This is a genomic window from Flavobacterium gelidicaeli, from assembly GCF_013294005.1.
In the GTDB taxonomy this organism is placed as follows: Bacteria; Bacteroidota; Bacteroidia; order Flavobacteriales; family Flavobacteriaceae; genus Flavobacterium.
The window spans coordinates 1-57,671 of record NZ_JABSNK010000017.1; the positions used below are offsets into that span (position 1 = coordinate 1).

Consider the following 57,671-nt stretch of genomic DNA (forward strand, 5'->3'; position numbering starts at 1 on the left):
CCAATCTTTATTTTTAAAATTTGAATATGTTAATTCTCCCTCACAAACTTTAATTGTATTATTTTTTCCAATAATCTTTTTTGTTTCTCTCGGAGTACCAATAACCAACAAACCTCCTTCAGTATTTAGAAATGCAGTAATCTCCTTAAATATGTCATTAATTTCTACTTCTCCGCTTTTAAATTCGATTACTGATGATTCTTCTTGTTCAGTTGAAAAATATTCTTTTATATCATTTAGTGTTACTTCATTTCTACTTTTTCCAAAAATTTTTTCAATGTAATCTGAATTCATATAATTGTATTTAAGTTATTGAATTCTCCTATTTTTGGCCGAATAGCGCACAACGTTTCGCGGCTTGCGGAAGTGGCGAACTTCGTAACCGATTATTTTCGGCTAAGATAAAATTTCTTGCGTAAGATAAACGTGAATTTACCACATATTTCGCCATTTTTGCAAACCGCTGTTAGCGGTAGTTTTTTTATCCTGCCATATCCATTTTTAAGAAAGTTAGTTTTCCATTTTTCCATTCGAAGTTCCATAAATATGTATATTCTGTTATTTGGTCATTTGGATAAATTTGTTTGCCGATTTCTGAACCGCCTTGATTTCCATATTTTATATAAAATCCATATTTGGACAATTCTATTTTGTAATAGATAACTATCTCTCCATTATCCACGTTGACGTTATAAATGCCTTTGTCAAAAGACCAATTTATATCGTCTAAATTAATTTTTTCGAATGAATTTTTTAAGTAATCAAATCGTCCTTTATAGTCATATTGTAAATCGAATAATTATATTTATCCATTTAAACAAGTTTATTGTCATTCATTAATGTTACTTTAAAATTTTTCAATTCACTGATAAAAATTATCTCGGTCGTTTTTAATTGTTGATGTTTTATCTTGAAATAATTTAATATTTTGTTTTTCGATATTATTGTATATTATTTTCTTATTGTCAGCAGTAGGTTTATACCATTTTATATTTGAATAGTAATTGTTAACGTCTGAACTTTTACATACATAACCTTTTGTTGCAAATAAGTCATTTGTTAAATAACGAATTTCATCCATACTCAAATCATTGATTTGATCAGATTTAATAATTTGTTTTGAACAAGTTGAGCAGTTTTTCAAATTTTGACCAAATGTTTTAACGAAAATTATGAAAGGTAAAAGTGTGAAAAATAATCTTATTTGATTTTGTTATATTTATACGAGTTTGTTTATAAATTTTTACATTAACCTATTTCTGGTGCGGTCATAAAAATTGTCAACCAAAATAAATTCCAAATTAGCCCAAGCACGTTTATACAAAATAGTAGAACATTGTTTTTGAATTTAACTGTGAGTGTAAGTCCCGCTGGAATTAAAATCAAGAAAACTGGTGAAATAAATAACGGAAATGTACCTGTCTGCCAGATTTCAAAAATTATCATCGGAATGTAATAAATATTTGTTAATATTATTAAAAGTGCTGTCATTCTAATGATTACGTTGAATTTCATTTGTCTTACTGTCGTGAGTTTAAAATTACCGCTAACGTTTTGCTGCTTTGAGATGGCTGGAAAATCGTAGCCGCTCAATTTTCGGCTTAACGAAAACTTGATGCGAAACGATAATTCCACTAAATTCCAGCTATATCAAAACAGCTGTTGTGCGTTCGGTTTTATTCTTTTTTGCTTCGTTCAATTTGCAATATTAATTCTTCAATATGTTTTAAGTCACAATGTTGATAAGAAATTCTTTCGGAAGTTTCTCCTCTAAATTCGCTGATTTTTTTCTCTCCAATATAATAATCAAATTTATAATTTCTATTTCCATCGAATGCTAAAATTCGCCATTCTTCAATTTCTTTTTCAATAAATTTTTCAATGAGAATAGTATATTTCAATTTTAAATCAGTTCCAAAATAGGGTATATGTATTTCTTTATTTTTGTTTAACGAATTTGTATTTATTTGGATAATTCCTCTTGAAAATGGATATTTTGTTCTATTTCTGTTTTTATTATACTTATTACTTTGAGGATATAATGAATGAATAATTTTCGTTCCTTTATACAAGATTAGGTTTATTTTTTCTTCAGTTATATTGTCAAATGAATACGCACCGAAATATTTTTCAAATTTATCAGAATCTTTATGGTCGTTATTTTCTATTAAATTCTCTGGAGAATATATTGAATCAGCAATTTTTATAAATTTAGCTGGATAGATATCATTAGGAAATTTACTTTGTGCTTGAAATCCTTCTCCTTTCGGATAAGGTTGAGTTGACCAATACTCATGTCTAATTTTTATATGTTCATAAGCAGTATCTAAATTGCCTTTGATTAAAATCAAATTTTTATCTGATAAAGTTATGATGTTTAAATAGTTTAATTTGGAGACATTAAAAATTTTCAAGCCATAAAACTTAAAAATTGGATTATTTTTAGCTTCTGACTCAATAAGTTTAATTTCGGATTCTGTTAAAATTCTTTCCAATTATATTTCTAGATTATGTTTTTTTCCGTTTTTACACTAAACTGACGCACAACGTTATGCCACTTTGAGATGGCTGGAAGTTCGTAACCCTTCAGTTTTCGGTTTATGCAAAACTTGATGCGAAACGATAATACCACTAAACTCCAGCTAGCTCAAAATGGCGGTTGGCAGTAGTTGTTATTTTTTCTCCGCTAAATATAAATTCGCAATTTCTTCTATAAAATTTTCAGGACGAGAACCCACTAAATTTGTCAAAATCACTACTGAAATATTATCTTTTGGATAAATGTATAAAGCATTTCTATTTCCACCTAATGAAGCAATTACAGGATTTTTAATTCTTGAACTTGAATAAAAACCAATCGAACTTCTGTTTAGAAAATTATTTGTTTCATATATTTCTCCATTTTTTAATGTTATTGGCGCTAGTAGTATTTTCAGATTTTCTGAATTAACTAATTTATTATTTTGTAATGCAATTATCCATTGTGCCATTTCAGTCGCACTTGAATATATACCTCCTGCTGGATTTAAACTTGATGGAATAGGTTGATAAACATTGGTTAGTACATTATTATCTCTAAAATAAGAATATGGCTTTGCTGAATGATTAAATATTTTGTAGAAATCTCCAATTCCAACTTTCATTGAGTTGTTCATTTGGGCTTTCTTGAATATGTTTTCTACAATATATTTTTCATATGATTGTCCACTAACTTTTTCAATAACCATTCCTAGCAATATGTAATTACCTTGCGCATCTTCGTAATCTTCATCTGGAAGAAAAACAAGTGGAAATTCTTTCATTTTTTTGAATAAAACTTCTCTATTTTCTGATAACATATTTCCTTGTGAATCCCAAATTGCAGGAATTCCTGATTTATGAGTAACCACTTGTTTTAGCGTAATATTTTGCCAAGTTTTCGGTAAACTATCTAGATATTTTGAAATTGGTTCATCGAGATTTAATTTACCATTTTCTACTAATTGCATAATAGCAACTCCTGTAAATGCTTTTGTTATGGAATTAATACTGAAAATTGTTTTGTCATCAACAGCAATTGAATCCTCTATATTTGCCAATCCGTAATGACCTTTTTTAACAATTTCATTGTTTTTTATTACGGCTAATTGTAAACCAACAATTCTATTTTTTTGCATTAGTTTTTTTATTTCAACATCAACTTTATCTACTTGAGAATAGGTAAAATTGCTAACTGCAAAAAAGGCAATCAAAAACATTATTTTTTTCATATTTTATTTTATTTGGTTGTTTTGTCGATTTTTTCGGGTACAATTACTGCCAACGTTTTGCCACTTTGAGATGGCTGGAAGTTCGTAACCGCTCAATTTTCGGCTTAACGAAAACGTGATGCGAAACGTTAATTCCACTAAATTCCAGCTAGCTCAAAATGGTTGTTGTGTGATGTGTTTATTTTTTCGGTTTACTCATCTCTTCAATTTCAGGCAAATCTTTTTTATATTGTTCTATATTCCAAGTTATGTTCCAGTGTTTAACATATTCTGCTAAATTTTCTAATCCAACTTCTGCTCTTCTTTTATCTACATTATCAGGGTCAATTAAAGGACAAACATACTGAGTTTTAGTGTTTGGATTTGTACCTATTTGACTTCCGTAAATTTGTTTTCTACCTTCTTGATTTTCTATTCTATCAATTAACAATGCCAATGAACTTGGATCAGCATTTCCTTTTTTAACAGCTTCTTTCATCATAGGTAAATATTTTTTTTGCGTTTCCAAATCATTATGTTGAATTACATAAAATAATGCACTATTGGCTTGAGCACCAACTTTGTCTTTTCCAACCCATCCTTTTTTATCTAATATCTTTTTTACTTTTATTAAATTTATGGAGTCTTTTTGACTCGCGATTTGCCAAAGGTCTTTCATTTCTTTAGAATCTTGCCCGAATTTTTTTTGAGTTTCGTTCATTTGCATTCTATATTTTTGGTCTTCATCTAGAATTGTTAACAATTCAGTCTGCAAAGGTTTGTCATAATTCGCTTCAACTATGTCTATCTTTTTCTTAAGTTCAAAAATGATTTTATTAAATTTTTTATCATTTCTAACATTGTCTAGATCCGAATCAGTATTGATCTGATTTAAATTGTCATATCCATTATTTATAGAAGTTTCTAACCATTTTAATGAGTTCTTTTTATCATTTGCTAAAGATGCAGCACAAGCTGCATTGTAAAAATTATTTTTTGATTCGGGTTTTACTTTAATTGCTTTCGCAAAATAATCTGTTGATATTTTATAATTCTTTGCTTCATAAGAAGAATCTGCTTTTTTTATTAAATCATCGTAATTTTGTCCGTAGGAAGTTAAAATCGTAGCAAATAATGCCAAAAACGTCAATTTATTCATAAAATTTTTTTTATCCGGTTTTTCAAGAACATATCACACAACGGTTCCTGGCTTAGCTTGGTGGGGAACTTATAAGTAGATTATTTTTGGCTGTACGAATATATGAAAAAAAACGGAAATTCCACTAAATTCCCCATCATGCTAAACCAGTGTTATAATATGTATTTTTCTGCACAAAATTTCTTCGTTATTCAATTTTTCAACGCAATACTTTTGGATACAAACGGCATCACTTTAATTTAACCAAACTGCTTTCGGCGTAACGATTTCATCATAAGATTTTTCGACGCAAACTGCATCACTTTAATTGAACCAAATTACTTTCGGCTTAATGAATTCATCAAAATCTATTTCGAAGCAAACTGCATCACTTTAATTTAACCAAAATACTTTCGGTTAAATGAATTCGCCACAATATTTTTCGACGCAAACTGCATCACTTTAATTTCATCAGATTACTTTCGGCTTAACGATTTTAACAGAATTTATTTCGACACAAACTTTTTCAAAACCTTCTTAATAATCATCAATTTTTTGGATTGCAGATTATTTTCTTAGTAGGAGTGAAGTGAGTAATTTTTTCACCGCAAAAATGGCGAAATATATATTATAACTTGTATATAACATCAAATATATACATCTTTTTTGATGTTTTTTAGTTGTCATTCAGTTTTTTCTTATTATTTTCTTCAACTAAACGATCAAGTGGACTTAGAATCTTATCTGTAGCTGTTTTTGATACATGTGTGTAAATTGTTGTGGTTTTAATACTAGCATGACCAAGAAACTTTTGTATGTATCGTATATCTGTGCCGCTTTCTAGCAAATGTGTGGCAAAATTATGCCTCAAAGTGTGTACAGTGGCTTTTTTATCTAATCCTGACTTTTTTAAGGCAGCACGCATCACTGCTTGAGCACTACCAGTACTGTAGGGTTCGCCTGCATATTGTCCTTCAAAAACGTATTTATTTGGTTCGTAAAGTTTTTTGTAAATCTCTAGTGAGTTGACAATCGAGTAGGGTAGCATCACAATACGATCTTTTTTTCCTTTGGCATTTTTAATATGTATTTTATGTTCCAAAAATAATATGTCACGCCATTCTAAAGTTACAATCTCGCTAACCCGTAAACCTGCACCATAACCTATTAATAGTAATAACTTATGTTTAGGGTTGTCTACTGCTCTAAATATTTCTAAACACTCTTCCATGGTTAGTACCGATGGTAATTTTTTTTCTGATTTTGGTCTCGGTAGTTTAAGATCAAAACCTTTTTGATGGTCAATTTGTTGGTAATAAAACAATAATGCATTTACCATACTATGTCCTGATGATGCAGATAGTCCTCTTTCCATTAGCGAAGCTAAATATTTTGTAACTTCTTTTTGTGTTATGGAATGTGGGTCTTTAAAATGATGATCACGTAAAAATTTAAGAAACGAACTCGTATAGGTACGCATTGTAGAACTACTATAATTTAATGCTAGAATAGTATCTACCATCATAGTGATGTATTCATGTGCTGCAGCCGGAACTTGATTAAATAATTGCTCTTTGGTTTTTCTCAAATCTAGCTGCTTTCTATTGGGTAAATTTTGTTTTAACAAATACCCTTTTGGCAGTCTGTTGTTAATAAGTACTTTATGTGGTTCAAACTGCATTCCCATTGCTTCATATACACTAGGTGCAGCGGGTAATAAATAACAATCTTTAATGGTACTGTAACGCGCCATTGAGAACCGTTTTATTTTTTCTCTTAATACAAGAAATGGAGGTACATATACTTCCATCCATTTTATGTCTTCAGGATGTGGTTTTATTACAATAGATTCTGATACAAAGACGGTTTCTTTTTTATAATAATCATTTTCTGGAAAAAAAGAGACTACTCCTAATATTTTTTCAACTTGTGTTTGTACGTTACTATGTCTTAATACCATATACACCTTGTAATTGGCATTCCAATACACTCCTTTAGTAGCTAATAATTGTTTACTAATATGCTGATAATAGTGCATCTTGAAAACCCAGTATTTACCTAAATTTGGTAATAATTCTAAACGCATGTTGGGTGCTAACGATTTTACGGTCGTTATATGTTCAGGGTTATGCAGCACAGGGGCCGAATCTAACTGAAGGTCGCTTTTGGCTATGGCTGGAAGGTCACGGCTTAGGGTAAGGCCGGCCAGCGGTTGCGTTTTTGTCTTTTTTGGGTTATCAATAACCAAATCGCTAAAATTTTGACTAATCAACTTATAGCTCACAACATTATAATCAAAATACCAGCATCGAAGTGACTGACTATAAATACCTCCCAATTGTTTTAATTGATCAATAGTAGTACTATCATACTTAAAGAAAAGTCCGATTCGGTCTGCATCACGATGCCATATCTTTTTTACAATTATTTGCATATAAAGGTTATAAGCAACTAAAATACAACTTTGTTTTTAATAATCGAATATTAAATTGTTGATTTTTAATTATCTACGTCCTTTTTTTGTTTAGAAAGTAATTTGACAGAAGTAGTGTATGGATATTAAGGCAAATTGTAAAGGAATAAACCAATTTTAGTTGTCAAATCGAACGTAGTTAAGATTAGTTATGCTGTTATTACTTATTAATTGAAGCAAAAAAACTATTGAATCCTTATGTAAAATCGAGCGGTGTCGAGATTAGTTATACTATTGTTAATCATTGATTTAAGTGAAAAAAATCTTGAATCCGTATGAAATCGAGTGGAGTCGTGATTAATATTAAAGAGTTAGGCATCACTTTGGCGCGACGCAAAGAAAAACCGAATTAAATCAAAATCTTTTTTTTAATACCATAAATTGGTATATTTGTATAAATTAAAAAATTATGGCACGAAATACATCAATTCTGATTGGAGAATATTATGAGAATTTCATAAACGGACAAATTGCTACAGGAAAATATAGTTCTGTAAGCGAAGTTGTGAGAACTGCATTGAGACATTTTGAAGAAGAAGAAATTCAAAAAAAATCTTTGATAAACGAATTAGAAATTGGAGAAAAAAGCCGAAAAATTAAAAATTTTGACAGAAAAGAAAATTTAGCAATGCTGAATAAAAACTTCCAAAAATAATGGCGGAATATATAATCAGTGAAAAAGCACTTGAAGATTTAAATAACATTTGGGTTTACACTGCCGAAAATTGGTCTGTTGAACATGCAAACAGATATTACAACTTAATTGTTGACGAAATAGAGTATGTATCAGTAAGTTTTGACAAAACTAAAGATTTTAGCAATATTATGAAAAATTATAAATTTTCAAAAGTTAAATCTCATTTGGTGTTTTATAAGAAAACTGAAAATACAGAAATGGAAGTCGTGAGAATATTGCACGAAAGAATGGACTTAAAAAATAGAATTAACGATTAAAAAAGAAAAACGAATGCCTAACAGCCATTTAGCAATATTGTGAGTTTCGTGGTAAATTCATGTTTACGTTTCTCAACATTTTTTATCTTTAACGAAAAAAAATCGGTCACGAAGCTCGCAACATAGCTAAGTGGCGAAACGTAGTAATTAATGAATTATAACTGTCAAATCAATCGGAGTCGAGATTATTTTGTTTGATGTTTTTCTTATAAACATCATCGTTGTTTATAGTTGCGTGAAGGATAGCAGTGAAAATCCTCCCGATTTTTCTTCGGGAGATTGTAACGGATAGCCTGACGCTGCTGCAACGGAGTGGAAGCAGGGGCACGCCCAAATGATCTTTATTGTGAAATTACAATTGCAAAAAAAACCTAGTAACTGCAGCTATCTTGCGGGTTACTAGGTTTATAATTTAAGATGGATCGCGTTTAGCAATCGGCCATGTTTACCGCTATTGCTAAGCCTCCTTCTGAGGTTTCTTTGTATTTGTTATTCATATCCTTGGCGGTTTCCCACATGGTACTCACTACTTTGTCTAAGGGTACTTTTGCATTTTTAGCATCGGTAGATAAGGCTAATTCGGCGGCATTGATTGCTTTTATAGCGCCCATAGTATTGCGCTCAATACACGGAATTTGGACTAACCCGCCTATTGGGTCGCAGGTCAATCCCAGGTGGTGTTCCATGGCAATTTCGGCAGCCATTAAGACTTGTTCTGGTGTTCCACCCATTAATTCACACAGCGCTGCTGCAGCCATTGATGACGATACGCCTATCTCTGCTTGGCAACCTCCCATAGCGGCTGATATGGTGGACCCTTTTTTGAAAATACTGCCTATTTCTCCCGCAACTAACAAGAATTGTTTGATTTCTTTAGGTCCTGCATTATGGTTTTCAATAACCAAATAATACATCAAGACAGATGGGATTACACCGGCACTTCCGTTTGTAGGTGCGGTTACAATACGTCCCAAAGCTGCATTAACTTCGTTTACAGCAAGTGCAAAACAACTAACCCATTTCAGGATTTGGCGAAATTTAACCTCGGTTTTGCGTATTTCTTCTAGCCAACTTTGTGGATCACTATAATTAGACAATCCTATTAATCCTTGGTGCATATCAAAAGCTCTTCGGCGTACGTTAAGACCACCAGGTAAAATCCCTTCAGAGTGGCAACCTATGTACATACACTCGAGCATGGTGTTCCAGATGCGCATTAATTCATGATCGATAACTTCTTCTGTTCGCATCGATTTTTCATTCTCATAAACAATCTCTGAGATGCTTTTATTTTCGCTTACGCAAAAACTTAACAACTCCGCAGCATTATTGACAAGGTACGGAAAAGCGCATTTTATCTTGATTTTTTCCTTGGCATTGGTACGTTCTTCTTTAACCACAAATCCACCTCCAATAGAGTAGTAGGTAGCTGTAAAAGGTGTTCCCAAAGCATCAAAAGCCGTAAACATCATTCCGTTAGAATGAAAAGGCAGGAAGTCTTTATTAAATACAATATCTTCTTTTATATGAAAGGCAATTGGGTATTGGTTCCCCAAAAGGATTTGGTTTGTAGACTCGATTGTTTTTATGATACCATCAATATTTTCAACCGGAATATACTCTGGATCTTGCCCACTTAAACCTAGCATTACGGCAAGATCAGTAGCGTGACCTCTACCCGTAAGGGACAAAGAGCCGTAAAGATCTATTTTTACTCTTGTAATTGTATGTATGATATTCTCCTCTTTTAGCTCTTCTAAAAAGCGTTCTCCTGCACGCCATGGTCCTAGCGTGTGGGAACTTGAAGGACCTACACCAATTTTAAGCATGTCAAAAACCGAAATGCACTCTTCCATATAATTTTTGTTTTATGAGACAAATATAATTGAATTTAGCAATGAACAGTACCAAAAACTTTTAAATATGAAATTTTAATTGTGATTTAGAAACTAGAACTGATTATTTAATAATTTGGAAACAGCTATTTTTTTTGTTTTCCAAAAAAACAAAAGCGTATTTATCTCAATATGATTAAAATGGATACCCTATTGCTAGGTTGAAAACCAAATTCTCATTTCGCCAGGATCCATTACCAAAACTCACTTTGTCCAGTACCCAGCGATTACCATCAGCTAGATAGGATTTTCTTATAGGAAAAGCCAAATCAGTTCGTAAGACAAGGAACGAAAAGTCAAATCGCAATCCAGCACCCACACCTACAGCAAGTTCGTTTAAAAAATCTTTAGAAAATTTTCCTCCCGGTTTATCAGGATCGTCTTTTAGTAACCAAATATTTCCTGCGTCTAAAAACACAGCCCCTTTTACTAAACCGTAAATTTTAGCACGATATTCAGTACTGAATTCTAACTTTACATCTCCAGATTGATCTGGTAAAAAAGTATTGGTTGTTTTGCTGCCGTCAAAAGTTCCTGGTCCTATAGAACGGGCTCTAAAAGCACGAATACTATTGGTTCCCCCATTAAAAAATTGTTTGATAAACGGCATTTGATCTGAGTTTCCATAAGCAAATCCTGCGCCTACAATTAAACGCGTCGCTATTTGAGAATCCTCACTCAGTTTTAAATAATGTCTAAACTCGTTTTCTATTTTTATAAATTGGCTAAAAGGGACATCAAATATTTTCTTTGTATTCCCATCTTTAATATTTGCTCCCGTTGCTAAACCAGTAATATTTCCTGATAAATCAATTTTACCGTTGTAGTAAAAAGTATTCTTTTTTCGCTTTTCCATTGTATTGGTATACGTATAGGAGTAGGTAGGCCCAAAAATTAATTGCTTTTCGATTACTTTCCCTAAAGACGGAAGCGAATCTATTTGCGATTGGTACAAAGCGGTCACATTCTGTGGACTAGCGTACGTAATTTCAGTTAAGTTAAACAAATGCTCTTTACGCTCGTTTTCTTTCCATAAATACCCAAATGAACCTTTGAATGTTTGTAAAGAATATAATTTAGTTCGGTTTTGAAATTCGTATCCTAAAGTCGCTTTTGTCTTTGGAACATAACCACTAGCCGAATGGAATTTAAAAGGTGAAATAATTCTTGGCCAAATTAAATTTGCTTCGGTACCAAAACGATAGACATTAAAGCCATTGTTTTGTCCTGAAACCTGAACTTCTAAACCTCCAAAAGCGGATATAGTTAACTGTTCAGCTCCTTTGAATAAATTACGATTACTCCAGTTTAAATTTAATTCGGTTCCCGTATAATTAGCCGAATTTGTTTTGGCTAAAAGTTCTAATCGAATTGATTTTTTAGGCAATGGAGTAAGGTAATAATAAGCATCTAGAAAATTGCCAGTGGTATCCGCTACTTTAAATTGGTTTTTTACAAATTTAAAAGTCCCTAAATTCACAAGTCGATTCAATGATAAATTATGATTTGTTCTATTGTATAAATCTCCTTTTTTAAAATATAAAGTACGATCAAAAATTCGAGGTTTAAACAAATTGTTTTTGTCAATTATAGTGAAATCATTGTACTGTACAGTTGCTTTAGGATCATTAACAATACTGTCTTTTGCCAACTTATAATTTGGATAAACAATAATTTTGTTGATTTCATATTGATTTTGAGCAAGCGCAGGGATTTCTTTTTTTACTTTCATAATTAAATCTACCTGATGATCAGCTACCGTGCTATCTACCTGTATTAATAAATAATCTTCATTAAAATAATAAAATCCTTTTTCTTTAAGTCGCACATCAATTCGCTCCCGTTCTAATTTAATAATGTCTAGGTTGTATGCTTGGTCTTTTTTCAACAATGTTCTGCGTTGCGTTTTACGCACAGCAATCGCCACTGCCGAGGAATCATCGGGGAATTTTACGGTTCTAATTGTGTATTGTCTCTTTGGATCTAAAGTATAAGTTGCTGTAGCTTTCTTCCCTTTCCGAGTAGAATCTGCAACTGCAGTTGTATTAAAATAGCCACTGTTTTCAGCATAATTTTGCAGCACTTTTTTATTGTATTCTAGATCTACTTTGCTGTATAAAACAGGTGGTTCACCTACTTTTGTGCGCAGCCAGTATCTAAAACCTTTGTCTTTTTTGGGCTCTCCGGCCAAATTGTAAAAGAATAATTTGGGTCTCAATCCTAAAATAGAAGAATTAGGTTTTGGTCGTAATAATGGTGTCAAAGCCGTTTTTAAAGCTTTCCTTTCTTTTTTAGGAGTGGTTTTACTTTCTACTTTTACGGTCGCTCCAGTATATAATAATTCTCCTTCGGGTAAATTGCGAGTACCTGTACATGCTGCTAAAAATAAAGCAGATAGTAGCAAGTAACTTAGGGTATATTTACTCATTATAATGTGTTTTTATGAACTAGTTTTTAGTCTCTTTTCTTTTTTTCGATTGAAACAGTTCTTTGAATTTGTTGTAATCAATGGTTAGTATAAAGGAAACGCCAGTTTCTACTACTTGTCCTTGTAATGCCACTTGGTATTTGTTTACACGATACGCCTTTAATTTATAACGACCGTCTTTAGATAATTGGTATTCTATTGAAACATCACCTGCAATATTATTAGCTTCTTCGTTTTTTTGTTGTGGTCCTTCTAACCCGAAACTACTTCCTACAGTGACTGTTAAGCGGTCGTTCAATAGCTTTTTAGAAAGGCCAACACTTAAATCAGTTCTGTTTTCTAATTGTCCAGTAGTATAATCTTCAGTTGAATTTAAGTCAAAATTTAGTTCGACACCATTAATTAAATCACCCGCTAAATTGTTTAATTGCTGTGATAATATTTTACTAGCACTCTCTCTTGCTAATGACGATACAGATGCTCCTCCAGCCTCACTAGCAAAAGGATTTTCGCCTATAAAACGATTTAATAATAATAGTGCAAATACTTGTTTGTTAAGCTCATCTGGTTGCTGACGCAATTGTGCTAATTTGGCTTGGGTAGTATTGATTATTTCTGTTGATACACTGTTGTTACCGTCAGGTAAAACAATGTCAAAAGTAATGGTAGGTTTAAGCAACTCACCGTTCATTTTTAATTCGGTTTCAAAAGGAATTTTTTGCTTATAAGTATTTCTAACGTCAGTGGTAACGCTTCCTAATTGGTCGTCAACTAAATCAAGTGGAGCAGCTTCGTTTTTATACACCGCAGTAATATTAATATCAGCAGATGTTGGTTCACCTGTCCATAAAATATAACTACCGTTTTTAATATCAAATTTTCGTTTTATGAAATTAAAATTCATTTCATAAGCGCCTTCATTTAACTCGTAACGTCCCGTAAGTGTAGTTTTTCCAGAAGGATCAATACCACCTGTAAGTTCTGCCTCACCTTTTAATTTTAAATAATCTCCATTGGCCTTGTCAATTACAATAGACAATGCGGCATCTTTATCAACTTCAATATTTACGGAGGCATTGATACCTTTTATCTCTGTATTACTTAATGATTCATCTACAGCTATTTTAGTAATCAAAGGCGGATTGTCTTGATCTATAAATTCAACAATTCCCTCACGATCTGCAATTGATGGGTCACTTTGCGGTAAAACAATTGTAAAATCAGTATCGCCATTTACTTTGATGCTTCCTTCAACTGTAGGATTATTTAAGTCTCCCTTTATACGTAAATTATTGTTTAGGTACATTTCGCCATAATAGGCGTCATTGTCTTTTTCTTTAGAATTGACTGCTTTAAAGTTTTTTGCCACAAGAGTAAGGTCAAATCCAGGATTTGTAAAATCCTGTGTACTTATTGTACCGTCAATTACCATGTCATTGTCTTTCTCGTCTTTAATGGTAAATTTATTTAAGACAACATTATTCGCATTAAATTGAATGTTATCATTCATCCCTTTAAAAGTTGCGTTAAGAGGCGTAACATTGAACCCTATTTCATTAAATTTTAAATTTCCTACAACTTTTGGTTGACTGGCTTTTCCTGTAATGTTTAGCTTTCCGTTTATAAAACCGGTACTTTCTTTTAGGTTCCCTAAGGTGAATCCTTGTATACTTTTTAAATTTAATTTAGCAACATCCAGATTCATGTTTAAAACTCCCGCAGTAGCAGCATAAGTTCCTGCTAAATCAAGCTGGTTTCCTTGCCCAGTAATACCTACTTGCGTATTGTAAGTATCGGCTACGTTATTGTCTACATGAATTGCTACCGTTCCTAGTGTGTCTTCTTTGAAAGCAAAATTATCAACTTTTAAATCAGCAGTAAATAGGGGAGTGGTGCTTAGGTTTTTGATTAAAGCATCACCATTGATATTTCCGTTGATTTGTAAATCACTTTTTTCAACAAAACTACTGATTGTTTCAATCTTGAAATCTTTAAAATTCACTGCCAAAGGAGCATTTGCTTTTTCTGATTGCGATTGTACTTGAATATTACTGCCTGAATTGCTTAACTCAAATTGATTAGCGTATATTCCGGTAGTCCCAAAACGAATTAGATTGTCTGCGGCTACTTGCCATGATTCATAATTCAAAACTAAATTTGCAGGATCAAGGTGTAACTCCGTATTTCCTTTATTCGATTTTACATTACCAGCAATTAAATAGCGTTCTTGATCTTTTAAATCTTTTAACTGCAATTGGTAGGCAGCAACATTATCTTTTAATTGCCCTGTGATCGCGGTGTAGGGTAACTGGAATTGGTTGTTTTGAATGTCATCAACTATAAATTCATAATTTAATGCTTTATCCGCAGTGTTTATATTTACAACAGCATTAGTAATTTTATTTTGACCGTAAACTAATTTTGGAATCTGACCATTAATTACTATAGAATCATTAACCGTATTGTATTTACCTGAAATTGCTATGGGTTCCATACTTTGAATTTCAGGAACAATCTTCAATAATAACGGGCTGCTAGTTACATTAAGTTTAAAATCGAAATTTTGTTTTTCACTTTCTTGTTTTTTCGCTTCAGGATTAATATCATAGTATGTAGCAAGTGAGTTTTGTAATGCGTTGGCAATTTTAGACAATTTATATTTTCCTATAATCTCTGCATTTAAAAAAGGAGATTTTACAACAATTGCCGTTGTGTCTGGTTTGGCTGTGGCCAATAAACTAATAGAGTCCGTAACAATTTGTTGTTCAGCATCAGCAATTGTTAAATTCATAACGGTCAACTTACCATTTAAGTAATCTAAATTAGCCGATTGAATATCAGCATCAATAGCGCCTCTAATTTTTAAAGGACCTGCATGAAGATTTAGTTTTTCTAAGTCGGCAATATCTACATTTAGTTTTGCTTTTACAGCAGGATATTTGTCTTTAAAACTTCCGCTACTAATTAAATCAAAAGTTAAATTGGGATTATTCATATCTGCTGCTATAGAAAATAATCCGTTGTTGATGTTTCCGTTAAGGGCTAGATTTTGATACGTATATTTGTTGTAGGTTAGTTTTTGTAAAGTTCCTTCAATCTTGGCTTTGGCAGTTTTTGGATCTAAACCTGTTCCTATAGCATTGGCTTTTAAGCTGATTTTACCAATAGTTTTGTCTTTTAATAATTTTCCTAAATCAAAATTGGTCAGGTTCACTTGCGCTTTATAAGCTTCTTTGTTTTTTATTCTTTGATCAAATAACGCATTAATCTTTGCACCTCCGTAAGAACTTCCTAAAACAAGATTAGTATTAAAGTTGGTGATTGTTCCTTTAAAAGTTCCATTTACGTTCAATTGCGCGGGTAGTTGTATCGTACTAGGAATGGTCCCTTTTGGAGTAAAAGATTTAATGTCTTTAGCACTTGATTTTAATTCTTTTATATCTAAGTCAAAAAAAGCTTTGTCTACATCAGGTAATCCCGTAATTGTTCCGCTGGCAGCAATCTTTGTCGTTCCAATGCCGCTGATTTCCAGTTTCGGAATTTGTAGTTTTTTTAGTTTTCCTGTTACTTTACTGTTGATTAATAAAACAGCATTAGGATTGTCTTTAAAAGGGACTGTACTCGAAAGTGTAGGTACAAATATCAGCACATCTTGAAATCCTAATTCACTATTTTTTAAGTTGGCGTTTACACTTAATTCGGCTAAGTTTTTACTAACCGTTTCAATAGAAGGATAACCAATTTCAATATTGTCCTTTAATGTTGTTTGTGGCGTTTTCAGACTTAGATTTTTCAAGTAAGCATTTTTTCTTCCGTAGAAAAAGTCAGTTGTGAAGGAGTGTATTACTAAGCCGCTTTTTTCTTTAACTTTTAAGGAATTTAGGTTCCCGTCAATACTCAACGGACTATAATGCAAGTTTTCTAAGTCTAATGCAAGTGATTTGATAGCTAAATGTTGGTAATCTATTCCTTTTTTAACGGCTACAGCATTATCATTATCAAATTTGAAATTGATATTTTTAAATGCAGTTTGTTTGATTTTTATTTCTAATTTGCTTGTTTCTGATGGAGTGGTAGCAAGTTCTGTTTTTTTATTATTAGTTTTTCCAATTAGTAAATTTCCTGTGGCATTTTCGAATACAATAGCATCAATAATATAGAACTGGTTACTGATGTCTGTTTTTGTAAATTTTGCGCCAAGCTTTCTAAATTTAATAGCAGTGGCTAGATTACTTTTTTCATCAGAATAGCTAATGTCAAATTTTGATAAATCTACTTCTCCAAGTACAATATTCAAATTTTCTTCGGCAGTTGTTTCTTTTGCGGAAGCGGCTACCTCATTTATCTTTTCAGCAAGCCCTTGTGACAGTTTTAATTGTAAGCCTTTGATGGTGATTTTAGGAATTTCAAAATCCATTTTATCCAAATCAAAACTTTTGATTCGGGTATCTAAATGCTTCAAGTTAAATGCTAAATCATTTTTAGTATAGGCATCATTATATTTAATTTTTATATTATCTAAATTAATTTTATCAAGCGAAAACTGCATAGGAGTAGAGGCTGCTTTAGGCTCTAAAGTATCTGCTGAAGCAAAAGCTTTAATGAGGTAATCAAAGTTAAAAATGGCATTTTCATCTCGACTCACATTAGCCGTTATGCCTTTTAAATCAATAGAATTAATAGTGATTTTATTGTCTATTAAATCAAACATATCAAGGTCAACGGCAAGTTCTTTACCTGCTAATAAAGTGTCTTTATTTTGCCCTTCAAAATAAACCCCTTTTAGGATTACTTTTTTAGGAAAACCTATTTGTAGTTTATCAATTGCAACTTTTGTTTTTACTTTTTCTTGGATATAGGCAACAACTTTTTGCTTCGCTAAATTTTGCACGGAGGGAACTTGAATAGCAATTAGAACCAAAAGTAGTAATGCAAAAATTACTCCTACAAACCAGAGGAATATTTTTAAACTTATCTTAAAGTATTTTTTCAAAAGCAAATAATTTTAGGTGTAAGTTGTTCTTATCAAAATGATTGAATTTCAACTTAATTAAAACGATTCACAAAGATGAAAAAATTAATCTGATATATATTACAACCATAACATTTAATATTATAAAATTATAAACAAAAATGATTGTTGAGGCTGCTATTCTAGTACTCTTCAAGAAGTAATTCACTACTGTAAAAAAACAATTATTAATAGTGATTTATAGGTCCAGTTCTTTAATTTGCTTTTCTAAAGAGCGCGCATAATTGTAGCCGTATTCAAAGATTTCATCTGCTTTTTTTAGATTAAAAAGACTAAATTGACTCATATTAGGTGGTTCAATATATAAGGAGCACAAGTTTGTTTGCTCTTGTACTGAACTCTTCATTGCCAGATGAAAACAACGGTCTACAATATTATTCATATGCACTTGATCGACCTCTTTCTTAATTGAATTTACGTAGCTACCTATAATTACATCGCACTGCCCAATCAAAGGTTCAATAGGAAAATTGTTCATTACACCACCATCAACATAAAGTGAATCATTGTACTGTATTGGTTGGAAAACTAAAGGAATGCAGGAAGAAGCCATTAAAGCTTGAGAAAGATTACCAGAGGAGAAATAAACCAACTCGCCTTTTAAAATATCTGTAGCGGCAACGTATAGCGGAATCTTTAAATCTTCAAAGGTATTTGTTGGTAAAAATTCATTATAAATTCCTTGAAAACCTCTCATTGCAAATAAACCTTGTCTTTTTATCAGGAAATTAGAAAAATTAAAGATTTGGCTTTTCTTTAAAATAGTTAAGATTTCATCAACCGAGTAATTAGCAGCATAGAAAGCCCCAGCAATAGCGCCTGCGCTAGTTCCAGAAATATGTGAGAATTCTATACCAAATTCCTCTAATGCTTTTAAAATACCCAAATGTGCCATTCCACGTGCGCCTCCACCAGATAAAACAATTCCCACTTTCTTTTTCATTCTTGTATTGTTTTTTAAGGTTACGAAACAAAACTAGTAAACTATTCATAAAAAAAGCTGATAATCAATAAAATGGTATGATTATCAGCTTTTTTACTATTTAAAGGTAGTTATTATAACGAAATAAAATCTTCTGTTTTAGGGAAATTTGTTAATGCTTCTACCGCAATTTCAGGTGTAGGATTAGCAATTTTTCTTAACTGAGTATCCATCCAAGCACCGTCTACTGTAATTGTAGCATACAATTGCCCTTCGGGATTTTTAAATTCATGAACAATAGTCCATCTTGAAGCATCCGGTTTCATTTTAGAGATTTTAGTATGCATGATAACTACATCAGAAAGTTTAATTTCTTTTCTGAAAACACACTCTTCTCTAAATAAAATAGGCCCAAAATGATTTATTTGTAATACTTTCATGGTCAAGCCAAGACTTTCTAGGATTTCAATACGATGTTGTGCACCAAAATCATAATAAGCGCTGTGGCGAACGTGAAAATTAGGGTCTAAATCTGACCAACGTAAAGATAATTGTTTTGTATATGATGTCATTCTATGGGGTTTTTGAAACTACTACTGAAATAGTCAATAGTAATTTCAAAATTAGAGAATTTTATTCATATTTCTAAGCGTATTGATTTAGAATAATGATCAATTTTTGATAATTCTTTCATACCCTTTAGAAAACAACTTGTTATACGTTTTACCAATTAACAGGCTGCAACTAATTCACTGTCTTTGTGTTTTTTTGAGAATTCAGGTGCTACCACAATAGTTTCTAAAGGGCTAATTTGTAATTGATGTTGTGCTACTTGGTATTTATTAAAGTTATCCCATTGAGGAGCTGCGTTTAATTTTTGACCAAACATAGCGTCTACACATACATTATTGTCTTTGTATTTGTCGTGTAAAACAGCTACAATCTTAAAGAAGAATTCATCTAGTAAAACTATAGTATCAAATTCGGCTTTTAAAGTACTGTAATTATCGTTTGAATGGTCAAGTAATTGTAGTAAATCCATTACTTCTGCTTTTTCTAACGCATCAATTTCAGTTAAATAACCATATTTTAATGTTTTGAAAACCAAATTATTCCATGCAATGCTATCATGTCCCCATTTTACATCTGGGAGGTTCAGCGCATGTTCACATATTAATATAATAGCAAAAAGTACGTCGTTTAAATATTCAGCAGGGAATTCATCAAGACTTCTAAATTCAAATCCGCTTTGGTACATTTTTTCTTGGTTGAAATCAAGACCAACCTCTGGAAGTAATTCATATTCCATCTCTTGCTCAATTCGATCTCTCCACCAGATGTTGTCTTCTTTTTCGAATTGTAGTAATTTTCTAAAATCATCCACTTTATACGTTAGAATTTTCCCTTTTGGCATCGCTTTGTTGTATGTTCCCACACCTATGTAGCGAGACATAGCACTGCGCATTGAACCCAAAGTGAATTGCTTGTCTAAATTATACTTGTTACTAATAACACCCATAATATCAGGGCTTCCTAAAGTAGCGATAAAAAACGGCTCAAACCATTGCAGTAGATAGATTGCGTTGCTGTGTGTCTTTTCAAAAGCAGTGTAATCTACGATACGGCTATCTTCGGTAAGCGTAGGTAGGGTGATGTGAAAATGATAGGTTCCGTTATTGAACAATACAAGATTTTCTTGATTGGTCATAAACATATTAATACCTGAATTGTAATCTGGATAGCTTAGTTTTTCGTTCAAAACAGCTGCTCCGTTTAGTTTATCCAGAAATAATTTTTTGGTTGCTTTTAATTCTTTGCAGGAATCAACTACGGTTCTATTTTCAAAATATTTAGTAACAAATTCAATAGAATCGCCATCAAAATGTACTGATCCCATAGTTTTCTCTCTTTGGGTAATCATACTTTGAATATTGTAAGGCTGATTGTTTAAAAAAGATTCCATGATTGACTGTCCTAAATATTCAGGATTGTCTATAGGTTGCGGTTTTACATCAATAGTTTCATCTGTTTTTACAGCTATCGTTTTGTGTTGGAAATTAATATCCAGTTTTTCTAAAGAATGACTGTTCATCATTCTACTTACTTTATAATTTCTATTGGGATCAAACCCTTTTGCTAATAAAGGAGCAATGCTTTCCGTCTTGTAGTTTTTTGTGTAATCAATACTATATTTCTCAAAACCAATTTTCTCTTGTATAAACTCACCAGTAACTATTAAGGATTCTTCAAATTGTAGGTAGGTTTCGTTTTCTAATCCAATACCCCAATAATATTTTGCTGTGTGATTTTCTTTCATTTATACGAGTTCTTTTTTTGATGTTATTAGCTATTCATTTTATTGTTGCGGTATACTGATTTTCTAGCAGGAATTCATCGAAACCCATTTAATAATAGTGTTTCAGAATTAACTGACTGCTGTCAAAAAAGTTTTTTTACTTTTAAATTATAGAAATTTAATTTCAGTCTTAGAAATTTAGTTTTGTATCGACGAAACGATTGATAAAAAGAAAAATTTTATAATGTATTTACAAAATTACAGATGATTCTAATTTCTTTTATTTCAATGTTTTAAGTAGACGAATAGCACCGTTTTTATTTTTGCTATTCTTGTATTTTTCCAGAGTGCAAAAGTACTTTTTTATTTTGGTTTTTCCAACAACAGAATGCTATTGAAAGTAAGTAATATTTAAGAAGTTTATTTTTTGATAAAAAGAGTCGCTTTATAAGTAAATAATAATATTTAATTACTTGATTTTTATCACTTTATATAATTATAAAAATAAAAAACACTTCGGTTTATAATACCTATTTATTGATACTATTTTTCTTAGTTTTATTTATTGGCTAAAAAAGTAATTTAGCCTTTGTTTTTAGTAATTAAATTAAACCTCAATTAATCATGATAATAAAATACAGATGAAGAGTACAATTCGTTATTCCACCAATCCTTTTTAATAGTCGTAAAATACTTGTAATTCACTTTTCCAGCTTGCGATTGTAATGGGTAAATTACCTTTTCGTTTTCACGATACGCTTTGTGTTGCTTAGTTTCTGGAACTACGGGAACAATATGTCCTGAGAGTCCTCTTTGTCTTCTTTTGGCACAAATAATACCTACGCCGCCGCTAGTATTTACTTTTTCTTGCATTTTGTCAATGCTTAAAATTCTTTTCCATCCAAAACTGCTTCCCCATTTCAAAAACCAATCGTGAATAGCACTGGAGTAAATAGTTTGTACGGTTTCGCCATAGATCGCTTCCACTTCTTCTCCGTTAAGGATTTTTTCTATGGATTCATCTGTCCACCAAACGGTAGGGAGATAAACATTGGTAAAATAGCAGTAATCAAAGGAGTATACGTTGCAGTACGTATCTTCAACTGTTCTTTTATATCGAATATTTCCTGTTACATCTAGTTTTTCAATAAGCTTTGCAATACTTTCTTTTTTAGTAGCTGCATTCGTTTCATCTCTAAAAGGAATACTGGCGTCACTAATGGGTTTGTATTTCATCTTGGTAGAATCTAGGCGAGATAATACATCTGGTAAAAAACCAGCCGCTTTTATTCTGGAATCAGGTAAGCTATCAGCAATTATTGACGCATTATTAGTAACAGTATCATTCTTCATTTTAACTCATTTTATTGGTTTAGTTTTGCCTTTAGAAAACAAAAATTTTAATTTCCGTCCTTAAAATTTAATCGGGCTAACTAGGTACTATTTAAAAAAAAGCTTGAGTTCTTGAATAAACAAGCGCTAAATAGTATCGTTTTTCTCTAAAAAATAAATGTAATAAAAAAAACGACATTAGGATATGTAATCGATGCTTTTAAATTTTAAAATAGCGATTTATTCAAATTAAGAAGTTCATAAAATAATATTATTAGAAAAATAATGTGTCTAAAAATTTATTCTCAAACTAGCATTAGGTGTGATTCCAAGTGATTTATTGTCTACTTGAATGGTTTTATCAGTTGTAGTAGGATCTACTTTATAATAGCGGTTAATAGTATTTTTTTCATTTGTAAAGTTAATTACACCCGCATTAAGGTTGGCTTTAATCTTTTTTGAAAGTTGGAAACTATAACTCAAAGAGGCATCCAAACGCATGAAATTATCTAGATTTTGACTATTGGGAGCGTCATAATTTACTCTTGTAGTATTGCCTTTTTTTATGGTTTCGTTTCCAGTAACTGGAGTAGTATAAGGCTGACCATTACGCCAGTTTGCACCTATTGATACTTTAAAGTTATTGGTGATTGAATAATTATAACCAACAGAAAAGGAATGTCTTATATCAACATTATTTGGGAATTCTGACGGTGTGAAACTAGCAAACTCATAATCATTACGGCTAAAGGTGTAACTCAACCAAGTACTGTATTTTTGAGTAGTTTTATTAATCAAAAATTCCACTCCTTTATTTGTATAAATACCATTTGCAGTTTCATATTGAAAATTATTATAAAAACCTTGATTAGAAGCTGTAATACCATCAACAATTTTATAAAATCCAGTAAGGTCAATGTTCAGTTTATATCTTTTAAAACCAATTCCTAGTGAAGCTTGTTTACTTTTAGCAATAGGAATAGTATTATTATTAACTAAAACCCATCTTCTTTTTTCAACACCTAGAAAATCGTCTTCAAAATCAATTACTTGTGTGCTTGTTTGATTTTTAAATTCTCCTTCAAATTTAATGGAAAAAGCAGCCGTAAGTTGTTGTCTAAAGTTGATCCTTGGTTCAAACAGAAGCTTTTTAAATTTCTCATAATAGTTTAGCCTAGCACCAATACGTAAATAACTATTGTTTTTATGGTATTCAGTTTCTACATAAAAAGCATGATTTGCTAAAACATCTTTTTTAGTACTTGAATAATCTGGGTTTTTTACTGTGGTTTGATTTAGCATTCCAGTTTCAGTAAACTGATAACCCATTAGTAATTTTAAGAATTTAGAAACCGTATAATTACTGCTTAACTTTATACCTGTTTCTAATACCTCATTAGCTTCTGTAAGCTGTTGCTCATTTATAATTCGGTAATCAATAGCATCAATATTGTATTTAGAATAGTAGCCAATCAATTGAGTGTTGAACTTACTATTCCAATTTGCATTCCAGTTTGCGCCGTACCCAACATTTTTTTGCGCAAGCGAACTAGACTTAGACTCTGTCGCAGTATTAGAATTAATTTCGTTGTATACTAAAGCATTATTTATACCGATAATATTTGCTCTAAATTCGTGTTTATCGTTTAAATCAAACAGTAATTTTGCAGTATAGTCATAAAAATAGAAATCAGAATTGGTGTTGACGCCTTCACTGTTTCTTTTTATTTCTGAATCTTGAAAGCTTCGGTCAAAATAATTAGTAAATGTAGGTGTGTTAATCAAATCAGTCACAGAGCGACGTCCCGAAATATCGAGTTGTAAATTAGCCGCTAACGGAATTTCTAAAAAGGCATCAGCACTTATTAAATTAATTCCAGCACCACCTGAAAAACTGTTGCCTACTTTGTCATTTGTATGCATCAAAATGGTGCTAGATACGCCATCACTGTAAGCTGCACTAGTCCCATTTTTTATGACTTCTACTTTATTTGTAAGGTTAGGATTATAGGCAGATATGAGACCAAAAAAGTGTCCTGAATGGTACATTTTAATATTATCCCAAATCATTAGATTTTGATCATTTGTACCGCCACGTACATTAATATTAGCGATACTTTCATTAGTACTTTCAATTCCTGGTAAAGCTTGTATGGATTGTAAAATATCTGGCTCGATTAAACCAGGTAGGATTCCGAATTTCTTGGTGTTTAAAACCGTGCTTCCATCTAAATATTTTTGTAAACCACTAGTAAGAAAGCTGGTGATTAAGACTTGATTTAGTTCCTCTTTACTGGGTTTTAAAAGTAGTTCAATACAACTATCAACTGTAGAAAATAATTGTTTAGCAGTATAAATTTTTTCTTCATAACCTATATAACTAATGGTTATAAAAGCGTTTATCGGAATACCGTTTATTTTAAACCTTCCTTTGTTGTTACTAACCGTATGCAGCCCAGTGTTATTTATATGAATTGTAGCTCCAATTAACGGTGTTTTAGAATTAGAATCTAATAGTACACTACAAATGGTAAAGGTTTTATTTAAAACTGAAACAGTGACGTAGCGGTTGTCTAACGTTTTAAAATTCAGTAGTACATTAGCATTTAAATACGCTAATGTTTGAGTTAAACTAAGCATTTCATTTGGTGGCGTTATGGCAATATTGGTCACATCTTCAACCGCATAAGAGAATTTTACATCAAACTGTTTTTCAATTTTTGTTATGAGTTGTGTTAAGGGTATTTTGTTTTCCTTACTTTGGCTATAGCCAATTAAATGTAGGCAAAAAATGATACAAATGAGGTACTTATTATAGGCCATAATTGTAAAAAGAGATTGTTTTTCCGTCAGTTTTATAGCTTAATTTAAGCGGAATTGTTACGGATTCTAAAGCAATTTTTTGATTTGAATGCGTAAAACTTCCAGTGAATAATTTAGAAGTATCTACATCATCAACTTTTATTTTAATATCGTATTGTCGTTCGAGTTCAGCAATTACTTGACTTAATGGAATGCGATCAAAACTAGATTCTTTCTCCATCCAAGAAGGATTTTGAGACTCAAAGTTGGCTACAGATGCTATTTGCTTATTAACCACTCTAAAAGTTTTCCCAGGAGGTAGTTTGATGGTTTGATTATTATAAGTAACGCTTACTAAACCTTCATAGCAACTTACTTCATAATAATTGTCTCGTTGCTTTACATTAAAATGTGTTCCTAGTACTTTTACAACTCCATCAGTGGTATTTACACTAAAAGTTTTTCCTTTTTGTACTTGAAAATACGCTTCACCTAGTAGTGTTAAAGTACGATATTCATCCCATTTGCTTTTATTAAAAGTAATTTTTGAATTTGCATTTAATAGCACTTGTGAATTATCAGGTAAATTAAAGGTTTGCGTTTGTGCTATATGTGTTTCAAATGTTTGCGTAGTATTATTAAACAAGAAATAAGCCGAAGTAAGTAGTACAACTACAGCGGCAGCTACTTTATAAAACTTACTAAAATTTAAATGTCTTACTTTAGTTTTACTTTTATTTTTAGACGAATTTTTTGCTCTAAAAGCTTCAAGTGCGACTTCAGCATCAATTGAAGGTGCTTGCATTTGAGCAGTATAATGTGCAATTTTTTCTAGTGTTTCAAAACCTTCTGACTTTTTTAAATCATTGATTTCTTCACTAGAAAGTTCGTTATTTAACCATTTTAATATTTCTTTTTCGTCTTTCATTTTCTTGCATTATATATATAAGACAACTTAAAATTAAATTACCCTACTTGCTATCAATTATTTAGATATTTTCTATTTGCTCTTTTATGATCTTAAGTGCAGCTGACATTCTTTTTTCGACTGCTTTTTGTGAAATATCGAGTAGCTCGGCTATTTCACGGTATTTTTTTCCATCTATGCGATTCATTAAAAAAACTTCTCTTTGCGCATCACTTAGTGAGGCAATGGCGTTTTGAAGTTTGATTTTAAATTCTTCTTCTTCTAATAAATATTCAGGATTTTGATTTGTTATGTCATGATTAGGTGTTTCTTTGGCGTAAGCCATAACTACTTTATGATGCTTAATAGTGTTTAGAAAAAGATTATTTACAGTGGTAAGCAAATAGGTTTTTACTTTATCAAAATCGATGGTTGCACAATGTTCCCATATTTTTGTAAATGCATCTTGAACTAAATCTAAAGCATTGTCTTTGTCTCCACATTTGTAAAAAGCAAAGTTAGTAGCTGACTGTACTTGCTTTAAATAAAAGTCGTTAAAGTGTTTTTCGTCGCAAAGAGATTTATTTTGGTCGCTCATAAAGGATACATTCTATTATAGTTTGTAAAAGTATAGTATTTATTTAGAATAGTACGTGGGGATGCTTTTTAGAATAAAAAAGGAAAAATTGATGTATAAAAATAATTAGCTGTTATTTTGCTAAACTATAGTAAGTAGCTTTGATTATTAGGACGGTTAGGGTTTTAAAAATTTAGATTAAAAAAAATAATGTTTTTTTAAAATTGCGGGTAGGGTAAAAATAAGTTTGATTGTCTTACTTACAGAACGGCGTAATAAAGCCTGTAAAAATTAAAAATTAAATATAAAATTATGAAAAGAGTACAACAAATTACAGCAATGACTATGATTGCATTATTAGGATTAACTTCTTGTCAAAGTGAAATTGATGAAGTAAATGGAGATAACCCAAATACAAATAATGCAAATTCTTCTGCTACAACAAACTTTAAACGTACCGCAATGTTTGATGGTTCTGTAGATGATTTTATTGATGGTAATTCTTGTTCAGCAATTATGTTTCCTGCTAAAGCAATTGTAAACGGAACTACTGTTACGCTTTTTAGTGAATTAGATTACCAACAAGTGATTACTATATTGGGACAATTTAATAATGACCAAGATTCAGTAGTACTACAATTTCCTTTAACTGTTAAAACAAGCAATTATACTGAGGTTACAGTAAATAACCAAACAGAATATAATGCTATCTTAGATGCTTGTTCATCCGCAGAAGCTTCAGGTGAAGATGCTATTTCATCTGTTGCTATTGATTTTCCTATTACAATATTAACGTATGATGTTAGTTTTCAACAAACGGGAAGTGTCGTTATAACATCCAAACAAGAACTATATGCGTATATGACTAATATTAGTAGTACTGAATTGTATGCAGTAAAATATCCAATGTCAGTTACGCTTACTGATGGTACAAAAACTACTGTTGCAAGTGATGCTGAATTTAAAGCGACTCTTGAAGCTTCATTAAAAACAGAAGCAACAATGACTGCAGCTGCAAATAATGTAAAGGAAGTAGAATCAGTTTTAGTAAACGGAATGTTTAAAGTTGAGTCTTATGTAAACGCAGGAGTTGAAACAACTACTAATTACAAAGATTTTACAGTAGATTTTGCTAACGATAAATCTATTAAAGTGATAAGTACATTAAATACTGTGGCAACAGGTACGTATGAAGTAAGCTCGCAATTAGAAGTGCTTTTAAAACTTAATTTTACAGGAAATACATCATTAAATTTATTAAATAATGACTATAAAGTAACAAGTTTTAATAATGGTTCAATCATTTTACAGAGTTCTACAAATGCAGCAATAGTGCTAGTGTTGAAACAAATATAATAAAATATTTTTTAGAACAGTCGGCTTTATTGACGACTGTTTTAAAATAGAATGCCAAATGGTTTTAAAAAAAAAGTAAATGAAAAAAGTAATTGCCTTATTGTTTGTAGTTTTAATCACATTAATTTCATGTGCTAAAGAAGATGATAATAGTCCTCTTGATTCGCCCGTTGCTGACGCAGCTGTTGTTTCAAATAATAAAAAAGGAACTGGAACATCCTCAAGAGACCTACTCTCTGATGTGAAATTTAAAAGTATGGTTATTGAGCTAGTATATGTAAAAGGATTTGAACCATCAGCGACAGCAATAAATACTTTTGTTTCGTTTATTGAAGCAAGAACTTTTAAGCCAGGTGGTATTACAGTTCTAAAAAGAGAAATTGCATCCTCAGGAAAAGCAACATTTACTAATGATGAAATCACTGCTATTGAAGATGCCAACCGAACAAAATACAATACCGTAGATCAAATAGCTGTTTGGGCTTTGTTTGTAGACGGCGATTCAGCTAGTAATGAGGGGAATAGTGTTGTATTAGGAACTGCTTATAGAAATACTTCTTTTGTGATTTATGAAAACACAATAAAAAAAATTAGTGGTAACTCTTTTTCATCAAAGAGAAGTTTGTTAGAAGCTACAGTTATTGAACATGAATTTAGTCATATTCTTGGTTTAACTAATTTAGGAGCGTCATTACAAAGTAATCATGAGAATACTGAGCATGCTAAGCATTGTAATGTTACAAATTGCTTGATGTATTATTTAGCTGAAACGCAAGGAGGAATTGGCAACATGATTTCTGGCGGGTCAGTACCTGCTCTAGATGCACAATGCTTAGCTGATTTAAAAGCTAACGGAGGACGATAGTAAATTTTATATTTTAAAAATAGCAATAAAAGATGAGAACAAGATTTTTAATACTAGTATTATTTTTAGGAATTATTACTAAAATTACTGCACAAGATAAAACTCGTAAGTCTAATGCAGGTATAAAAGGAGGTTATAATTTAGCAGCGGTTAGTTTTGATGGTGATACTAAAACTGGACAGCGACATGGGTTTCATTTGGGGATTTACGGAGAGTCTTTTATAAGTAATAGTGTTGCAATACAGCCTGAACTGTTGTATTCTCAGCAAGGTTATGAAATTAAAAATGGCAATAATACGTTTACACAAAAATTAAATTATATCAACCTACCAGTTATGCTTAAACTGTATCCTGCACAAAATTTCTTTTTAGAAGCAGGTCCACAAGTAGGATTTGCAATAACACACAAAGAACAATATGAAGGTTTGCTTAGTACCACTCAGGAATATGAACCAAATAGTTTTGATTGGGGAGTGAATTTTGGGACAGGCATAAAAACAGATTCAGGAATTACTTTTGGAGTTCGTTACCACCTAGGATTAGGCGATTTATATGATGATAATAAAGCGCAAAATAGCGTTTGGCAATTTTCATTAGGATTTGATTTATAGGTTTTGTTATTTATAACGGTAAATTGTAATTTTCAAAATCTTTAAACCCTCAAAATTCTGTATATTTGGAGCAAAATAAGGAACCACATGATTGCAACAAAAAAATCAACAACATTAGAACACTATTTTCAACAATTTAGAGACAACATCATAGGTATTAATCAAGAATTTGTTTCTCCTTATGGGAAGCAAAAAATCATCTATACTGATTGGACTGCTAGTGGTCGTTTGTACCGACCAATTGAAGAGAAGTTGATGAATGAATTTGGTCCTTTTGTAGCTAATACGCATACCGAAACCACTATTTCAGGAACGGCAATGACTAAAGCTTACCATAAAGCGCGTCATATTATAAAAGACCATGTTCGTGCTGATGAAAATGATGTTTTAATCACTGATGGAACCGGAATGACAGGTGTGGTAAATAAATTTCAACGTATTTTAGGATTGAGAGTTCCTGAGAATTTGAAAGACTTTATTACCATTCCAGCCGATAAAAAACCAATCGTTTTTATTTCGCACATGGAACACCATTCTAATCAAACAACATGGTTAGAGACTATTGCAGATGTGGTGGTAATTCCGTCTAATGAAGACGGATTATTTTGCATGAAAAATTTTAAAATTTTATTAGATCAATATAAAGATAGAAGCTTTAAGATTGCCTCGCTAACTGCTGGATCAAATGTTACAGGAATTAGAACGCCATACCATGACGTAGCTAAGGTAATGCATGAAAATAACGGACTTTGTTTTGTAGATTTTGCTTGCTCTGGACCTTATGTTACTATTGATATGCACCCTGCTAATGATCCCGAAAGTTATTTAGATGCGATTTTCTTTTCTCCCCACAAATTTTTAGGCGGACCTGGAACTCCTGGAGTTTTAGTTTTTAATAAAAAATTATACCAAAATTTAGTTCCTGACAATCCTGGTGGAGGAACTGTTTCTTGGACAAATCCTTGGGGGAAACACAAATTTATCGATAATATCGAAGATAGAGAAGATGGTGGAACACCTGGTTTTTTACAGGTAATTAAAACCGCTCTCGCTATTCAATTAAAAGAAAAAATGGGTGTGGATAACATGTTAGAAAGAGAACATGAACTGGTAGATTCTATTTTTGAATCACTGGAGTTAGTTCCTAATATCAAAATTCTAGCAGCACAGCAAAAAGATAGGCTAGGAGTAATATCATTTTACGTTGATGATTTGCATTTTAATCTAGGAGTGAAGTTATTGAATGATAAATTCGGAATTCAAACTCGTGGTGGTTGTAGTTGCGCTGGAACTTATGGACACTTTTTATTGCATGTAGATCAAGAAACATCTAATCAATTAATTGATGAAATCACACTTGGGGATTTAATTAGAAAACCAGGATGGATTAGAATGTCTATTCATCCAACAACAACAAATACCGAAATAGAATTTGTTTGTAACAGCATTAAATCATTGGCTGAAAACCATAAAATTTGGGCTTTAGATTATGAATACAATAAAAATACTAATGAATTTATCCACCAGAAGGCTAAAAATTTAGAAGACAGCTTAGTGGATAAATGGTTTTCTATATAATTTTTTCTCAGCTTAGTTTTTATCGAAAAAGAATTAAGCTGAGAAAATTATTTAAAAATTGGCGTCTTATTTTTTTAAGAACTACAAGACAACATAGAGCTTCCTATTTTCTCTCTCGCCCAATCAGGTCTTTTAGCAAACCATTTTTGAGCAGATTCTTGCTCATCGTACGGTTTTTTTAGCAAAATATGTAATTCTTCAATCAAGGAATAATCTTCATTTTCAGCAGCTTCTATGGCTAATTGTGCCATATAATTTCGTAAAACATATTTAGGATTTACTTTATCCATGGCTAGTTTTCTTTTTTGATCGGTTGCTGTTTCTATTTGTAAACGCGTACTATATTGTGTGAACCAATACAACCAAATCGCTTTTGTTTGCTCACTTACTTTTTCGGGATTATAAAATGATTCGGCAATAGTTGCAAAAGCAATTTCTTCGGAGTCGGATTTTTTAATTTCACTTAATTTCCTAAAGAAAATAGTCATGTCAGTTTCATGCAAGAGTAAATTTTGCGAAAGCAGCCCTAGCAATTCGGTATCTGTTTCTGTTGGAATTGCTAATCCTAGTTTATCACGCATCATACTTGTGTAATCTTCCTCATAAAGTTCTTGAAAACTGTGTAGAATGGTTTCTAATGGCGCTGCTTCTTCAATTAAAGGAAATAAGGCATTTGCTAATTGGTATAAATTCCACAATGCAATTTGTGGTTGGTTTCCAAAGCGGTACCTTCTGTTTTCACGATCAGTAGTATTAGGAGTCCAATCAGGATTATAATCTTCTAGCCAACCGTAGGGTCCGTAATCAATAGTCAACCCAAGGATCGACATGTTATCAGTATTCATTACACCATGCACAAAACCCACACGCTGCCAATGTACAATCTTGGCACGTGTTTTATTGGCAACAGCCTTAAAAAAAGCAATATAATCTAGTTTTGAGTTCCCTTTAATTTCTGGGAAATGATTTTTTATAGTAAAGTTGGTAAGTGATTTTAAAATTGTCAAATCATTTTGAGAAGAAAATAATTCAAAATTCCCAAATCGAATAAATGAAGGCGCAATTCTACAAACCACAGCTCCTTTTTCATATTCGGCGTGACCGTCATACATTACGTCACGTAAAACTTGATCGCCAGTAAGCGTTAAAGAAAGTGATCGAGTAGTGGGTACACCAAGGTGAAACATGGCTTCGCTACATAAATGTTCTCTAATTGAGGAACGCAATACCGCTAGACCATCAGCACGACGAGAATAAGGTGTCATTCCAGCGCCTTTTAATTGCAGTGTGAAATTTTTATTTTGATATTCAATTTCCGTTAGGATAATTGCTCTTCCGTCACCCAACTGTCCAGCCCAGTTCCCAAACTGATGTCCGGCATAACTCATAGCATAAGGACGAGTTTCCGGTAAAACCTCTTTACCGGAAAATATATTGGTGAAGTAAGGTGTTTCTGCATCAGCTTTGGTTAAACCAATGAGCTTCGCAGCATCTTTAGAGTAATGAATTAATTGAGGGTTGAATGGTACTCTGGGATTTACATAAGAAAAACAAGCATTGTGAACTTGACGAGTAACATTAGTTTCATCAAGGTCAGCTGGTAATTCAGTACTAAATCTATTGTTTATTTTTAATTTCATCATAAGGTATATTACAATCAAAATTAACGAAATTTAGCGGAAACACTAGTTAATTAAAACTAAAATGTCCAAATAATTAGCGTTTGTGCTTCCATCTTTTATGTGTCCAAAAGTAATATTCAGGTGCTTCGTAGATTTGTTTTTCTACTTCTTGGATAAATTGATGCGTAATTTCAAAATTAGGAATAGACTTAGGATCATTACTTAATGGAATAAAAGTGGCTTTATAATAGCCTCTTTTTACCTTTTCTACTTTAGCAAATAATATTGGAAGATCATACTTTTTAGCCAAAACTTCGGCACCTGTATGCACAGGAACTTCAATTCCCATAAAAGTATCCCAATGTGTAACACGTGTGATTTTTGGTGATTGATCACTAGCCAAACCATACATGCAAAGCACTCCCTTGCGCTGGTTATTTGAAATCAGCGGAATTGTATCTCTAGTTACCACAAGTTGGGTATTGTATTTGGAACGAATGTCTCTTACTAATTTATCAAAATATTTATTTTTGATTTTTTTATAAACTCCAATTCCCTGAAAAGCAACTTTTGTATTTAACGTCAATAACCATTCCCAGCTCGCATAATGAGACGCTAAGAGCATAATGCTTTTGCCTTTGGCTTCATATTCTTTTATTAGTTCTGGATTAGTAACAACAAAACGCTTGCTCATTTCTTCAGGTGACATGGTCATTGTTTTTGTCATTTCTAAAAACATATCACATAAATGGTGGTAGAATTTTTTTTCAATAATTAAACGTTCTCTATCGCTTAGATTAGGTAAAGCTAGCGCTAGGTTAGCACGAACTGTTTTTTTTCTATAACCAACAATATGATAAACTAAAACATAAATAGCATCAGACAAAGCATAAAATATAGGAAACGGAAGAATAGATACCAACCAAAGTAGAGGATAAGCTACTATATAAACTAGAAATTGCATGCAGTTTTTTTTGCAAAGGTAAGTCAAAAATGGCTAGCGTTAAAAAAATATAAAGTAGTAAAGTTGGCTATTAGAGAATCACTATATTTACATTTAAATATAAAATCAATTTATGAATACCATTTTAATTATAATTATTGCAGCAAACGTTATCTTTAGTTTTAAAGGATTTGAAGACACTGCCTTTTTTAGAAAATATGAATTTCACATGGGGAGTGTGCGATCAGGAGAGCAAATTAGATTGATTTCATCCGGATTTTTACATGCTGATATTGGGCATTTGGCTTTTAATATGCTTACACTTTATTTTTTTGCTCCTGTAGTTATTGCTTACTTAGGAAGTTTATCCTTTGTTATTATATATTTGGGGAGTTTGTTATTTGGTAGTTTACTCACCATTGTTTTTCATAAAAATGATTATAATTATCGTGCAGTTGGAGCATCTGGAGCGGTAACAGGAGTTTTATATTCGGCTATATTATTGCGACCAGATATGATGTTGGGACTGTTTTTTATTATTCCAGTTCCAGCGTATTTATTCGGAATATTATACTTGCTATATTCAATTTACGGTATGCGTGCTAAAAATGATAATATAGGACATACAGCCCATTTTGGTGGCGCTATAGGTGGCTATTTAATCACTTTAGCAACAAATCCGGGTCTAATAGCGCAACATAGTTTAATGGTTGTTTTATTGGCTATTCCAATTGTTATTCTTTTTGTTATGGCAAAGATGGGTAAGTTATGATGGCACGGCTTTTGAAATAATAGTTATAACAATATAAAAAACAATCAAAATAACATATTATGAAAAAAGCAATAATAATTTTAGCTCTCGCTTTTATTTCAACTTCGTATGCACAGGAAATTAAACAAGTACCACAAATAAGTGTCAATGGACAAGCCAAAGTAAAAGTGGCACCAGATCAAGCGACGATTACTGCTACAGTAGAGACAAAAGGAAGCAATTCAAAAGAGGTTAAGAGAGAAAACGACAAGCAAATTGATGCTGTTTTAAAGTTAATCAAGAAAAATAATATCGCCACTGCAGATTATAGAACGCAGCGTGTAGCCTTAAATCCTCAGTATGATTATGCTAAGAAGAAAACCAATTATAATGCGACACAAACAATCGAAATAATTGTAAGAAACCTGAATCAATATGATGAATTGATGGAAGGATTAGTTTCTGAAGGAGTAAACCGAATTGATAATGTAATGTTTCAATCTTCGGATTTAGCTAAACATGAGGCTGAGGCAAGAAAATTAGCAATGAAAGACGCCAAGCTTAAAGCAGAGGATTACGTGTCTGTATTGGGGCAAAAAGTAGGTCGTGCAATTACAATATCAGATAATTCTCAAACCTATTCTCCACAACCTGTTTATGCTCGGATGATGAAAGCAGAAATGAGTGACTCAGTATCTACTAGGGAAACACTTGCTGTAGGAGAAATTGAAATCACAGCAAATGTAAATGTTAGTTTTATTTTAGAATAAGTATTACCATAGTAAGTTTTAAAAAAAGCTACTCACTTTGTTGTAAGATGTGAGTAGTTTTTTTTTGTGAATGATTTTAAGACTGTTTTGGAAAAATAAGGCATAAAAAAAAACGTTTCAATTTCTTGAAACGTTTTAGTGGGGAGAGTAGGATTCGAACCTAATCGGCTAAACCCTTATCTATGCTGCATTTGTCTAAATTTGAAACGGTATGTGCCACGATTTTGCCATAAAACTAATAGAGTTAATTTGATAGTTAAATTGCATCTATATCAGTTACTTAACTTGATTTTAATGAACGTAATAATTCGAATATAATGAGTTGCAAAGTTAACTAATTTTTAATATAATTGTTTTTTTTAGAGGATAATTACTTATTTATATTTAGGATTCTGATTACTTGTAGGATGTAACCTATTTGAACACATACTTAATTTAACGTAGCTAATGGAGTAGGAGAGTATAGATAATATGCCTTGTGTCAATAATTTTATTAAAAACAACTTACAAAAGCAGAAATGCTAATCTTATGTTTTATCTTTAAATCCTCGAAAGTACTGAGAGTCAATGCCAAAGTATGGCCGTGTTCTATTGTAATTTTAAAACTTTAAAACCCAATTTTAGTAGCAACTGTATTTTTCTCCCATTTCTCTGAATTACAAAAACTGATAATTTTTTCAAAAGTTAATTTGTTTCCCAACACCACTTCTTCCATAATGCATTTTCGAGCAATATTCCCCATTTCACCACCTGAAAATTTATAGTTATTGGCTAAATAGGATGCTTCTTTAGTAGTAATACTGGGCAATTTATTTTTCCAGATTTTAGCTGCGTTATCTACGGAAGGAGTATCAAATTTAATTTTAAACAGAAAGCGTCTTTCAAAAGCAGGATCCAAATTATTAAACAAATTAGAAGTTGCAAATAGGATTCCATCGAAGTTTTCTAAATCTTCCAAAAGTACATTCTGAATTGCATTTTCAGTATCGGAAACGCTGGAAGATCCTGCCATTTTTCGTTTTCCAATGATCGCATCTGCTTCATTAAAAAGCAAAATAGGACATATTTTTTCTTGCTCTTTCAATTCATAATAATCAGTAAATATCTTTTTAACCAATTTTTGACTTTCACCAAACCACATTGATTTAGTTTCGGAAATTTCTACTTTATAAATTGGACGATTGTATTTTTTGGCAATTTGATATACCGTTTCCGTTTTTCCAGTTCCTGGAGCTCCATACAAAAGTGAACTCACGCCAACAGGCATATTATTCGCTTTTAATCGCTTTTGCAAATTGGAGAATGCTATTTGCGACATACTTTTTACAACGGGTTCTAGCAATTGTTGCTCTAAAGGGTTGTAGAACAAATTGGTCTTTTGAATTTTATCAGGATAAATCAGTTTATCGTTTTTGCTTTCTTTTTGCACAAACGAAATTCCTTCCATCTCACTGAGCATTCTTACCGCTTTTGAAGACAATTGTATTTTGTGTCTGTTGGCAAATTCACTCTTGTCTTTTTCTACCAAATTCAAAGTATTCAACTTTGTTTTACCTAATAAAAAACTGGAGACATAGTCAAAAGTATCACTTTTACTTTTCGTGAAATCATCTACTGTTTTTTGAAAAGCAGTGTTAAAATCATTATCTCCTATAGAAATAGCATCAAGAACAGCATCAAAAAAAACAAAAGAATCAATAGGTTCTAAATTTTCACAAGCATAATTGATTAGTGGAAACTTTCGATTGTCTTTTAATAATTTTTTGAATCGATATGCAAAAATGTGATACTGAATTTCTTTATTGTCTTTGGCATCACTTAAAACATCTAAGTCTTTTAAAAATACATGAAAAGTATCATCTATTAGTTGTATCGAAATCAATTCAGAGGGGATATTTTTATTGGAAACAAGAAATTCCAACAAGTCTTTTTTTACCGAATAATCTTCTTGTAGCACATTTCTATGTTTTTCTTTATTTAAAATATTTTTGTCAACCAAATATTGAATGTCATTCAAATAAGGTAAGAATCCAATTTTTTCTAGTCCAAAATAAGTGATTAATTCTTTCAGTTCAATTTCATCAAAGCAAGACAAACTAATAAAACTGGAAAGCAAAATACTCTGGATATCATTAATTTGAAAATAGTTAGAAATGTATTGGATTTCGAAGCTTAAGGCATCATAACGGTCCAAAATTAGCTTTGATTTTTCAGAAGTTTTGTGAATCGTTTCTACCGCTTTTAAAATGGTCATTTCTGTAGTTTCCATAACTTTATGTTTTAGTATGGTACAAAAATAAAACGACACACTGCCAAGGTGTGTCGTTCTACAAATCTTTTAAGTTGTAAATCTATTTTTAAATTTCAAAAACAATTGGAGCATTTACCAATTGATAATTTACATTTACCGAAGAAGCATTTGCAAAAATGGTTTTGCTTTTCTCCTTCATTCCATAACCTTCGTGAATGTGACCAAATACGTGAAGTTTGGGTTTGATTTGGTTTACTTTTTTGAGCAACATTTCGCATCCTGCATTATAATTGGAAGCCGTTCGGTCTAAAATCCCAAAAGGCGGGCCGTGTGTAATTAAAATATCGGTATCTTTAGGGATTAAACGCCAATGTCTGTTGATTTCAGTGCCTTTTTTTCGATTAAAAGCCCAATCACAAAATTCAGGTTGCACAGGCGAACCCCATATTTTCAGCCCCTCAATTTCTATTCCTGAATCGTTGAGATAATGAATGTTTTTTGGTATTACTTTATCAATATAGGCTTTGTCTTTTTTTTCAAAAAACCAATCATGGTTCCCCGCAATAAAAATTTTATGTGTGTAGGGTTGTTCTTCAAACCATCTCAAGAAAACAATGACCTCATCTTCCGTTCCATATCCGCACAAATCACCTGCATGAATGAGCATATCGCCACCAAGTAATTCTAATTGGTTGTGACGGAAATGGGTATCGGAGATTAGGGTTAGGGTCATTTTTGTTGGTTTGGTTTAAAATATTGTGATATTTAATTATTCTTTATAATTCAATGCTAATTTATCTCTTCCTCTTTCAGTGATTTTTTTAGATTTAGTTTTCTGAAGTTCTCCCCAACAACTCTTGTTTTTTCAAGCATAAATAAAACGGATTTTTCTTCATTTAAACAAATTCTTTTATGATAACATTCGCTTAAAAGTTTTTTATCCTTAATTATTTTATTACGCCAATCACTGAATGCCAATTCTTTATTTATTAAACTATTTAAAAATTCATTTCGTTCCTGATTAACAGTAATCATATCTAATAAATTATAAACTGGACGAATAAATTTATTATCTTTATTATCAAAGGCAGTTTTCCATTCTGAAGCTGAATTTAATAAAGAATATCTATGAGCCGAAAGTGAATAAGTATATCCATCCCAACTTGAGTAATCGCCTATAGTTAACAATGCTCTCCTTAATAAATCATCTTTTATTTTAAATATTAGTAAAAAAGAATTTGAAACCTTTTTAAATTTTTCAAAATCATATACTTCATTAATTTTTGAAAATTCTAATAAAAAATCAATCTTACCTTTTAAAAAAGAATCAACTTCAATTTTACATATTTGACTTTTCCAATCATAATCTCCAATATTGATTAAAATTGCTTTTAACTTCTCCTCTGTAATTTGATTACCATAAAATCCAGTCAACTCAATAGATGCAATTTCATTAATAACATCATCCAGTCTCATTAATCTATTTACAGAGCTTAAAACATTTTTAATGTTTTCCGTATTAATATCTGTGTTTTCAACTAAATTCCTTAAAATCCTAATTTTTTTCTTAAATTCTATTTCTTCAATATCTTTATTATTTGATAGAACATATTGAAACAATCCATAAAACAAAGTTCTGGACTTAAAATCTGTTTTGCTTAAAAAACGCATAAATAGATTTGAATTATCTTCCTTTTCTGAATCCCAAAAATTCACCTCTTTTAATAATTCATTTATCTTTAATGCCACTTCCTCTTTTGAATAAAAATCTAAAAAAGTGGTAATGTTTTGAATAATGATATCATCCTTTATGTCCTTAAAATCAAAAAGGAAAGTTTGATATTCTTTGTTTGAAATATAGATATTAACATCATTAAAAACTGTTGTTTTTAGTTTAAACTCTTCTGATTTAATATTTCCTTTAAAATTTTCAACATAATTAAAAAAAGCTATTCCTCTAAAGAAATTCATCATTTCTTCATCAATTGAGTTATCCCCATTATCCGAATTCCAAAATAAATCTGTCCAAGTTGTATCTAATTTATAAGACCAATCTTTTTTAAATTCTTTAGTTGTTTTTTTCTCTAACTCGTCATCCAACCAAGCTTTAAAATTTTCAAAATCAGACAATTGCTTACCTCTCGAATTCATTTTAACATACAATTCATCGGTTAGTTTGAATTCATTTAATGGCAAAAAATAAAAGGTAATATCTTCCCTTGTTCTTAATTTCTCCCAAAATTCTGTTTTCCCTTTAAATAAATTATGAATAGCATTAACCATAACCAACATTGCTTTCACAGTTGGATCTTTTTTCCACGAATAAAAAAACCAAGATTGATTCTCTATTTCGATAGATAAGTTTTCAACTTCATAACTAATTTCTTTAGTCAGTATAGCTGTAATAAATTTTTGAGTGCTACTTCTAATTTCATATTTAAACTTCAATAGAATTTCTTTGCATTCTTCTGTATAGTTATTTGAAATTCTTGCTAAATACCAATGTAATAAAAATAAAGTTGTTAAACGTTGCTGACCATCAAGTGGAATTAATTCATTATTATCATTAGAACCATAAACAAAGTCAAGGTTTAAAACTTGATTATCTTTATCTAAAACATCAAATAATTTATTCAGTATCTCTGTTCTAATAATTTCAATTTTCACGTCTTCTCTCCCTTGAGCAAAATCACGTTGAATCTTCGGAATGATAATTTTATTATCATTTAAAAGTTTCCAAAAGGTCATTTTTTCTCCTATAGTCTGTATTTTTTCCATTATGTAGTTTTATGAAATAGTTGTTTTAATAGCTTCAAAATAATCCTCTCTGTCTCTATTTGTCCAAAAATAAAATTGTTTTGGATCTTTTGTGTATTGTTTTAAAAACACATTTTTTGTACAAATGGGTAGGTAATGATTTCCTTTTTCGGCCTTAATAATCATTTCCCTTTTAGTTGCAAAAATGTTGTTACTTAACGAACTGTTTGTTTTTCCATCCAATAAAGCTAAATTACTTATTTCATTCATTTCGCTACCGTCAGAAGTTAATTTTACAACTTTATTAAATAATTCTTCAAACTTTTCTTTGGACAATTTGTCATTATTGTGCTCTTGAATTTCTATTATTAGATTTGAAACATTTTCTATTTCTTCTATTTTCTTCAATCCAATTATTGAATCTTCCATCCATTTATTCCATTGATCTAAAGAATTCATTCCGTCTGACTTTTGAGCATGAATATGCTCTACAGACCATTTGGTTATCTTAAATGACTTGAAAGGAAATCTATTAAAATTGTTTTCTGATGAGTTATTGATATGAGTTTTTATGTTGAATAAAAGCAAAGCATTAGTAACTAGTCCTGAACCATAAAGATAATCTCCTAATTTTTGCACAGTATCTGATTTTTTTATTTCATCATTTACCCACTTATTAAATTCTCTTTTGGATGTGCTTTTTTGTTTGTTATAAACTTCTTTTATTTTGTTTTTTCCGGAAACTGCTAACTGATAACCAACTAAATGATACAATTCAAGATCGTTAAACCAATCTTGTAAACAATAAAACAATTCGGTAATCTTTTGCCACTCATCGTTTAGATTTATTTCCTTTTTAGCAAAAAAATGGAATGAATATAATTTGTCTTGTTTCTTATCTTCAAAATGTTTGTTTGCAATTATATCTAATAAAAAATCAATTCTTGTAAACTTGTTTTCTTTTCCAGATGAAATAAAATACCATAGCTCATCATTTTGCAATTCTTTTTCTATAAAATCCCATTCTAAAGCAATCTGATTTTTGACTTCATTAGTCAAATTATTTTCTTTAGAAGATAAAAACAATGCTTTTATCAATTCTGAATTCGTAAGAGGAATTTTTCCAATATTGATTCTTGCAAAAAGTTCTTGAGGTTTTATTTCCTCCTTTACATCATACCATATAACTTTTGTACAATTTACAAGATTACCATATAAATTATTTTCAGGGTTTTCTAAAAACCATTTCTTTATCACATTGTAAGCAATAAATAAATGATAATTATCTATATTATTTATTTCTTCGTTTTTGAAAATATTCCAGTTGGATTCTTCAATTGAGTTATTTGAAATTTGGTTATTTAAAAACAATTCACTCTTCTTCCTTGTTTGATAATCAATTTTAAAGCTTTTTTCATCTAAAACTGATAGAATAATAAAAATGGTAGTTATTCTCTGTTGGCCATCAATTAATTCGACTTTACCCTCTGTTTTTTTTACGACAATTGGTTGAAGACAATAGAACTCCCCCTTTTTTCCTAATTCAAATTCATTAATGTCATTTAATAAATCTATTACTTGTTGTTCATCCCATTTATATCCACGTTGATATGAATCAACAAAGAAATGATTATTCTCTTCGATAATAGTTTTTATCGATTTTAATTCTAATGTGTTTTTTTCTTCCATATTTATTTTTAGTCGTTTATATATATATATATTAAAAAGTTCCCCACAAGCCCGAGCATCACTCAAAGCATTGTGATGATTTAATTATACAGCAAATTTTTCGTACAAGTTAATTAATTTTGCCTTGTAAATCTTATATATAAAAAATATTACACTATGATATTGACATTCTATAAAACTCTAGTGTATTCTTTATTACAGTCTAAATTGATGCGAAATATTGATATAAAAAAAACAAAAGGAGGCGCTATTAATTGTAATTTATTTTCCTGTTTTTGGCTGCAGCTATTATATTGTCATTACAAATCATCAATAGTATTTCCGCTTTTTAAGTGGTAGGTGCTTTAATCTACGTTTCCAAAAACTTTTTGATATTCTCTAAATCCTATTTCGCTGATAGGAATTTTCGAAATATCTTCAAAACCTTTGTTTTTTTCAAGAATTTCAGAAACAACTTCTATCGTTTTAATTATAATTTCATCCATTTTTGAAAGAGATGCCTTTGTACTTATATTCCCGTATTTTTTCCTTACTTTATTATTATCTAAAAGAAGGAAATCATCAACTTGATCTTTTAGGTTTTGAGCATTATCAAAAGCAAATTGATATCGTTTTTCGCCTTCAAAGGCGAAAGGTGTGATTACAAAAGCTGCAGTAATAATCACTTTTTGTCGAATTATTTCAGCTATGAAGGGAAGCGCCAAAGTTGCAGTTTCTCCACCATAACCAGCAATCAGAAACACAATTTTGGTGCTTTTGGTAATTACTTTTTCTACTTCGTTTATAAATGCTTCGTAGCTTATTTTAGGGGCTACGTTGGTATCAAGTTCAGTAGCTGAAGCTGTTTCTAATTGAATTTTGATAGGTATGTTACTATTCTTTAGCGTCTGAAGATTGGTGTCTTAAGCAACGCAATCAACTCCTTTTAATTGCTGTTGGTAAATAGCATTTACAATATTACAACCGCAACCTCCAATGCCGAGTATGGTTATGGAACTGTTTTTATCAACGGTACAATCTAAATTTGAATTTACATTGGTAGAATTTTTCATTTTTTACTTTTAAATTTGATATTAAGAAAACAAGGTATGTCGGTTTGATTTATAAATAATTATATTTTCATTCTCCATTCGAACCAAACTCACTTGACAAATACTTGAGCGAAAACCTTGGGCTGTTTCAAAATCTATGGCGGTAAAGGATTCCATTTATTTATACAATTTCCCCATTTCGGCAATACACTTTTTTACTTCATTTTGTAAAAAAAGAGGTTCAATTACTTTTACATCTGAACCCAATTTTAAAATTTCCATAATAATATGATGGGTAGGATGAATGTAAATTTCAATCAAAACCCTTTTCTTATTTTCTTCTAAAATATGTTGGGATTCGTGAAGCGGAAAACTCTTGATGTAATTTCCTTGTTTCCAAGAAAATTCTAAAACAATTTTCTGCACTGGTTCATAGGTCTCTACACCAAAAGCATCTTTAAACTCTTTTTCGACATTGTAAGAAATGGGTTTGAACTTGGTATCGGTGATGTTTAAATTGGAAATACGATCTAATCCAAAAGTTTTTATATGTTCATCTTTTTTGTCCAAAGCGATCAAATACCATCGTTGTTGCGATTCTTTGATAGCAATGGGATAGACCTTACGTTCAGTTATATCATCATCCCAATGTTTTTGGTGGGTGAATTTTAGGATAAACCGATTTTGAATGGCGTGAATAATACCGTGAATGTGCTCTGTACCTAATGATTTTCGTTTTTCGAGAAAGACACTGGGAGAAAATTTATTTCCTTCTTGTAAAGCGTGATGAATTGAAAACGCATCCATCATTCGGGTTACGGATTGGTCTTCAATTTCTTCTTCGTCAATACAATAGCTTTTGTCTTTACGGTCGTACTGAATTATAATTCCGAAAAGCTTCTGGATATCTTTTTTGTCTCTTTCAAAAGTGCGGACTGAATATTCGAAATCGGTTTTAATATCTGCTTTTGAAAATTTATTCATTACATATTCTTGCAATTCTGTAAAACTAGAAGGATGACTTCTCAAGCGGTCTATGATGTAGAGATAGCGTTTAAAAAAGATTAACTTTGACATAGTACTTTGATTTATTTTTCAAAGATAAAGCATTCGTCTGCCGATTAACGGCAGAGTAAATTATTAATTAGGTTAAATATAGTATTGATACTACCCAACTTATGATGTACTTACCATCACTTTTTTGATTGGCTAGTTAGGGAGGCAACTTTTGATGGCTAGCAAAATTTTGAAATTAAGTAAATCTTGGTTAGCAGAAACGTGATTATAAGCAGGAGGGGGTGGAGTGGTTCTTTGAAAAATAAACTTAAAAAATGAGGCCTGATCGTTAAATTGCTCTCGCAATTACCTTTGCTTTTTTTTTTTAATAAAAGCAAAGATATAGAGTAGAGCAGGACTGAATTTGTAAAAGGAACTATTGTTTGTGCATCAAAAGAAATAAGAATTGATTTTGGGTGTTGTTTAAATTGTTACAGTATTTTGCTGGACATGGATTATATTGTGTGATACTATTTGCCAGCAATAAAAATAAAATATTTTGCAACTAAACAATAAGCAACGTAATTCCATTTTCATCAATTATGCTTTTCTGATTTTCTTCTGAGGTTACCAGTGCAAAGCCATTGTAAAAAGGTTCGATCAATTGATATCTATTTTGGTATAATTCAATACCTTTTTTATCAATGTGAAACCATCCTTTTTCATCTTTTGCGGTAGCGTAATTTTTATGAAAAACACCTAAGTCTCTATATTGTTTATCGTTAATGAAAACGCCATTTTTGTCGATGTGTTTGAAGTAACCATTTTCTAATTTTACACATGCCATTCCGTCTTTAAAATCACCTGCGTAACGGTAATTTTCATTGTAGAGCCTATTTCCATTGGTGTTAATATGAAAATAATTATTAGAACCATCTCGAACGGTGCAAATGTTTTCTTGGAAATTTCCTGTCCAAGAATACTGTTTTTGATTAATTCGTTTTCCTTTTCCATCAATATGGAACCAAAAAGTATCGCTTACTACTGATGCTCGATTGCAATAGAACCCGAAAGTTCTGGAGTACCTTTGAGAATACAGATCTTTCCCACTAGTATCAATATGGAATGCTCCCGTATTATCTTTTACGGGGGCAATTCCCGGACTGTGAAATTTTAAAACTTCACTAAAGCGTCTATCGAAAACAGTGTTCCCTTCAATTAGAAAATGGGTTGTGTCATCAGATACCGTTATGTCTTTCCAATTCATGATTTTATAAAGATTATGATGGTTTGTAAGTTGTTTAATTTAATAGTTTTTAGAAAACTAAAGCCTGCGATGGTGCAAAGATTTTGGTATGCGCTTAAGGGGCGTTCATAGCTTTCACACATTGCGAGCATGTTTAGAGAAAGCAAGGATAGATCTATTGAAATTAAATCAGAACAGTTTTCAATTAGATATAAAGTTCCGTTTTTGGGTAAAGCAGTGTGGCAATTTGCTAGTATTGTATGTGCTTTTTCATCATTCCAATCATGTAATATTCTGGATAGCAGTATTGCATCAAAGCCTTCTGGAATAGAGGAGAAGAAGTTACCTTCAATTAAGTTGATATTTGATAAATTGCAATTTTCAATAACTTTTTTTAAATCAAATAGAGCGCAGTTAACTTCAGGGCAATTTTCTTTAATCATCGAAATTGCTGCGCCATAACCACCGCCAACATCCACAATCGACTTGTGTTGTTTAAAGTTGATTTTTAATGGCAAATTAGTATAATCGTCTCTCGCGTATTCAAACATCGCTTTGTGGTAATGATCTAATTTTTCAGGGTGTTTATTTAGGTAATCAAAATAATTATCAGCAGATAAATTGGTGAAAGATGATGTGCCTGTTTTTATAGAATAGTCTAAATTTTGCCAGGCCGTTAAGTGTTCATCGGCCCAAATCATTGATGCATATTTCAAGCTCTGCGGGTGATTCTCTGTTAATTGAAAGGAAACTTCATTCAAGGAATAATATCCGTCCTTTATTTCTAAAAAGTGGATGGATGTTAATGCATTTAATAGTAATTGAAGTGAGTTTTTGTTCAAATTTAATTGTTCTGCTAATTCTTTGGAGCTAATTTTATTGTTGAGAATTGCATCAAACAAATTTAATTTGCATGCTGTATTTACCGCCATGTATTTCCAATGTTCTGTAAAAAAGGATTTTAAAAAACTAGTTGTTTCCATTTAAAATTTTGTTTTTTAATTGTTGGATTTGCGATTGATTTATAGTGCAAGACAAAAGATATTTCTCGATTCCACCTTCATTTGTTATGATATCAAGAATAATATCCAAATATTCTTTTTTAGTGTCCATTTCAGTCGCCAAATAGTCAGTATATATCGTGTCTAATTCTGCTCCCGACAACAAATGTAGCATTGTAATGATAATACCTGTTCTATCTTTTCCCGCATGACAATGTATTGCCGTTGCGTTATCTTCATTTAAGATTGCTTCGATTGCTAGTTTGATCGAATCTTTACATTCAATACCAAAAAAACGGTAAGCAATTTCAATATTAGTACCTTGATGATGCGTGGCTTGAAAGTCAATCGATTGATTCCATGGGTCAAAAGGAGTATGTATCCAGTTCAAATTTTTTAAACTTGCCGTGGTATAACTGTTTTCTAGTACCTCTCTATCTGCTCTTAGGTCGATTACTGATTTTATGTTTTTCTCTCTAATAAAGTCGTTAAAAAAAGATTCTTCTTGGAATAAGGTCATTGTAGCCGTTCTATAAATCAGGCCACTTTTTATTTTGGAATTGAATTTACTAATGTCTCTAAAATTCCATAGAAAGTCCCGTTTATAGATAGCTTCGCATATGCGCTGTATTTCATCTTGTTCTTCTCTAGGACTTGTGTTTTGGATAGCTCCATAGAAAAAGTCAAGTAATTTTCTTTTTTGTTTGTTGGCCTCTGGAAGAAAAAGAGTTCCTTTAATGGCGTAAAAATCGTTTTGTTCTTCCTTGTTTAGAACTTCTATAATGAAGTTTTTTGGGAGGAAATTAAATTTTGCTTCGCCTTTCGATAAATGATTTAATTGAACTGCAGTATGTAAAGCAATGTTATAGAAAAAATAAAATTGATATCCATCACTTCGTTTGTGTGCATTAGAGCTGCTTTCAAATTCATAAATAAACTTGTCTATTAAGTTTTTTTTGTCTTCAGAAGTAATGCCAATTTTATTTTTTATTATTTCTCGAAAGTGAGCTACAGCTGTATTTGATTTATCGAATAAAACGCTGCTTTGAATAAGTTCTAATGGAATCTCAGAACCTAAATAATTTCGATTGTTTTCGGTTAAATTGCTGCTAAAAGCAATTTCTACTTTTGGTAATTCGTTGAAGTACAGGACAATTTTATATCTTAAAGCTACTTTTAAAACTTTAAGTAATTCATCAGAAAATTGAGATTCTATTTCCCTAATTAAATGGCTGACCTCAAAACCAGATGTTGTTACTGTGGCAATGTCAATATCAGAATTTGCAGATGGTGTTTTTCGAGCAAAAGAACCGTAAAGAAAAGCTGTTTCTATTTGAGTGTTCGCAAGTAATATTGCTTTCAGTTTGTTTATTATTTCAATTTGTTTCATTGTGGTTTGCGCATGTTACAGGTTTTGCAAAGTGGTTTTGATTTATAGTTGGAAACTAGTTCTGTGTAAGTATCACTTTTCAATACTTCTTCAATAGAAAACTGTTCAATTGTTCCAAAATCGCCCAATTCTTTTCTTAAATTATCAGGAGCGCAACAAGGTGAGATCTTACCAGTGGCCGAAATCCAAAGTTCTTTGGTCAGAAAAGGACATTCGTATTCTTCTGGAACATCTTGATTTTCGTTTTCTTGCAAAGGAATTATATTTTCAAGAATAACTTTTTCCCCATTTGGTTTTAGATATTTTTCCTGAGCTGCAAACGCTTCTTTTACATATTGATTCCATTGTTTGATAGATTGGGAAGATGCTTTCATTGAGAGTGATTTTATCTCATCGAAGTGAGCCCAAAGTTGATGTCCTTTTACTCTGTCAACTCCTAAACTAGCGGCTAGTTTTATGATGTCAGCCAATTCATGCATGTTGTTTTGCATAAAGGTTAGTTGCAATGTAACACGGCAGAAATAGCCAGTTTCTATAAAATAAGAATCTCTATATTTAATGAATTCTTGAATATTTGAAATTGTTTTTTCAAAATCAAAACCAATCATTATTTTCTCAGATGTTTCCTTAGTAGCACCATTCCAGCTTATTTTAATATCGGTGGTGTTGGGTACAATTAATTTCGCCCATTCTAGAACCGTTTTCTTGGGAAATGTTCCATTGGTTGTTAGGTTGATTTTTATATTATGTTGGCTTGAAAGTTCAAAAAGTTTATCAAATTCTTTGTATAGCAAAGGCTCTCCCATTGTGGAGGGGATTATTTCGGAAACTCCTAATTTCTTAGCTTGGTCAAAAATGCTTTCGACCGTTTCAAATTTCATTCTTCGACGTTTTACGCCCGTTTCTTTAAAAAGATTCGGAATGAAATCGCTGTATGGACTGTGTTCTTCACACATGATGCATTTCAAATTACAATCTTCAGGGTTTGTATCAATGGTAATTCGCCATAAATTACTAGGACTCGTAAAGCTATTATATATCTCTTCAAGATTGGTACAATGTTTTGCAATGTCTGGAACACTACCGTCATTGGTGTGTAGGTAGCCTTTGTTGCCAAAAACTTTCATCATTTCTGCATTGTCAATTGCAAATTCCATTTGTTCTTGAAGCGAATTTGCGTTTCTATGTTCAAATAATAATCCATTTACTTTATGGTTTACATATTCTTTCATTCCGCCAAAATCAGCTGTAATTACCGGAACTTTGCATGATTGTGCTTCATGAATTACCAAGGGTGAATTTTCGGCCCAAATGGATGGTACTACAATACAATCAATGTTTGAAAATACATCATTTGCCAAATTATGATTGATATACTCTCCATGAAATTCTACTGGGTTAGGAGATAATTTTGAAAGTTGTTTTAGCGCTTTTGTGCTTTGACCGCTGTCTCTACCAAATATTTTAAGCGTAGCTGTAGCTTCAATTCTAGAAAAAGCTTCGATCAATAAGTTGATTCCTTTAGCGGGAATATGGGTACCGATATACCCAAAAGTATAATTGGTCTTTTCTTTAGATTTTTCAGTTTGGGTTAAATATTCCACTGGAAACCCATAGTCCAAATAGATTATTTTGTCCTCAGGAATTTCAAAATCTTTTATGAATCGGTCTCGCAAATAGTTTGATGGCGCGATAAACAGATCTACTTTATCAATTATGGCTTTGGTTTCTTTCATTCGATTACGGATCCAACTAGTCCAGTTTTCGGTATCTGCTGTACGCTCTTCTTCTTTTCCGCTAAAATAAACTTCATAGCAATCGCTGGCACACTTTTTATCTTCTTGACCAGAACAAAGCTGAAAATTATCTTCTTTTTCAATGCTTCGGGTCAAAAACTGACCTCTTGGACACATTAACCAAAAGTCATGCAATGTGAAAATAATAGGAATGTTAACTTTATTTAATTCGTCAATAATACCTGTCGAAAGGTGATTTAAATGGCCAATATGAGCAATATCTGGATTAATTTCATGGATTAAATCGGCGAAATTAGTATCCAATTGACTATGTCTATAGCCATCTTTTCCTTGGGGATTATTGGCATAATAAAAAACTAGATTTTCATTTATTTCTTCTTTTCGAATGGTGAAATCTTTCGCATATGGATTTTCTTCTCTAGTGAAAACAGTCACTTTGTTGCTCTTGGCAAGTTCGTTACAAATAGATTGACTATAGACTTCAGAGCCGGCATTGTAATTTGGTGGGTAACCATGTATTATTTTAAGGATGTGCATGCTGTTATTATTTGAGTTGAAGGTAGGGTTAATTGCTTTTGGGTTTCGTATTTGGGTTTATTTGTTTTCCTCTATTGCATTGATTTTTGTCAAAAGTACTGTTTGTTCCTTTGGTTCCAGTGTTTGGATTTTTAATATCGGCTATGTGATTCGGTTTTTTAGACATGTTTTTTGTTTTTAATGGATTAATATAAAATTTGATAATGAGCTACTTCCTGTTTGTTAAATAGGTAATTTGGATGGTCACACCAATATGCCGTGATTAACAATTTATGTTTTATAATTATTATTAAACACAGTTTATCACTTTTAACTACATGTTTCTTTTTTAGAAATGATGGCATAACAAAAACAACATCTTTTTCACATAAAGTACAGTCAACAAAAGGAAGTATTTTATAAAGAAGTTGGTTATCAATCGTTCGATCCCATTGACTGTGTAAGAAATGTTCAGATTTTTTGTAATCTAGAAATTTAGTTGTCATAATTATGGTTGTTTTAATTTCTAGAGCAAATGTAAAATAAATGACATTAAATTTATTTATTAGTGAAAATTTACTCCTAATGTTTGTAAAATATTTGACCTTAAATTTGATTGAAATGGAAAATAAAAGAGAAATTGCTTTGAAAAAGCTTGCGGTATTTTTAATAAACCCAGGAATGTTTAGTTTGATAGTTATTGGCGATAGGGGAGTTGGGAAACGTTTTTATATTGAAAAAACAATAAAAGAGCTTCAAGAAACTTATAAAGATAAACTTGAAGAAAAATGCTTAGAGGGATTAAATTTTGTAGAGGCAAAAAGCTTTTGTAAAAATTATGACCTTAATAAGCTTTTTGAAGAAAATGAATTTAAAACTCTCGTCATTGATGATATTGATGAAATAAATGATGAACTTGAAAAATCATTGTTTCAAGCTCTTTCAACAACTAATGGAAAGTTTGGTTATGAAAAGAATATAAGTTTAAGAATAATTTTCACTTCAAATAAACCTGCTGATGAATTACGAGAAGATGGGAAGCATTTAATAGGTATAATGTGGGACAGAATTAGTCAATTAGTTATAGAATTTCCTTCTTATAAAACTGATAACTCGACCATTCAAAAAGATTTTAAGGAAACATGGAGAAAAATGAAATTTGAGGCATTAAAAGATTATGAGGCATTCGCATCATTTCCAGCGAACACAAAACTTCAAAAATTTTTAGAAGATAAATCCCCTGGTTTTGAAGGAGGATTCAGAGATCTAGATAAGTTGGCATGTTTATATTTTAATTATAGAATTTATCATTATAAAGAATCCAGAAAAATAATTGAAATCACAGAAAATGAAATTGTAAAAAGTGTAATCGATGATTTTTCCACAAAAACACAGATACAAACAATTAACGACAATGAGTTAAGTGTTTTTAGAATTACAGAAAATACTTTGATGAAAGAATTGGAAAGGAAATTTAAGAAACAAGTTAAGGCATGGAGTAACTTTAAATATGGATCAATTAGCAAAGCTGAAAAAGCATTAGGATTAGGACAAGGAACTATGAAAAATTGGAAATAGTTTTATGATTTTAATTTATTTGACGAACAAATTAAAGAATTGTTAATTGTTACAAATGCTTTTGAATATGCTAAAAATGAATTTAAAAAATACCATTCTCCAGTAGATAAGAATCTCGAAGAATCATTTAATTTTAATAGAAAACTCACAACTAAACAAATGATAGAAGGGTATAAGTTTGAACTACAAAAATGGGCAGTAGAAGAGTTTGATGGAAGGAAAGAGGCAGTAAAACATTTTAATTCACTTGGAGATACGATAAATGAAAAAACTCTAAATAATTGGAAAAATAAGGATTCTGTGAACCCGAAGACTTAGTCTAATTCATGCTTTGTCACCGCGCATCATCCATTAAAACAAGGGTAAGTCTAGATGTATATTTTCAAAAGTCTTAGTACAACTGTCACGGCAACTGCTATTTCATAATGAAAATAAATGCATATTCAAAAAAATGATCTATTGTTTAGATTCTTCAAATAGAAAATGTTTATTTCATTTTCACTAGTTTAAATTTTGAATTAGTTACTAAAACATTCTTATATTTGTTTAGTATATTCTTACTAAATTGAGATGTTGATTTGTTGTCTATTTTAAATCAATATTTTTCTGGCTGCAGCTTACTCTAGCTATTTACTTTTTTATAAATAAAAATATGAAACACCTTTTTTCAACTTCATTTGATGCTCCCGTTTTTACTGAAAATGATTTACCAACTATAGGGAGTTTGGGTTTATTATTATTTTTGGAAAGAGAACTGGGGCTTTATCAAAAATTTCCTAGTCAACAAACTAGGTTGAAATCTTATCTAGAGGCATTAACGGAGCACGAGGAAGGCTCCTTTTATTCTGAATCACTTCGAACCAACAAATATAAAGTAGCAGAAAAATTATTGAGCTATCGCGACATCTTACTTTCTTTTGGTTGGAATTACGAAGCAGTAAATCAACCGCAGCGATTAAATAGTTTAGCTAAAGTTGAAAAGTCGTTTCGATTGTTCGAAAATAATTTCATTGGAACAATAGACCGCTGGGATTTGGTTATAGAACAATTAAAACCTGTAAATGTAGCGCAATTGTATTTGGAAGAACTGATTGTTGTAGATACGATATCATTACTGCCTTTGTATTTGCAAAGAGTGTTTTCTCTTTTAGAATCCATTGTAATACAAAATAATAAAGTTATTATTCCGGTTGAAAAAAGAACCAATTTATCTTTATTTCAAGATTGTCTCGCCAAAAGTTTTGCCGGAGTTTCAATTGAAAATAGGTCTAATTTGACTACTTTTCAAGAAGACAAGAGCTTGATTCTTCTGGAATTTACCACTCAACAAGAATTAAATGATGCAATGGCTTATTGGGCAGATTCTGATCAGCATTTGTTCCTATCTCACGATAATGTAAATTTTGATTATAGTTTATTATCCTTTGACAAACCGGCTTCGGGTTCGCTTCAAAATAATGCGCAGCCCCAGATCATACAATTATTCAAATTGATTATTCCAGCTTTTACGGGCGATTTTAATGTGCATACCTTTCTATCCTTTTTACAAGCAAAATATTCTCCATTACCTTATGAATTGAAAAAGCAATTATTGCGTTGCTTTTCTGAAAAGCCCGGTATTGGTAATGATCATTGGAATACCATTATTGCTGATTTTATTGCTGATTCGGATAAAAAATCAACTAAAGAAAAGACCAAAATTGTGGAATTGTTTTTGAATTTTGAAAAAATGGATAATTCAAAAGCAATTCAAAAAGCAATTAGTATTTTACAATACCTTCAAAAATGGAGCTTAAAGTTAGTGCATAGCATCACTGATCAAGATTTGGCAGAACAGTTTTTATACATTCATCAAATGTGTACGGATACTTTGGATCTGATAAAAGAAGAACAATTGTTGGCCAATGTGGTTAAAGCTTTTCAACAAATTTATAAGCCAAAAACGTTTTTGAACTACCACAGACAAGAAGGCAGTGTAACTTGTGTGAATGATTATAGTCAAATAGTTTCTCCTTGTAAAAAGACGGTAATTCACTTGGATTTTTATGATAATCCGATACCCAAAAATGAAGCACAATTTTTATTGTCTGAAGAAGTTTCTTTTTTGAAAGAGCATTCAACGTACTATAATAGTGCTAAAGAATTATATTTTGAACAACAAATACGAGGCTTTCAATCGATTGACAATCAGTTGATTTTATGTTATGTTGGTTCGAGCGCAATAGAGAAACATCCTTTTCATATTCGATTGGAAACTTTTTTCAAAGATTTCCACAATAGTATTGTTCTTAAAATTAATACTATTACTGATTTAAAGAAAATAGATAGCAGCTTTTTAGATGCTGGATCGCTAGTTAAAAACAAACTGCTTAAGTTACCACAAGCCACCACCTACGTTAAAATCGATTGTGCTAAAAATTTCGCAAAGCGTTCAATTGAAAGCGCATCGAGTATAGAAAGCTTGATCCAATATCCTTTTGACTGGGTAATAAATTATGTGTTGAAGCTAAGACCTACCGCAATCGCAAGTATACCAGAGGATAATCAACTGAAAGGAAATATTGCCCATAGAGTTGTAGAGCAATTGTTATTATCTGCAAAAGAGAAGAATATTTATCCAATTCAATTTTCTGAAGAGGAAGTTACAAGTAATTTTCAAAAAATTATTCAAGAAGAAGGAATGTTTTTTATGCAGGATGAAAGCCGTTTTGAATTGTCTTTGTTTAAAAAGCAATTTATAGAATCTTTTCAGAGTTTGGTTCAACTAATCAACGAAAACAATTTCAAAATAATTTCTTGTGAACAACCATTAGCCAAAGAAGGCGATTGTTTTATTGCTGAATTAAATATGCATATTATTGGTTTTATTGACCTTGTTTTGGAAGACGAGAATGGAAAACCTTTTATAGTCGATATGAAGTGGACTTTGTCTGATAAAAAATACAAGGAAAAGATAGAAACCGAAGAAGCTATACAGTTGAGTTTATATGCTGCTGCAATGCAGAGTGTGGATGCTAATTCTTGTGGTTATTTTCTTTTTAATCAAAATAAATTTCTATCAACGAAACAATTATCAGGACAAAATGTATTAGTAGTTAATTGTGATTTTTCAAATGCTATTGTTCTAGAAAAAATTAATACATCATTAGCAGTTCGTTGGAAAGAATTTAGTGAAGGATTGATTGAAACTGGCGAGGGATTTCCACTTGATGAATTGCATTACCACGCTGCCTCAGGAAAAATAGAATTACTTGAAGATAGAAAAATGAAAAAAGTACAACCCTATTCGGATTTAAAACTTTTTAAAGGACAACTGAATTAATTATGAGAAATATTACGTTCATATACGCCGGAGCAGGTAGTGGAAAAACACATACACTTACTGAAAAATTATTAAAATGGGTACAAGCTCATCCTGGACAAGCCAATCAAGTATTGTTTACCACTTTTACAAAAAAAGCAGCAAATGAAATTAAAGAAAGAGCTCAGACGAGGTTGTTGGAACATCAAATGTTTGACGAAGCACAACAATTAAATGAAGCTTTTATTGGTACAATAGATTCAGTGGGATATCAGTTCGTAAAAAAATACTGGTACATTTTAGGACTTTCGCCTGAAATTCAGGAAATATCAGATAATCAAAAAGATTCATTTTTTGCAAGTTCGATTGCATTGGTGCCTACCGAACAAGAATTACTTAAGATCAATTCTCTTTGTAGCGAATTTAATTTTACTACTGGACTATTTTCATCATTCAATCCTAATCAATGGCAAACGGATGTGAAAAGTTTGGTAGATAAATGTTTGATTAATCAAATCGACTTAGCGAATGATCCTCGGAGTTTAAATCAGTCTATTTCACAAGCAAAATCTATTTTTAGGGGTACTATTTCATCAACTGAAATTCAATCAATTTTTGAGCACAATAGTACTGTATTGGCAGAGAACCCTGTAAGCAATCAAAATTATGCGAAGGCTGTAGAGCTGCAATTAGAGCTTTCTAGATTTATAAAGAAGGAATTGACGGTTTCTGATTTACAGTCAATAGATAGATATTTTAAAACGATTGTTGCTGCTTTTGGTGCAGCCAAATATCTGTCAAGTCGAGAACAATTATTGGAATTTGATTTTTCAAAAGCGTTCGTTTTACAAGTAAAATACATTGAATATATTCAACTAATTTTTGACCTTACTGCTCGTAGTATTCAAAAATATCAAGGGTATAAACAAGATAGTGGTTATGTCGATTTTACCGATATGGAAGTCCATTTTTTGGAATTATTAAATAATGAACAAGTTAAAAAGGAAATACAACATACGGTACAATTGGTAATGGTAGACGAATTTCAAGATTGTAACCCTATACAACTTTCAATATTTATACAACTTTCCAATTTAGTAGGACAATCGTATTGGGTAGGTGATCCGAAACAAGCTATATACGGCTTTAGAGGTTCTGATCCTGTATTGATTGATGAGATAATGAAAAAGTTTTCTAAGCAAAACAATGATAATTTAAAAGTAGAAATGCTCAAAATGTCCTGGCGTTCTTCTCCAGAATTAGTAGGTTTTACCAATAATGTATTTTCTCAAAGTCTCTCACAACAACTGTCCGAAATATATATTGAAGATCGAAATCAATTATTAGGAAAAGAAAACTCAGAATTGTTTGCCGCTTGGAAGGAACAAGTTTCAATTCATCCCATGACAGGGGTAGAGACTATTTCATTGTTTCCTGCACGCAATCAATCGCAAGATATACAGGGTGCAAATAGTTTGCAATTTTGGAATTTTTTGGAAAATGCTGCTAAAGGCAATTTTAAAAGTGCAAGTAATGATAAATACAACAACCAGTTATCTTGTCAGATTAAAAATCTGTTGGAACAGGAAATATTTATATTCGATAAGTCAATTTCGAATCATCGAAGACTAAGAGGTTCGGATATTTGCGTTTTGTTTGGAACTAATATAAATGTTCAAGGGCTATCAAAAAGTTTATTAGAGCAAGGATTGAAAGTTAATGCAGCAACAGAGGGTTTACTTGAAACCATCGAGTATCGTTTCTTCAAAAATAGTATCTCCCTGCTAATGGAACCATCGAGTTCATTGGCTAATGCTGAAATGGCAATTTTAACTGGATTTACGGGAACTACAGAAGAGTTATTCCAAAACCGTTTTGATTTTCTGTTATCGAAAGAAACTGAAATCGAGAGTGATTTTAAAACTTACTGGCTAAAGGATACTAGTTTTAACGAAAAGATTGTGCAGTTCAAAGAGCATATCAAAGGTTTTTCTGTTTTTTATGCGATCAACTTTATCATCAATGAATTTAATTACTTTCAAGAGCTTACAAATTTTGGAAATCATCAACTAAGAAGAGCTAATTTATTACGCTTCATAACGATTGCTGAAGAGTACGAGGACAGTTGCTTAAAAAGTAATCTAGGCAGTAGTTTGCTGGGGTTTATTGATTTTATTGAAAAAAATTCAGCCTATAATCAACAGGCACTTACGACAGATGAAGATGCAATACAATTAATGACCTATCATAAATCGAAAGGACTGGAATGGTCCGTTGTAATCTTAGGTGATTTAGAAAAAGATTATTTTGCAGATAGTGAATTTTTTAGAAAGGACTTTTTCAAATCAAGGATTAAACAGTCTGGGGATTTAAATTTGACTCAACCATTGTGCAATCGGTATATCGAATTTCTATTTTGGCCTTTTGGTACGGCTAAAAGTCCAAATGAGGAATTAATGGAGGAATTGAAGAATACTGAGAATTACCAAATGATTTTTAATGCTACTTTGAACGAAAAGAAGCGATTGCTATACGTTGGAATTACACGATCTAGGGATTGTTTAATTTTTAGTTCAAATACAAACAAAAATTTGTCTTGGGGTGAGCGTACGTTTTCTAATTTTAATTGGGAAAGTAGTTTTGAGTCGAAATCACTTAGTAATTCTGCTTCAATTACTTTAGATTTATTCGATACCAATAACGCTTTTCAGTATCAGCAGTTTATATTTGAAGAAAAAAGAACAACTGTACCAAGCTTTGATGAAGTGTTGTATTTTGATAAATCAATAGCGGTAATGCAAGACAAACCTTTTTATATTTCACCAAGTCAGAGTGCTGGTCTTGCTAAAAGTGAAATTCTACCTATTGCAGAAGTACACGATCGATTAAAATTTAAAAAAGCGGTACCAGAAGTTTTAGGAAATGTATTGCACCATATGCTTTATTCCCGCAAAAAGGAAGCTATTAGTAGCATCATTTCACTTTTAAATCAAAACAACTCTCTTGGAATTGATGAAACCTCTTTTTTAGAAAATATAGGGCATTTTAATCAGTTTATTCAAGCTAATTTTGATGTGGTAGAAGAGTATCCCGAAATTCATTTGGAACAATTAGGAAATGATTTTTGCGTTAGGGGAGAGGCAGATTTAGTATTAGAAACGGCAGAAGGATTAATTTT

42 protein-coding genes and 1 pseudogene (1 of these 43 running past the window's edge) are annotated in these 57,671 nt (G+C 31.4%); 12 read left to right on the forward strand and 31 right to left on the reverse strand.

Annotation, left to right across the window (positions count from 1 at the left end; all coding sequences use genetic code 11):
• The 7 genes from HNP99_RS16290 to HNP99_RS17805 form a co-directional block, all read right to left on the reverse strand.
• Positions 1-294: AlbA family DNA-binding domain-containing protein (locus tag HNP99_RS16290; protein WP_173854512.1), on the reverse strand; the 294-nt coding region annotated here is incomplete at its 3' end.
• 568 nt (positions 295-862) lie between these two features.
• Positions 863-1,144 (reverse strand): YARHG domain-containing protein, encoded by a 282-nt coding sequence (locus HNP99_RS16295; RefSeq protein WP_173854513.1) that lies wholly within the window; start codon positions 1,142-1,144, stop codon positions 863-865.
• 104 nt (positions 1,145-1,248) lie between these two features.
• Complete coding sequence (locus HNP99_RS16300) at positions 1,249-1,515, reverse strand: hypothetical protein (RefSeq protein ID WP_173854514.1); 267 nt, start codon at positions 1,513-1,515, stop codon at positions 1,249-1,251.
• Between the two features lie 161 nt (positions 1,516-1,676).
• Positions 1,677-2,495 (reverse strand): hypothetical protein, encoded by an 819-nt coding sequence (locus HNP99_RS16305; RefSeq protein WP_173854515.1) that lies wholly within the window; start codon positions 2,493-2,495, stop codon positions 1,677-1,679.
• A gap of 177 nt (positions 2,496-2,672) precedes the next feature.
• Positions 2,673-3,749: a serine hydrolase domain-containing protein gene (locus HNP99_RS16310; protein WP_173854516.1), complete on the reverse strand. Its 1,077-nt coding sequence runs from the start codon at positions 3,747-3,749 to the stop codon at positions 2,673-2,675.
• Between the two features lie 178 nt (positions 3,750-3,927).
• On the reverse strand, positions 3,928-4,887 hold the full coding sequence (locus tag HNP99_RS16315; RefSeq protein ID WP_173854517.1) for a DUF6624 domain-containing protein: 960 nt from the start codon (positions 4,885-4,887) through the stop codon (positions 3,928-3,930).
• Between the two features lie 655 nt (positions 4,888-5,542).
• Positions 5,543-7,300, reverse strand: coding sequence for a tyrosine-type recombinase/integrase (locus tag HNP99_RS17805; protein WP_173854518.1), 1,758 nt, complete (start codon positions 7,298-7,300; stop codon positions 5,543-5,545).
• 448 nt (positions 7,301-7,748) lie between these two features.
• Between HNP99_RS17805 and HNP99_RS16325 the strand changes: the two genes are divergently transcribed.
• Positions 7,749-7,994 carry a type II toxin-antitoxin system ParD family antitoxin gene (locus HNP99_RS16325; RefSeq protein ID WP_173854519.1) on the forward strand — a complete coding sequence of 82 codons (246 nt, stop codon included), beginning with the start codon at positions 7,749-7,751 and terminating at the stop codon, positions 7,992-7,994.
• Positions 7,994-8,293, forward strand: a complete 300-nt coding sequence (locus HNP99_RS16330; protein ID WP_173854520.1) for a type II toxin-antitoxin system RelE/ParE family toxin — start codon at positions 7,994-7,996, stop codon at positions 8,291-8,293. The genes HNP99_RS16325 and HNP99_RS16330 overlap by 1 nt, the downstream gene beginning before the upstream one ends.
• Before the next feature lie 428 nt (positions 8,294-8,721).
• Here HNP99_RS16330 and HNP99_RS16335 read toward each other — a convergent pair whose 3' ends face one another.
• The 10 genes from HNP99_RS16335 to HNP99_RS16380 all read right to left on the reverse strand — a co-directional run bounded on the left by HNP99_RS16335 (position 8,722) and on the right by HNP99_RS16380 (position 26,505).
• Positions 8,722-10,149, reverse strand: coding sequence for an L-serine ammonia-lyase (locus HNP99_RS16335; RefSeq protein ID WP_173854521.1), 1,428 nt, complete (start codon positions 10,147-10,149; stop codon positions 8,722-8,724).
• 175 nt (positions 10,150-10,324) lie between these two features.
• Positions 10,325-12,616 (reverse strand): translocation and assembly module lipoprotein TamL, encoded by a 2,292-nt coding sequence (gene tamL / locus HNP99_RS16340; protein WP_173854522.1) that lies wholly within the window; start codon positions 12,614-12,616, stop codon positions 10,325-10,327.
• A gap of 19 nt (positions 12,617-12,635) precedes the next feature.
• Positions 12,636-17,609: a translocation/assembly module TamB domain-containing protein gene (locus tag HNP99_RS16345; RefSeq protein WP_173854523.1), complete on the reverse strand. Its 4,974-nt coding sequence runs from the start codon at positions 17,607-17,609 to the stop codon at positions 12,636-12,638.
• Between the two features lie 217 nt (positions 17,610-17,826).
• Positions 17,827-18,591 (reverse strand): patatin-like phospholipase family protein, encoded by a 765-nt coding sequence (locus tag HNP99_RS16350; RefSeq protein WP_173854524.1) that lies wholly within the window; start codon positions 18,589-18,591, stop codon positions 17,827-17,829.
• A 113-nt stretch (positions 18,592-18,704) separates the two neighbouring features.
• Positions 18,705-19,142, reverse strand: a complete 438-nt coding sequence (locus HNP99_RS16355; protein WP_173854525.1) for an acyl-CoA thioesterase — start codon at positions 19,140-19,142, stop codon at positions 18,705-18,707.
• Positions 19,143-19,300: 158 nt separating this feature from the next.
• Positions 19,301-20,887: a hypothetical protein gene (locus HNP99_RS16360; protein WP_254596882.1), complete on the reverse strand. Its 1,587-nt coding sequence runs from the start codon at positions 20,885-20,887 to the stop codon at positions 19,301-19,303.
• 597 nt (positions 20,888-21,484) lie between these two features.
• On the reverse strand, positions 21,485-22,219 hold the full coding sequence (locus HNP99_RS16365) for a hypothetical protein (protein ID WP_173854526.1): 735 nt from the start codon (positions 22,217-22,219) through the stop codon (positions 21,485-21,487).
• A 270-nt stretch (positions 22,220-22,489) separates the two neighbouring features.
• A complete protein-coding gene (locus HNP99_RS16370) occupies positions 22,490-25,021 on the reverse strand; it encodes a TonB-dependent receptor (protein ID WP_173854527.1) in 2,532 nt (843 codons plus the stop codon).
• Positions 25,011-25,928 carry a FecR family protein gene (locus HNP99_RS16375; RefSeq protein WP_173854528.1) on the reverse strand — a complete coding sequence of 306 codons (918 nt, stop codon included), beginning with the start codon at positions 25,926-25,928 and terminating at the stop codon, positions 25,011-25,013. Before HNP99_RS16375 ends, HNP99_RS16370 begins: the two co-directional genes overlap by 11 nt.
• A gap of 61 nt (positions 25,929-25,989) precedes the next feature.
• Entirely contained in the window at positions 25,990-26,505 is a 516-nt protein-coding gene (locus HNP99_RS16380; protein WP_173854529.1) for an RNA polymerase sigma factor, read from the reverse strand.
• Positions 26,506-26,796: 291 nt separating this feature from the next.
• On the opposite strand from HNP99_RS16380, the gene HNP99_RS16385 reads away from it, so the two are divergent.
• The 4 genes from HNP99_RS16385 (at position 26,797) to HNP99_RS16400 (ending at position 30,894) form a co-directional block, all read left to right on the forward strand.
• Positions 26,797-27,840, forward strand: a complete 1,044-nt coding sequence (locus HNP99_RS16385; protein WP_173854530.1) for a hypothetical protein — start codon at positions 26,797-26,799, stop codon at positions 27,838-27,840.
• 79 nt (positions 27,841-27,919) lie between these two features.
• Positions 27,920-28,705, forward strand: a complete 786-nt coding sequence (locus HNP99_RS16390; RefSeq protein WP_173854531.1) for a membrane metalloprotease — start codon at positions 27,920-27,922, stop codon at positions 28,703-28,705.
• Positions 28,706-28,737: 32 nt separating this feature from the next.
• A complete protein-coding gene (locus HNP99_RS16395; protein ID WP_173854532.1) occupies positions 28,738-29,316 on the forward strand; it encodes a porin family protein in 579 nt (192 codons plus the stop codon).
• An 87-nt stretch (positions 29,317-29,403) separates the two neighbouring features.
• Entirely contained in the window at positions 29,404-30,894 is a 1,491-nt protein-coding gene (locus HNP99_RS16400; RefSeq protein ID WP_173854533.1) for an aminotransferase class V-fold PLP-dependent enzyme, read from the forward strand.
• Positions 30,895-30,968: 74 nt separating this feature from the next.
• On the opposite strand, the gene HNP99_RS16405 is transcribed toward HNP99_RS16400, so the two are convergent.
• Positions 30,969-32,537, reverse strand: coding sequence for a protein adenylyltransferase SelO (locus HNP99_RS16405; RefSeq protein ID WP_173854534.1), 1,569 nt, complete (start codon positions 32,535-32,537; stop codon positions 30,969-30,971).
• 73 nt (positions 32,538-32,610) lie between these two features.
• Entirely contained in the window at positions 32,611-33,480 is an 870-nt protein-coding gene (locus HNP99_RS16410; protein ID WP_173854535.1) for a lysophospholipid acyltransferase family protein, read from the reverse strand.
• A 112-nt stretch (positions 33,481-33,592) separates the two neighbouring features.
• On the opposite strand from HNP99_RS16410, the gene HNP99_RS16415 reads away from it, so the two are divergent.
• Positions 33,593-34,231, forward strand: a complete 639-nt coding sequence (locus HNP99_RS16415; protein ID WP_173854536.1) for a rhomboid family intramembrane serine protease — start codon at positions 33,593-33,595, stop codon at positions 34,229-34,231.
• 59 nt (positions 34,232-34,290) lie between these two features.
• Positions 34,291-34,980 carry an SIMPL domain-containing protein gene (locus tag HNP99_RS16420; RefSeq protein ID WP_173854537.1) on the forward strand — a complete coding sequence of 230 codons (690 nt, stop codon included), beginning with the start codon at positions 34,291-34,293 and terminating at the stop codon, positions 34,978-34,980.
• Positions 34,981-35,587: 607 nt separating this feature from the next.
• On the opposite strand, the gene HNP99_RS16425 is transcribed toward HNP99_RS16420, so the two are convergent.
• The 12 genes and pseudogenes from HNP99_RS16425 to HNP99_RS16480 all read right to left on the reverse strand — a co-directional run bounded on the left by HNP99_RS16425 (position 35,588) and on the right by HNP99_RS16480 (position 49,801).
• On the reverse strand, positions 35,588-37,249 hold the full coding sequence (locus tag HNP99_RS16425; RefSeq protein WP_173854538.1) for an ATP-binding protein: 1,662 nt from the start codon (positions 37,247-37,249) through the stop codon (positions 35,588-35,590).
• Between the two features lie 88 nt (positions 37,250-37,337).
• On the reverse strand, positions 37,338-37,964 hold the full coding sequence (locus tag HNP99_RS16430) for a metallophosphatase domain-containing protein (protein ID WP_173854539.1): 627 nt from the start codon (positions 37,962-37,964) through the stop codon (positions 37,338-37,340).
• A gap of 56 nt (positions 37,965-38,020) precedes the next feature.
• Positions 38,021-40,009: a DUF262 domain-containing protein gene (locus HNP99_RS16435; protein WP_173854540.1), complete on the reverse strand. Its 1,989-nt coding sequence runs from the start codon at positions 40,007-40,009 to the stop codon at positions 38,021-38,023.
• A gap of 9 nt (positions 40,010-40,018) precedes the next feature.
• The gene (locus tag HNP99_RS16440) at positions 40,019-41,677 is read right to left on the reverse strand and encodes a DUF262 domain-containing protein (RefSeq protein WP_173854541.1); all 1,659 of its coding nucleotides are present in this window, start codon (positions 41,675-41,677) and stop codon (positions 40,019-40,021) included.
• 344 nt (positions 41,678-42,021) lie between these two features.
• Positions 42,022-42,567 (reverse strand): annotated as a pseudogene (locus HNP99_RS16445) (FtsZ/tubulin family protein); the annotation flags it as partial.
• A gap of 12 nt (positions 42,568-42,579) precedes the next feature.
• Positions 42,580-42,729: a hypothetical protein gene (locus tag HNP99_RS16450; RefSeq protein ID WP_173854542.1), complete on the reverse strand. Its 150-nt coding sequence runs from the start codon at positions 42,727-42,729 to the stop codon at positions 42,580-42,582.
• A gap of 156 nt (positions 42,730-42,885) precedes the next feature.
• Positions 42,886-43,785, reverse strand: coding sequence for a helix-turn-helix transcriptional regulator (locus HNP99_RS16455; RefSeq protein ID WP_173854543.1), 900 nt, complete (start codon positions 43,783-43,785; stop codon positions 42,886-42,888).
• Positions 43,786-44,269: 484 nt separating this feature from the next.
• Positions 44,270-44,971 (reverse strand): WG repeat-containing protein, encoded by a 702-nt coding sequence (locus tag HNP99_RS16460; RefSeq protein WP_173854544.1) that lies wholly within the window; start codon positions 44,969-44,971, stop codon positions 44,270-44,272.
• Positions 44,968-45,933, reverse strand: a complete 966-nt coding sequence (locus HNP99_RS16465; RefSeq protein WP_173854545.1) for a methyltransferase — start codon at positions 45,931-45,933, stop codon at positions 44,968-44,970. Before HNP99_RS16465 ends, HNP99_RS16460 begins: the two co-directional genes overlap by 4 nt.
• A complete protein-coding gene (locus tag HNP99_RS16470) occupies positions 45,920-47,341 on the reverse strand; it encodes a tyrosine-protein phosphatase (RefSeq protein WP_173854546.1) in 1,422 nt (473 codons plus the stop codon). The genes HNP99_RS16465 and HNP99_RS16470 overlap by 14 nt, the downstream gene beginning before the upstream one ends.
• Positions 47,338-49,635, reverse strand: a complete 2,298-nt coding sequence (locus tag HNP99_RS16475) for a glycosyltransferase (RefSeq protein ID WP_173854547.1) — start codon at positions 49,633-49,635, stop codon at positions 47,338-47,340. Before HNP99_RS16475 ends, HNP99_RS16470 begins: the two co-directional genes overlap by 4 nt.
• A gap of 28 nt (positions 49,636-49,663) precedes the next feature.
• Positions 49,664-49,801 carry a hypothetical protein gene (locus tag HNP99_RS16480; protein ID WP_173854548.1) on the reverse strand — a complete coding sequence of 46 codons (138 nt, stop codon included), beginning with the start codon at positions 49,799-49,801 and terminating at the stop codon, positions 49,664-49,666.
• Between the two features lie 359 nt (positions 49,802-50,160).
• Between HNP99_RS16480 and HNP99_RS16485 the strand changes: the two genes are divergently transcribed.
• The 4 genes from HNP99_RS16485 to HNP99_RS16500 all read left to right on the forward strand — a co-directional run.
• The gene (locus tag HNP99_RS16485) at positions 50,161-51,192 is read left to right on the forward strand and encodes an ATP-binding protein (protein WP_173854549.1); all 1,032 of its coding nucleotides are present in this window, start codon (positions 50,161-50,163) and stop codon (positions 51,190-51,192) included.
• Positions 51,193-51,231: 39 nt separating this feature from the next.
• Positions 51,232-51,510 (forward strand): hypothetical protein, encoded by a 279-nt coding sequence (locus HNP99_RS16490; RefSeq protein WP_173854550.1) that lies wholly within the window; start codon positions 51,232-51,234, stop codon positions 51,508-51,510.
• Positions 51,511-51,844: 334 nt separating this feature from the next.
• Positions 51,845-54,514 carry a PD-(D/E)XK nuclease family protein gene (locus HNP99_RS16495; RefSeq protein WP_173854551.1) on the forward strand — a complete coding sequence of 890 codons (2,670 nt, stop codon included), beginning with the start codon at positions 51,845-51,847 and terminating at the stop codon, positions 54,512-54,514.
• 2 nt (positions 54,515-54,516) lie between these two features.
• Positions 54,517-57,671: the 5' portion of a UvrD-helicase domain-containing protein gene (locus HNP99_RS16500; RefSeq protein ID WP_173854552.1), read on the forward strand. It continues 187 nt past the right edge of the window; 3,155 of the gene's 3,342 nt are visible here — the first part of the coding sequence; its start codon is at positions 54,517-54,519; the stop codon falls past the right edge of the window.

Bases quoted from the DNA above. Each gene is read 5' to 3' on its own strand.
- HNP99_RS16300 (WP_173854514.1), bottom strand. From the start codon at position 1,515: ATGAAATTCAACGTAATCATTAGAATGACAGCACTTTTAATAATATTA.
- HNP99_RS16310 (WP_173854516.1), bottom strand. From the start codon at position 3,749: ATGAAAAAAATAATGTTTTTGATTGCCTTTTTTGCAGTTAGCAATTTT.
- HNP99_RS16315 (WP_173854517.1), bottom strand. From the start codon at position 4,887: ATGAATAAATTGACGTTTTTGGCATTATTTGCTACGATTTTAACTTCC.
- HNP99_RS17805 (WP_173854518.1), bottom strand. From the start codon at position 7,300: ATGCAAATAATTGTAAAAAAGATATGGCATCGTGATGCAGACCGAATC.
- HNP99_RS16325 (WP_173854519.1), top strand. From the start codon at position 7,749: ATGGCACGAAATACATCAATTCTGATTGGAGAATATTATGAGAATTTC.
- HNP99_RS16330 (WP_173854520.1), top strand. From the start codon at position 7,994: ATGGCGGAATATATAATCAGTGAAAAAGCACTTGAAGATTTAAATAAC.
- HNP99_RS16335 (WP_173854521.1), bottom strand. From the start codon at position 10,149: ATGGAAGAGTGCATTTCGGTTTTTGACATGCTTAAAATTGGTGTAGGT.
- tamL (WP_173854522.1), bottom strand. From the start codon at position 12,616: ATGAGTAAATATACCCTAAGTTACTTGCTACTATCTGCTTTATTTTTA.
- HNP99_RS16350 (WP_173854524.1), bottom strand. From the start codon at position 18,591: ATGAAAAAGAAAGTGGGAATTGTTTTATCTGGTGGAGGCGCACGTGGA.
- HNP99_RS16355 (WP_173854525.1), bottom strand. From the start codon at position 19,142: ATGACATCATATACAAAACAATTATCTTTACGTTGGTCAGATTTAGAC.
- HNP99_RS16360 (WP_254596882.1), bottom strand. From the start codon at position 20,887: ATGAAAGAAAATCACACAGCAAAATATTATTGGGGTATTGGATTAGAA.
- HNP99_RS16365 (WP_173854526.1), bottom strand. From the start codon at position 22,219: ATGAAGAATGATACTGTTACTAATAATGCGTCAATAATTGCTGATAGC.
- HNP99_RS16370 (WP_173854527.1), bottom strand. From the start codon at position 25,021: ATGGCCTATAATAAGTACCTCATTTGTATCATTTTTTGCCTACATTTA.
- HNP99_RS16375 (WP_173854528.1), bottom strand. From the start codon at position 25,928: ATGAAAGACGAAAAAGAAATATTAAAATGGTTAAATAACGAACTTTCT.
- HNP99_RS16380 (WP_173854529.1), bottom strand. From the start codon at position 26,505: ATGAGCGACCAAAATAAATCTCTTTGCGACGAAAAACACTTTAACGAC.
- HNP99_RS16385 (WP_173854530.1), top strand. From the start codon at position 26,797: ATGAAAAGAGTACAACAAATTACAGCAATGACTATGATTGCATTATTA.
- HNP99_RS16390 (WP_173854531.1), top strand. From the start codon at position 27,920: ATGAAAAAAGTAATTGCCTTATTGTTTGTAGTTTTAATCACATTAATT.
- HNP99_RS16395 (WP_173854532.1), top strand. From the start codon at position 28,738: ATGAGAACAAGATTTTTAATACTAGTATTATTTTTAGGAATTATTACT.
- HNP99_RS16400 (WP_173854533.1), top strand. From the start codon at position 29,404: ATGATTGCAACAAAAAAATCAACAACATTAGAACACTATTTTCAACAA.
- HNP99_RS16405 (WP_173854534.1), bottom strand. From the start codon at position 32,537: ATGATGAAATTAAAAATAAACAATAGATTTAGTACTGAATTACCAGCT.
- HNP99_RS16410 (WP_173854535.1), bottom strand. From the start codon at position 33,480: ATGCAATTTCTAGTTTATATAGTAGCTTATCCTCTACTTTGGTTGGTA.
- HNP99_RS16415 (WP_173854536.1), top strand. From the start codon at position 33,593: ATGAATACCATTTTAATTATAATTATTGCAGCAAACGTTATCTTTAGT.
- HNP99_RS16420 (WP_173854537.1), top strand. From the start codon at position 34,291: ATGAAAAAAGCAATAATAATTTTAGCTCTCGCTTTTATTTCAACTTCG.
- HNP99_RS16425 (WP_173854538.1), bottom strand. From the start codon at position 37,249: ATGGAAACTACAGAAATGACCATTTTAAAAGCGGTAGAAACGATTCAC.
- HNP99_RS16430 (WP_173854539.1), bottom strand. From the start codon at position 37,964: ATGACCCTAACCCTAATCTCCGATACCCATTTCCGTCACAACCAATTA.
- HNP99_RS16435 (WP_173854540.1), bottom strand. From the start codon at position 40,009: ATGGAAAAAATACAGACTATAGGAGAAAAAATGACCTTTTGGAAACTT.
- HNP99_RS16440 (WP_173854541.1), bottom strand. From the start codon at position 41,677: ATGGAAGAAAAAAACACATTAGAATTAAAATCGATAAAAACTATTATC.
- HNP99_RS16450 (WP_173854542.1), bottom strand. From the start codon at position 42,729: ATGAAAAATTCTACCAATGTAAATTCAAATTTAGATTGTACCGTTGAT.
- HNP99_RS16455 (WP_173854543.1), bottom strand. From the start codon at position 43,785: ATGTCAAAGTTAATCTTTTTTAAACGCTATCTCTACATCATAGACCGC.
- HNP99_RS16460 (WP_173854544.1), bottom strand. From the start codon at position 44,971: ATGAATTGGAAAGACATAACGGTATCTGATGACACAACCCATTTTCTA.
- HNP99_RS16465 (WP_173854545.1), bottom strand. From the start codon at position 45,933: ATGGAAACAACTAGTTTTTTAAAATCCTTTTTTACAGAACATTGGAAA.
- HNP99_RS16470 (WP_173854546.1), bottom strand. From the start codon at position 47,341: ATGAAACAAATTGAAATAATAAACAAACTGAAAGCAATATTACTTGCG.
- HNP99_RS16475 (WP_173854547.1), bottom strand. From the start codon at position 49,635: ATGCACATCCTTAAAATAATACATGGTTACCCACCAAATTACAATGCC.
- HNP99_RS16480 (WP_173854548.1), bottom strand. From the start codon at position 49,801: ATGTCTAAAAAACCGAATCACATAGCCGATATTAAAAATCCAAACACT.
- HNP99_RS16485 (WP_173854549.1), top strand. From the start codon at position 50,161: ATGACATTAAATTTATTTATTAGTGAAAATTTACTCCTAATGTTTGTA.
- HNP99_RS16495 (WP_173854551.1), top strand. From the start codon at position 51,845: ATGAAACACCTTTTTTCAACTTCATTTGATGCTCCCGTTTTTACTGAA.